Origin of the sequence: Streptomyces sp. NPDC005485 (genome assembly GCF_040606085.1) — a bacterium.
Taxonomy (GTDB): Bacteria; Actinomycetota; Actinomycetes; order Streptomycetales; family Streptomycetaceae; genus Streptomyces.
In genome coordinates this window covers 1-56,191 of record NZ_JBEXDZ010000028.1, presented here as the reverse complement: position 1 = coordinate 56,191, position 56,191 = coordinate 1, and the positions used below count along the sequence as shown (strand labels likewise).

At 70.7% G+C, this 56,191-nt stretch carries 49 protein-coding genes; 30 read left to right on the top strand and 19 right to left on the bottom strand.

Annotated features, from left to right (window positions below; translation table 11 throughout):
* Positions 1–8: 8 nt before the first annotated feature.
* From ABZS97_RS12645 to ABZS97_RS12635, 3 genes are all read left to right on the top strand, one after another.
* Positions 9–386 carry a helix-turn-helix transcriptional regulator gene (locus ABZS97_RS12645; RefSeq protein WP_356136705.1) on the top strand — a complete coding sequence of 126 codons (378 nt, stop codon included), beginning with the start codon at positions 9–11 and terminating at the stop codon, positions 384–386.
* Between the two features lie 166 nt (positions 387–552).
* Complete coding sequence (locus ABZS97_RS12640; RefSeq protein WP_356136703.1) at positions 553–1,023, top strand: DNA starvation/stationary phase protection protein; 471 nt, start codon at positions 553–555, stop codon at positions 1,021–1,023.
* Between the two features lie 101 nt (positions 1,024–1,124).
* On the top strand, positions 1,125–1,367 hold the full coding sequence (locus ABZS97_RS12635) for a hypothetical protein (RefSeq protein ID WP_356136701.1): 243 nt from the start codon (positions 1,125–1,127) through the stop codon (positions 1,365–1,367).
* Positions 1,368–1,436: 69 nt separating this feature from the next.
* On the opposite strand, the gene ABZS97_RS12630 is transcribed toward ABZS97_RS12635, so the two are convergent.
* From ABZS97_RS12630 to ABZS97_RS12620, 3 genes are all read right to left on the bottom strand, one after another.
* On the bottom strand, positions 1,437–2,198 hold the full coding sequence (locus ABZS97_RS12630; protein WP_356136699.1) for an SDR family NAD(P)-dependent oxidoreductase: 762 nt from the start codon (positions 2,196–2,198) through the stop codon (positions 1,437–1,439).
* Between the two features lie 32 nt (positions 2,199–2,230).
* Complete coding sequence (locus ABZS97_RS12625; protein ID WP_356136697.1) at positions 2,231–3,073, bottom strand: DNA-formamidopyrimidine glycosylase family protein; 843 nt, start codon at positions 3,071–3,073, stop codon at positions 2,231–2,233.
* A 115-nt stretch (positions 3,074–3,188) separates the two neighbouring features.
* Positions 3,189–8,189 (bottom strand): ATP-dependent helicase, encoded by a 5,001-nt coding sequence (locus ABZS97_RS12620; protein WP_356136695.1) that lies wholly within the window; start codon positions 8,187–8,189, stop codon positions 3,189–3,191.
* A gap of 418 nt (positions 8,190–8,607) precedes the next feature.
* On the opposite strand from ABZS97_RS12620, the gene ABZS97_RS12615 reads away from it, so the two are divergent.
* From ABZS97_RS12615 to ABZS97_RS12605, 3 genes are read left to right on the top strand one after another with little or no spacing between them, the layout of a single operon-like run.
* On the top strand, positions 8,608–9,609 hold the full coding sequence (locus ABZS97_RS12615) for an AraC family transcriptional regulator (RefSeq protein WP_356136693.1): 1,002 nt from the start codon (positions 8,608–8,610) through the stop codon (positions 9,607–9,609).
* A complete protein-coding gene (locus ABZS97_RS12610; RefSeq protein ID WP_356136730.1) occupies positions 9,510–10,229 on the top strand; it encodes an AzlC family ABC transporter permease in 720 nt (239 codons plus the stop codon). The genes ABZS97_RS12615 and ABZS97_RS12610 overlap by 100 nt, the downstream gene beginning before the upstream one ends.
* The gene (locus ABZS97_RS12605; protein ID WP_356136691.1) at positions 10,226–10,534 is read left to right on the top strand and encodes an AzlD domain-containing protein; all 309 of its coding nucleotides are present in this window, start codon (positions 10,226–10,228) and stop codon (positions 10,532–10,534) included. Before ABZS97_RS12610 ends, ABZS97_RS12605 begins: the two co-directional genes overlap by 4 nt.
* A 112-nt stretch (positions 10,535–10,646) precedes the next feature.
* Here ABZS97_RS12605 and ABZS97_RS12600 read toward each other — a convergent pair whose 3' ends face one another.
* Positions 10,647–11,591 (bottom strand): hypothetical protein, encoded by a 945-nt coding sequence (locus ABZS97_RS12600; RefSeq protein ID WP_356136688.1) that lies wholly within the window; start codon positions 11,589–11,591, stop codon positions 10,647–10,649.
* Between the two features lie 80 nt (positions 11,592–11,671).
* Here ABZS97_RS12600 and ABZS97_RS12595 point away from each other — a divergent pair, with 80 nt between their 5' ends.
* Together ABZS97_RS12595 and ABZS97_RS12590 are read left to right on the top strand one after the other, a co-directional pair.
* The gene (locus ABZS97_RS12595) at positions 11,672–11,866 is read left to right on the top strand and encodes a DUF3046 domain-containing protein (protein WP_356136686.1); all 195 of its coding nucleotides are present in this window, start codon (positions 11,672–11,674) and stop codon (positions 11,864–11,866) included.
* Positions 11,867–11,926: 60 nt separating this feature from the next.
* Positions 11,927–13,222, top strand: a complete 1,296-nt coding sequence (locus tag ABZS97_RS12590) for an AI-2E family transporter (RefSeq protein WP_356136684.1) — start codon at positions 11,927–11,929, stop codon at positions 13,220–13,222.
* Here the strand turns inward: ABZS97_RS12590 and ABZS97_RS12585 are convergent.
* Positions 13,216–14,064, bottom strand: coding sequence for a hypothetical protein (locus ABZS97_RS12585; protein ID WP_356136682.1), 849 nt, complete (start codon positions 14,062–14,064; stop codon positions 13,216–13,218). The genes ABZS97_RS12590 and ABZS97_RS12585 overlap by 7 nt on opposite strands.
* A 367-nt stretch (positions 14,065–14,431) precedes the next feature.
* Here ABZS97_RS12585 and recA point away from each other — a divergent pair, with 367 nt between their 5' ends.
* From recA to ABZS97_RS12565, 4 genes are all read left to right on the top strand, one after another.
* Positions 14,432–15,556 carry a recombinase RecA gene (gene recA / locus ABZS97_RS12580; RefSeq protein WP_356136680.1) on the top strand — a complete coding sequence of 375 codons (1,125 nt, stop codon included), beginning with the start codon at positions 14,432–14,434 and terminating at the stop codon, positions 15,554–15,556.
* A 15-nt stretch (positions 15,557–15,571) separates the two neighbouring features.
* Entirely contained in the window at positions 15,572–16,483 is a 912-nt protein-coding gene (gene recX / locus ABZS97_RS12575; RefSeq protein WP_356136679.1) for a recombination regulator RecX, read from the top strand.
* Between the two features lie 441 nt (positions 16,484–16,924).
* Positions 16,925–17,554 (top strand): helix-turn-helix domain-containing protein, encoded by a 630-nt coding sequence (locus tag ABZS97_RS12570; RefSeq protein ID WP_356136677.1) that lies wholly within the window; start codon positions 16,925–16,927, stop codon positions 17,552–17,554.
* Entirely contained in the window at positions 17,551–20,085 is a 2,535-nt protein-coding gene (locus ABZS97_RS12565; protein ID WP_356136675.1) for an ABC transporter permease, read from the top strand. Before ABZS97_RS12570 ends, ABZS97_RS12565 begins: the two co-directional genes overlap by 4 nt.
* Positions 20,086–20,187: 102 nt before the next feature.
* Here ABZS97_RS12565 and ABZS97_RS12560 read toward each other — a convergent pair whose 3' ends face one another.
* From ABZS97_RS12560 to ABZS97_RS12545, 4 genes are all read right to left on the bottom strand, one after another.
* A complete protein-coding gene (locus tag ABZS97_RS12560; RefSeq protein ID WP_356136673.1) occupies positions 20,188–20,589 on the bottom strand; it encodes a rhodanese-like domain-containing protein in 402 nt (133 codons plus the stop codon).
* Positions 20,586–21,125, bottom strand: coding sequence for a cysteine dioxygenase (locus ABZS97_RS12555; RefSeq protein WP_356136671.1), 540 nt, complete (start codon positions 21,123–21,125; stop codon positions 20,586–20,588). The genes ABZS97_RS12560 and ABZS97_RS12555 overlap by 4 nt, the downstream gene beginning before the upstream one ends.
* Positions 21,126–21,198: 73 nt before the next feature.
* Positions 21,199–21,270, bottom strand: a complete 72-nt coding sequence (locus tag ABZS97_RS12550) for a putative leader peptide (RefSeq protein WP_309544753.1) — start codon at positions 21,268–21,270, stop codon at positions 21,199–21,201.
* 160 nt (positions 21,271–21,430) lie between these two features.
* Positions 21,431–23,038 carry an FAD-dependent monooxygenase gene (locus tag ABZS97_RS12545; RefSeq protein ID WP_356136669.1) on the bottom strand — a complete coding sequence of 536 codons (1,608 nt, stop codon included), beginning with the start codon at positions 23,036–23,038 and terminating at the stop codon, positions 21,431–21,433.
* 589 nt (positions 23,039–23,627) lie between these two features.
* Here ABZS97_RS12545 and ABZS97_RS12540 point away from each other — a divergent pair.
* The gene (locus tag ABZS97_RS12540; RefSeq protein ID WP_356136667.1) at positions 23,628–24,119 is read left to right on the top strand and encodes a transposase domain-containing protein; all 492 of its coding nucleotides are present in this window, start codon (positions 23,628–23,630) and stop codon (positions 24,117–24,119) included.
* On the opposite strand, the gene ABZS97_RS12535 is transcribed toward ABZS97_RS12540, so the two are convergent.
* The 5 genes from ABZS97_RS12535 to ABZS97_RS12515 form a co-directional block, all read right to left on the bottom strand.
* Entirely contained in the window at positions 24,116–24,250 is a 135-nt protein-coding gene (locus tag ABZS97_RS12535; RefSeq protein WP_356136665.1) for a hypothetical protein, read from the bottom strand. The two genes, ABZS97_RS12540 and ABZS97_RS12535, sit on opposite strands and share 4 nt — an antisense overlap.
* Positions 24,251–24,998: 748 nt before the next feature.
* Positions 24,999–25,907 (bottom strand): amino acid ABC transporter permease, encoded by a 909-nt coding sequence (locus ABZS97_RS12530; protein WP_356136663.1) that lies wholly within the window; start codon positions 25,905–25,907, stop codon positions 24,999–25,001.
* A complete protein-coding gene (locus ABZS97_RS12525) occupies positions 25,904–26,569 on the bottom strand; it encodes an amino acid ABC transporter permease (protein WP_356136661.1) in 666 nt (221 codons plus the stop codon). The genes ABZS97_RS12530 and ABZS97_RS12525 overlap by 4 nt, the downstream gene beginning before the upstream one ends.
* 128 nt (positions 26,570–26,697) lie before the next feature.
* Complete coding sequence (locus ABZS97_RS12520) at positions 26,698–27,537, bottom strand: glutamate ABC transporter substrate-binding protein (protein ID WP_356136659.1); 840 nt, start codon at positions 27,535–27,537, stop codon at positions 26,698–26,700.
* A gap of 79 nt (positions 27,538–27,616) precedes the next feature.
* Positions 27,617–28,393 (bottom strand): amino acid ABC transporter ATP-binding protein, encoded by a 777-nt coding sequence (locus tag ABZS97_RS12515; protein WP_356136657.1) that lies wholly within the window; start codon positions 28,391–28,393, stop codon positions 27,617–27,619.
* Positions 28,394–28,727: 334 nt separating this feature from the next.
* On the opposite strand from ABZS97_RS12515, the gene ABZS97_RS12510 reads away from it, so the two are divergent.
* On the top strand, positions 28,728–29,414 hold the full coding sequence (locus ABZS97_RS12510) for a response regulator transcription factor (protein WP_356136655.1): 687 nt from the start codon (positions 28,728–28,730) through the stop codon (positions 29,412–29,414).
* Positions 29,415–29,423: 9 nt separating this feature from the next.
* On the top strand, positions 29,424–30,827 hold the full coding sequence (locus tag ABZS97_RS12505) for a HAMP domain-containing sensor histidine kinase (RefSeq protein WP_356136653.1): 1,404 nt from the start codon (positions 29,424–29,426) through the stop codon (positions 30,825–30,827).
* Positions 30,828–30,866: 39 nt separating this feature from the next.
* Here ABZS97_RS12505 and ABZS97_RS12500 read toward each other — a convergent pair whose 3' ends face one another.
* Positions 30,867–31,865 (bottom strand): TAXI family TRAP transporter solute-binding subunit, encoded by a 999-nt coding sequence (locus ABZS97_RS12500; RefSeq protein WP_356136651.1) that lies wholly within the window; start codon positions 31,863–31,865, stop codon positions 30,867–30,869.
* Between the two features lie 83 nt (positions 31,866–31,948).
* Here ABZS97_RS12500 and ABZS97_RS12495 point away from each other — a divergent pair, with 83 nt between their 5' ends.
* The 4 genes from ABZS97_RS12495 to ABZS97_RS12480 are packed head-to-tail and all read left to right on the top strand — an operon-like array spanning position 31,949 to position 35,039.
* A complete protein-coding gene (locus ABZS97_RS12495) occupies positions 31,949–32,353 on the top strand; it encodes a MazG nucleotide pyrophosphohydrolase domain-containing protein (RefSeq protein WP_356136649.1) in 405 nt (134 codons plus the stop codon).
* 40 nt (positions 32,354–32,393) lie between these two features.
* Positions 32,394–33,920 carry a tRNA (N6-isopentenyl adenosine(37)-C2)-methylthiotransferase MiaB gene (gene miaB, locus ABZS97_RS12490; RefSeq protein WP_356136647.1) on the top strand — a complete coding sequence of 509 codons (1,527 nt, stop codon included), beginning with the start codon at positions 32,394–32,396 and terminating at the stop codon, positions 33,918–33,920.
* Between the two features lie 12 nt (positions 33,921–33,932).
* Complete coding sequence (locus ABZS97_RS12485) at positions 33,933–34,238, top strand: hypothetical protein (RefSeq protein WP_356136645.1); 306 nt, start codon at positions 33,933–33,935, stop codon at positions 34,236–34,238.
* Between the two features lie 45 nt (positions 34,239–34,283).
* On the top strand, positions 34,284–35,039 hold the full coding sequence (locus ABZS97_RS12480; RefSeq protein WP_356136643.1) for a class III extradiol dioxygenase subunit B-like domain-containing protein: 756 nt from the start codon (positions 34,284–34,286) through the stop codon (positions 35,037–35,039).
* A 102-nt stretch (positions 35,040–35,141) separates the two neighbouring features.
* Here ABZS97_RS12480 and ABZS97_RS12475 read toward each other — a convergent pair whose 3' ends face one another.
* Positions 35,142–35,405, bottom strand: coding sequence for an antitoxin (locus tag ABZS97_RS12475; RefSeq protein ID WP_356136641.1), 264 nt, complete (start codon positions 35,403–35,405; stop codon positions 35,142–35,144).
* 24 nt (positions 35,406–35,429) lie between these two features.
* Positions 35,430–35,717 (bottom strand): hypothetical protein, encoded by a 288-nt coding sequence (locus tag ABZS97_RS12470; RefSeq protein ID WP_356136639.1) that lies wholly within the window; start codon positions 35,715–35,717, stop codon positions 35,430–35,432.
* A 183-nt stretch (positions 35,718–35,900) separates the two neighbouring features.
* Here ABZS97_RS12470 and miaA point away from each other — a divergent pair, with 183 nt between their 5' ends.
* The 6 genes from miaA (at position 35,901) to hflX (ending at position 44,151) form a co-directional block, all read left to right on the top strand.
* Positions 35,901–36,839, top strand: coding sequence for a tRNA (adenosine(37)-N6)-dimethylallyltransferase MiaA (gene miaA, locus ABZS97_RS12465; protein WP_356136637.1), 939 nt, complete (start codon positions 35,901–35,903; stop codon positions 36,837–36,839).
* A 107-nt stretch (positions 36,840–36,946) separates the two neighbouring features.
* A complete protein-coding gene (locus ABZS97_RS12460) occupies positions 36,947–37,453 on the top strand; it encodes a hypothetical protein (protein WP_356136728.1) in 507 nt (168 codons plus the stop codon).
* 90 nt (positions 37,454–37,543) lie between these two features.
* Positions 37,544–38,413, top strand: a complete 870-nt coding sequence (dapF, locus tag ABZS97_RS12455; protein ID WP_356136635.1) for a diaminopimelate epimerase — start codon at positions 37,544–37,546, stop codon at positions 38,411–38,413.
* 323 nt (positions 38,414–38,736) lie between these two features.
* Positions 38,737–40,866 (top strand): HD domain-containing protein, encoded by a 2,130-nt coding sequence (locus ABZS97_RS12450; protein WP_356136633.1) that lies wholly within the window; start codon positions 38,737–38,739, stop codon positions 40,864–40,866.
* A gap of 90 nt (positions 40,867–40,956) precedes the next feature.
* A complete protein-coding gene (locus tag ABZS97_RS12445; protein WP_356136631.1) occupies positions 40,957–42,486 on the top strand; it encodes a M1 family metallopeptidase in 1,530 nt (509 codons plus the stop codon).
* Positions 42,487–42,654: 168 nt separating this feature from the next.
* Positions 42,655–44,151: a GTPase HflX gene (hflX, locus tag ABZS97_RS12440; protein WP_356136629.1), complete on the top strand. Its 1,497-nt coding sequence runs from the start codon at positions 42,655–42,657 to the stop codon at positions 44,149–44,151.
* A 124-nt stretch (positions 44,152–44,275) separates the two neighbouring features.
* On the opposite strand, the gene ABZS97_RS12435 is transcribed toward hflX, so the two are convergent.
* Together ABZS97_RS12435 and ABZS97_RS12430 are read right to left on the bottom strand one after the other, a co-directional pair.
* Positions 44,276–45,478, bottom strand: a complete 1,203-nt coding sequence (locus ABZS97_RS12435) for a hypothetical protein (protein WP_356136627.1) — start codon at positions 45,476–45,478, stop codon at positions 44,276–44,278.
* Between the two features lie 199 nt (positions 45,479–45,677).
* Positions 45,678–46,910 carry a hypothetical protein gene (locus ABZS97_RS12430; protein WP_356136625.1) on the bottom strand — a complete coding sequence of 411 codons (1,233 nt, stop codon included), beginning with the start codon at positions 46,908–46,910 and terminating at the stop codon, positions 45,678–45,680.
* A 318-nt stretch (positions 46,911–47,228) separates the two neighbouring features.
* Here ABZS97_RS12430 and ABZS97_RS12425 point away from each other — a divergent pair, with 318 nt between their 5' ends.
* The 5 genes from ABZS97_RS12425 to ABZS97_RS12405 all read left to right on the top strand — a co-directional run bounded on the left by ABZS97_RS12425 (position 47,229) and on the right by ABZS97_RS12405 (position 56,073).
* Positions 47,229–48,698, top strand: coding sequence for a diaminobutyrate--2-oxoglutarate transaminase family protein (locus ABZS97_RS12425; protein ID WP_356136623.1), 1,470 nt, complete (start codon positions 47,229–47,231; stop codon positions 48,696–48,698).
* Between the two features lie 441 nt (positions 48,699–49,139).
* Positions 49,140–51,002 carry an IucA/IucC family protein gene (locus tag ABZS97_RS12420; protein WP_356136726.1) on the top strand — a complete coding sequence of 621 codons (1,863 nt, stop codon included), beginning with the start codon at positions 49,140–49,142 and terminating at the stop codon, positions 51,000–51,002.
* 39 nt (positions 51,003–51,041) lie between these two features.
* Complete coding sequence (locus ABZS97_RS12415) at positions 51,042–51,968, top strand: GNAT family N-acetyltransferase (protein WP_356136621.1); 927 nt, start codon at positions 51,042–51,044, stop codon at positions 51,966–51,968.
* 60 nt (positions 51,969–52,028) lie between these two features.
* The gene (locus tag ABZS97_RS12410) at positions 52,029–53,969 is read left to right on the top strand and encodes an IucA/IucC family siderophore biosynthesis protein (RefSeq protein ID WP_356136619.1); all 1,941 of its coding nucleotides are present in this window, start codon (positions 52,029–52,031) and stop codon (positions 53,967–53,969) included.
* Between the two features lie 88 nt (positions 53,970–54,057).
* Entirely contained in the window at positions 54,058–56,073 is a 2,016-nt protein-coding gene (locus ABZS97_RS12405; protein ID WP_356136617.1) for an ATP-dependent DNA helicase, read from the top strand.
* Positions 56,074–56,191 lie beyond the last annotated feature (118 nt).

The following is a 56,191-nucleotide window of genomic DNA, read 5'->3' as shown; positions in this document are numbered from 1 at the left end:
AGCCACCGATGATTCTGCTCCGTCGCCTGCTGGGTGACGTGCTGCGTCGGCAGCGCCAACGCCAGGGCCGTACTCTGCGCGAAGTCTCCTCCTCCGCCCGAGTCTCACTCGGCTATCTCTCCGAGGTGGAGCGGGGGCAGAAGGAGGCTTCCTCCGAACTGCTCTCCGCGATCTGCGACGCGCTGGACGTACGGATGTCCGAGCTCATGCGGGAAGTGAGCGACGAGCTCGCCCTCGCCGAGCTGGCACAGTCGGCAGCGGCCACAGCGCCGGTGCCCGCAGCGGTGCGCCGTCCGATGCTCAATTCCGTATCCGTGACCGGTGTGCCACCGGAACGGGTCACCATCAAGGCGCCCGCCGAGGCAGTGGACGTGGTCGCCGCCTGACCCTCGCGAGCATGCGCTCATGAGGTGAGGAATCGTGTACGAGGCCCCGGCCGGGGCTCCTCCGGGGAAACCCGGAGGCCGGCCGGGGCTTTCGTATGCCTCCACGTGTCCGGAATGTGCCGGTGTGTCATGGTGGGTGGGGGTCGAGCGATCCGGAGGCTTGCGGATGTACGTCGTGAAGAGCCCGTTGTCCGACACTGACCTGAAGACCGTGTCCGAGGCGCTGCAGGGTGCGCTCGTCGACCTGGTCGATCTCTCCCTCGTGGCCAAACAGATCCACTGGAACGTGGTCGGCCCACGCTTCCGCTCCGTCCACCTTCAGCTCGACGAGGTCGTGGACACCGCGCGGCTGCACTCCGACACCGTGGCGGAGCGCGCCTCCACGCTGGGCGTTCCGCCCGACGGGCGCGCGGGGACCGTGGCGAGCGCCAGCGGCATCGGCTCGACGCCCGCGGGCTGGGTCAAGGACACCGATGCCGTACGGACGCTCGTGGAGGCGCTGGGCGCGGTCATCACGCGGATGCGGGAGCGAGTGGCGACGACCGGGGACGCTGACCCGGTGAGTCAGGACATCTTCATCGGAATCACCGCCGATCTGGAGAAGCACCACTGGATGTTCCAGGCGGAGAACGGGTGACGCCAGGGGATACGGCGGGCTGAGCGTGCGCCCCTGTGCCGTCGATGCGCCCTGCCGGCGGGCGAGGGCGGCGGTCTAGCGTCGGGCTGGAGGTGGCGGCCATGGCAGGACGGGCGGTGCGCTGGGCCGTGGCTCTGGGGTTCGGCGCGCTGTGGTGGTGGGGGGTGCTCCGGCTGCTGCTGGCCTCCGACGCCGGGGTGCTGGAGGGGGCGGTCGCGACCGGGGGGTGGGGGCTGAGTCTGCTGCCCGTGCACTGCGTGCCGAAGGGGCGCTCCGGGGTGGGGCGGCGGGGCGCAGGGGCACGGGCAGCGGCGCGGCGGGGCGGTCACGCGGGCACGGGCTGAGGGGGCCGGGGCCGGCGTGTCGTGGGGGCGCGGTCGGGGGCTCGGGGGCGGGGCGTGCGACGGGGGGTGCTACCAGGGCATTGCCACGCCGCCGTTCGGGCGGAGGATCTGGCCCGTGGTGAAGGATGAGGCGTCGGAGGCCAGGTGCAGTACGGCGTGGGCGATGTCGTTCGGTTCGCCGACCCGGCCCAGGGGGGAGAGGCGGGCCATGAATGCCTCGGTGCGGTCCTGTGCCTCGCCGTGCCGGTCGGTCATCGGCGTACGGATCCAGCCCGGAGCGACCGCGTTGACGCGGATGCCGTGCGAGCCGACCTCGGTCGCCAGGGTCTTGGTCAGCTGGACGACGGCCGCTTTCGCCGCGCTGTAGCAGAGGAGCCCCGGGCCGCCGGTGTCGATGGCGCTCGACGCCATGGTGATGATGCTGCCGCGTGTGTGCGTCCCGATCATGAGGCGGGCGGCTTCCTGGCAGGCGTGGAGCACGCCCTTGAAGTTGACGCCCAGCACCCGGTCGAGGTCCTCGTCCCGGGTCTCCAGAACCGGGCTGCTGTGCATGATCCCGGCGATCGCCGCCATGACGTCGAGGCGTTCGCAGGATGCGACCGCCTGCGCGAGCCGGGCGCGGTCGGTGACATCGAGGAGGTGGGTGTGCGCGATGCCGCCCTGGTCCTTGATGAGGGTCGCCGTCTCGTGCAGGCCCTGTGCGTCGCGGTCCGCGCAGTGGACGGTGGCGCCCGCTTCGGCGAGCAGGGCGGCGGATGCGCGGCCGATGCCGCTTGCCGCGCCGGTGACGAACGCGGTGCGCCCGGTGAGGTCGTATGCCTTGACGGCCATGAGGGGACGGTACGAGGGTTTCTGACGGGTCGTCAATTAGTTGTACGTCGCTGAGTTCCGCGAAGTCGGGCGGCGGGCGGCGGTGGGGTGGGGCCCGACTGGCAGGTCGGGCACCAGTAGGTGGCGCGCTCGCGCGAGCCGTCGCCCTGGTCGGCCAGCAGGATCGAGGTGCGGCAGCGCAGACAGGGGCGTGGTGCGCGGCCGTAGACGAAGAGGTTCTGGTCGCGGCGGCCGGTGGTGCTGCGGGCCGGGCGGTCGCGGTTGGCTTCCAGGAGCTTCTTGGCGAGGGGCGGCAGTTGGGCCGCGAGGTCGGCGGGGAGCTCGCCGACGGGGAGCCATGGGGTGACCCGGAGAAGGAAGCACAGCTCGCTCTTGTAGACGTTGCCGATACCCGCGAGGTTGCGCTGGTCGAGCAGGGCCTCGCCGAGGGCGCGGGACGGGTCGCTCAGGAGGTTCTGCAGGGCCTTGTCTGGGTTCCAGTCCGGGCCGAGGAGATCGGGGCCGAGGTAGCCGACGGCGTGGGGTTCGTCGGCGGTGCGCAGCAGTTCGAGCACGGGCAGCCGGTAGCCGACGGCCGTGCGGTCCGTGTTGCCGAGGATTGCCCGGATCTGGTGTGTGGGGCCGCCGCTCCAGCGCTGGCCGCTTCCGTACACCTTCCACGTCCCGTCCATGCGCAGATGCGAGTGCAGTGTCAGACCGCCCTCGATGCGGGTGAGGAGGTGCTTGCCGCGGGGGGTGACGTCCAGCACCGTGCGACCGGTCAGGTCGGCGGTGGCGTACTTGGGCACCCTGAGGTCGGAGCGGATCAGCACCTTGCCCGCGAGCGCGATGTGCAGTCGCCTCGCGGCCTGCCAGACGGTGTCTCCTTCGGGCATGGGGTCCAGGGTGGCACGGGTTGGGGGTTTTGGCGGGGTGTGGTGGTGAGGTGATTGTCGTGGGCTGCTGGGGGGTGTTGTGCCGATGAGGTGGAAGGGGGTGCTGTTGCGGGGGTTACGCGCGCAGGCGCAGTCCGCGCGGGGTCGCGATGAATCCGGCTCCTTCCAGGAGGGTGCCGAAGGGGGAGGTCAGCGCGGAGGCGCCGTTGACGCGCTCGACTGTGACCGTGCCGAGCGAGCCCGCGCGGGCGGCCGCGGAGAGGGCCTCGGCGGCGGAGTGCAGGCGAACGTCGTCCGTGACCGCGCCGTCCGGGTCGGCGGGCCAGGCCAGCAGGGTCTTGCCTCCGCGCTCCATGTACAACGTCAGCTCGCCGTCGACGAGCACGACCAGGGAGCCCGCCTTGCGTCCCGGCTTGTGCCCGGCGCCGGTCGGGGGCTCGGGCCAGGGGAGCGCGGCACCGTAGGCGTTGGCAGGGTCGGCGGCGGCCAGGACCACGGCCTGGGGGCCGCTGCCGAGGCGGGCGCGGCCCGCGGGGGAGAAGCCCGGGCGGCCGGAGCGGGCCGAGAATGCGGAGTCGGCGGAGTCGGCGGAGAAGCCGTGGTCGTCGGCGAAGGTGTAGGAGCCGGGGGCCGCGGGCGATCCGGTGGGACCGCCGGGGCGCGTACGGCCGGAGGTGTCGCGGAAGTCGGGGAACGCTGTCCGGTCGAGGTCGCCGAAAGGGTCGGGGGCGTTCGCGGTGTCATGGCCGTGCAGGGGGTCCGAGTAGGTCTGGGCGTCGGTGAAGCCCAGGTTGGGCGTGGCGTTGTCAGGCCCGGGGGAGCCGTTCGGAGTGGGGAAGGCGTTGGTGAAGTCCGGTTCGGGCAGGGTCTCGCCGCGATCCCGCGCGTTCGCCGTCGCGCGCAGGCGGTCCACCGCGCCGTCCATCGCGAACTGTGCGGCGCCGAGTCCCTCCACCACATAGCCGCGGCGCGCCTGACCGCTGTCCTCGAAGGCGGACAGGATGCGGTACGTCGCCGAGAAGCCGCCCTCGACGCCTTCCGCGGCGACGGCCCCGCGGGTCACCACACCGTGCCGGTCCAGCAGGGTGCGGGCCAGGGCGTGGGCGCGCACCGTGCGGTCGGGCTCGCGGGCGGGGAGCAGCGACCAGCGGCCGGCGACCGTCGGGGGGCCGGTGCGCGAGGCGGGACGAGCGGCGGCCGTCAAGGAGCCGTAGCGGCCGCGCGGCACTGTGCGCTTGGCACGATGGGCGGTGGATCCTGCGGTACGGCCGGAGCCCAGGAGAGAGCGCATCGGGGTGAGCGTGTCGTTCGTGAGCCGCCCCGACCAGGCCAGGTCCCAGATGGCGTCGGCCAGTTGGGGATCGGTGACGTCCGGGTGCGTGGTGGCGCGGACCTGGTCGGCGATCTGGCGGAAGAAGAGGCCGTAGCCCCCGGAGAGGATGTCCAGGACGGACTGGTGGAGCGCCGTCGGTTCCAAGGGGTGCGGGTCGGGGAGGAGCAGGGGGGCCGCGTCCGCCAGGTAGAGAGACACCCAGCCGTCCTTGCCCGGCAGCGCCCCGGCTCCGGCCCAGAGCACCTCTCCCGCCGCGGTGAGTTCGTCGAGCAGCGCCGGGGCGTACCCGGCGACCCGGGAGGGCAGGACGAGCTTCTCCAGCGCCGACGCGGGGACGGACGCGCCCTGCAACTGCTCGATCGCCCGCACCAGTCCGTCGACACCCCGCAGTCCGTGCCCGCTGCCGACGTGCTGCCACTGCGGCAGGAACTGCGCGAGCGCGGCGGGTGGCACCGGTTCCAGCTCGTGGCGCAGGGCCGCGAGTGAACGGCGCCGCAGCCGGCGCAGAACCGTCGCGTCGCACCACTCCTGGCCGATGCCCGCCGGATGGAACTCCCCTTGCACGACACGCCCGTTGGCCGCGAGCCGTTGCAGTGCCCCGTCCGTGACGGCCGTGCCGAGACCGAAGCGGGCGGCGGCCGTGGTCGAAGTGAACGGCCCGTGCGTGCGGGCGTAGCGTGCGAGGAGGTCACCGAGGGGGTCCTTGACCGGCTCGGTGAAGGCCTCCGGGACACCCACGGGCAGCGCCGTGCCGAGCGCGTCGCGCAGGCGTCCGGCGTCCTCGATCGCCGCCCAGTGGTCGGCGCCCCCGATGCGGACCCGGATGGCGCGGCGGGCCCCCGCCAGCTCGTGCGCCCACTGCGGATCGGCGCCGCGCTCGGTCAGCTCGGCGTCCGTGAGCGGGCCCAGCATCCGCAGCAGGTCGGCGACGCCTTCGGCGTCCTTGACGCGCCGGTCCTCGGTCAGCCACTGGATCTCCCGCTCCAGCTCGGTCAGCACGTCGGCGTCGAGCAGCTCGCGCAGCTCGGCCTGTCCGAGCAACTCGGCCAGCAACCGTGAGTCCAGTGACAGGGCGGCTGCGCGCCGCTCGGCGAGGGGCGAGTCCCCCTCGTACAGGAACTGGGCCACGTAGCCGAAGAGGAGGGAGCGCGCGAAGGGGGACGGCTCGGGCGTGGTGACCTCGACCAGGCGCACCTTGCGGGACTCGATGTCGCCCATCAGTTCCGTGAGGCCCGGGACGTCGAAGACGTCCTGGAGACACTCGCGGACCGCCTCCAGGACGATGGGGAACGATCCGAACTCGCTTGCCACCTGGAGGAGTTGGGCGGCGCGCTGGCGCTGCTGCCAGAGCGGGGTGCGCTTGCCCGGGTTGCGGCGCGGCAGCAGCAGCGCCCGGGCGGCGCACTCGCGGAAGCGGGCCGCGAACAGCGCCGAGCCGCCCACCTGGTCGGTGACGATCTGATCGACCTCGCCCTTGTCGAAGGCGACGTCCGCCGCGCCGACGGGCGCCTGCTCGGCGTCGTACTCCGTGCCCGCCTTCACGGGCTCCTGGTCGAGGAGGTCCAGGCCCATCAGGTCGGCGTCGGGCAGGCGGAGCACGATGCCGTCGTCGGCGTGCATGACCTGCGCGTCCATGCCGTACCGCTCGGAGAGCCGGGCACCCAGCGCGAGCGCCCAGGGGGCGTGGACCTGGGCGCCGAAGGGGGAGTGCACGACGACCCGCCAGTCGCCGAGCTCGTCGCGGAAGCGCTCGACCACGATCGTGCGGTCGTCCGGGATGTGCCCGCACGCCTCGCGCTGCTCGGCGAGGTACGCGAGCACGTTGTCCGCGGCCCAGGCGTCCAGGCCCGCGGCGAGGAGACGCAGGCGGGCGTCCTCCTTCGGCAGTGAGCCGACCTCGCGCAGGAACGCGCCGACCGCGCGGCCCAGTTCGAGCGGCCGGCCCAGCTGGTCGCCCTTCCAGAAGGGAAGCCGGCCGGGGACCCCGGGAGCGGGCGAGACCAGGACGCGGTCGCGGGTGATGTCCTCGATACGCCAGGAACTCGTGCCCAGCGTGAAGACATCGCCGACCCGGGACTCGTAGACCATCTCCTCGTCGAGCTCGCCGACCCGGCCGCCGCCCTTCTTGGGGTCGGCGCCCGCCAGGAAGACCCCGAAGAGCCCGCGGTCGGGGATCGTGCCGCCGGACGTGACGGCGAGACGCTGCGCGCCGGGGCGCCCGGTGACCGTACCGCCGACGCGGTCCCACACCACACGGGGGCGCAACTCCGCGAAAGCGTCGGACGGATAGCGGCCCGCGAGCATGTCCAGCACCGCGGTGAACGCCGACTCCGGGAGTGAGGCGAAGGGAGCGGCGCGGCGGACCGTGGCGAGCAGGTCGTCCACCTGCCAGGTGTCCAGCGCGGTCATCGCGACGAGCTGCTGGGCCAGCACGTCCAGGGGGTTCGCCGGGACGCGGAGCGACTCGATGGAGCCGGTGCGCATCCGTTCGGTGACCACCGCCGCCTGGACCAGGTCGCCTCGGTACTTGGGGAAGACGACTCCCGTGGAGACCGCGCCCACTTGGTGCCCGGCGCGGCCCACGCGCTGCAGGCCGGAGGCCACCGAGGGGGGCGACTCGACCTGGACGACCAGGTCCACCGCGCCCATGTCGATGCCCAGTTCGAGGCTGGAGGTGGCGACCACCGCGGGGAGGCGGCCCGCCTTCAGGTCCTCCTCGACCAGCGCCCGCTGCTCCTTGGAGACCGAGCCGTGGTGGGCGCGGGCGATGACGGGAGGAGCCCCCTGGGCCGCGCCCGAGCCGCCCATCAGCTCGGCCGGGGCGTGCGCCTCTTCCAAGGGTTCGCCGGTCGCCCTCTCGTACGCGATCTCGTTCAGCCTGTTGCAGAGCCGCTCCGCAAGCCGACGGGAGTTGGCGAACACGATCGTCGAGCGGTGGGACTGGACGAGGTCGGCGATCCGCTCCTCGACATGCGGCCAGATGGAGGGCTTCTCCGCCCCGTCGTTCCCGTCGGCCGCCGGGGAGCCGCCCAACTCGCCCAGATCCTCGACCGGGACGACCACGGAGAGGTCGAACTCCTTGCCCGACGGCGGCTGGACGATCTCCACCTTGCGGCGCGGCGAAAGATAGCGCGCGACCTCGTCCACCGGGCGGACCGTCGCGGAGAGGCCGATGCGGCGGGCGGGCTTGGGCAGCAGCTCGTCCAGGCGCTCCAGGGTGAGCGCGAGGTGCGCGCCGCGCTTGGTGCCCGCCACCGCGTGCACCTCGTCCAGGATCACCGTCTCGATGCCGGTCAGCGCGTCGCGCGTGGCCGACGTCAGCATCAGGAACAGCGACTCCGGAGTCGTGATCAGGATGTCCGGCGGGCGGGTGGCCAGGGCGCGGCGCTCCGCGGCCGGGGTGTCTCCGGAGCGGATGCCCACCTTCACCTCGGGCTCGGGCAGGCCCAGGCGCACGGACTCGTGGCGGATGCCGGTCAGGGGGCTGCGGAGGTTGCGCTCGACGTCCACGGCCAGCGCCTTGAGCGGGGACACGTACAGGACTCGGCAGCGCTTCCTGGGGTCGGCCGGTGGTGGGGCCGACGCCAGCTGGTCCAGCGCGGCGAGGAAGGCGGCCAGGGTCTTGCCGGAGCCGGTGGGGGCTACGACCAGCACGTCCGAGCCTGCGGCGATCGCTCTCCACGCGCCCGCCTGGGCCGCGGTGGGCGCGGAGAAGGCCCCCGTGAACCAGCCGCGGGTCGCGGGGGAGAAGCCGTCGAGGGCTCGAAGCGGTGAGCTGACCATGCGTCCATCCTGCACCCGGGGACTGACAATGGCGCTGAGCTGGGGGAATGCCCTTGGGGGTGGGGCGGTGGGGCGTGGGTTGCGGGGGGTTCCTTCGCCTGCCGGTCCCTCGTCTGCCGTCTGCCGTCTGCCGTCTGCCGTCTGCCGTCTGCCGTCTGCCGTCTGCCGCCCGGCGCCCGGCGCCTGCCGCCCGGCGCCTGCCGGTCGGTGTGGGTCGGGGCCGGGCCGGAGCATCCGTCCTCGGTCTGGCGCGGAATCGGTTCCTTCACAAGCGGAGGGCGGTGACGCGCCATCCGCTGCGGGCGGACGTTCCGGCCCGTCCCCTGCCGTGCGTACGCGGCTGCGGGTGCGTGGGGGCGGCTGAGGGGCGGAGCGCTGCGAGGGCTGATGGGGGTGTGGAGCGGCGCAGAATGGGGGCATGGGTGGTTCCGGGGAGCGGGCGCGGCACTGGCGGTATGCCGAGTTGCCGGGAGTCGATCTGCTGCGGGCGCGGTATGTCGACAAGATCTTCGTGCGGCATACGCATGAGAACTTCGTCATCGCCGCGATCGCTGATGGTGTGGAGGTCTTCCACCACGGTGGTGCCGATCAGTACGTGGGGCCGGGCGCCCTGGCACTGGTCAATCCCGATACGCCGCACACGGGCCGCGCCGGGGTTCCCGAGGGTTGGCGGTACGGGGCGGTCTATCCGTCGCCCGAGTTGGTGGCCGGGATCGCGGCGGAGACCACCACTGTGCGCGGCACCCCGGGGTTCACCAGTCCCGTGCTCGATGATCCGTATGCCGCAGGCCTCGTTCATCAGGTGCTGCGGGCCGCGGATGACGGCAACGCGCTGGCCGCGGACACCCTGCTACGGGTCGCGGTGACCCGGCTGCTGCGGCTGAACGGCGGTTCGCTGCCGCAGCGTGCCGTGCGGAGCGCCGGCGCTCGGGTCGCGGCACGCGCGCGTGCCGTGCTGGAGGAGAACATGGCCGCGCCTCCGGCCCTGGAGCGGCTGGCGGCCGACCTGGGCACCAGCCCGTTCGCGCTGCTGCGCGCCTTCCGGAACGCCTACGGGATGCCGCCGCACACCTGGCTGACCGATGCCCGGGTGCGCCGGGCGCGGCATCTGCTGGACGCCGGAACCGCACCGGCCGAGGTCGCCGCCGCTGTCGGGTTCACCGACCAACCTCATCTGAACCGTCACTTCACCCGCATCGTCGGGGTCCCTCCGGGCGCCTACCAGCGGGAACGGCGGGGCTTGCGCAAGAACGTACAAGACCCACACGGGAACCTTCTCCTACCATCCGATGCGTGGCAGAACAGCAAGCTCTCGCAGACATACGCAGTGACGACGGCGGAAAACCCGACGCAGCCGTCGTCCGGGACGCCCTGGGGGTCGGGGTCGCCGTCGGACTGTCCGGTTTCGCCTTCGGGGTGACCTCGGCCGGCAGCGGGCTCACGCTGCTGCAGACCTGTGCGCTCAGTCTTCTGGTGTTCACCGGCGCCTCGCAGTTCGCTCTCGTGGGCGCGCTCGCCGCCGGGGGCAACCCGCTCACGGCCGCGGCGGGCGCCTTCTTCCTAGGTGTGCGCAACGCCTTCTACGGGCTGCGCCTTTCGCAGCTGTTGGCCCTCCCGCGCGCGGTGCGCCCGTTCGCCGCCCAATGGGTCATCGACGAGACGACGGCCGTCGCGCTCGCGCAGCCGACGCGCCGTAGCGTCCGCATCGGCTTCACCGTCACCGGCCTCACCCTCTACGTGTTGTGGAACCTCACCACACTGCTCGGCGCCGTCGGCGCCGAGGCCATCGGCGACACCGACGCGTGGGGGCTGGACGCCGCAGGGCCCGCCGTCTTCCTGGCGCTGCTCGCGCCGATGCTGAAGAGCACCACGGAACGCGCGGTCGCGGGTCTCGCGATTGTGCTGGGGCTCGGTCTGCTGCCCGTCCTGCCGGCGGGAGTTCCCGTGCTGGTGGCCGCGCTGGCCGCCCCCGCCGCCCTCTACGTAGAGGGGCGTCGCCGTATGAAGACCACCGACAACGGGGCGAGGGAGGAGCGGTGAACGTCTGGATCGCCATCGGCGCGACCGCTGTCGGCTGCTACGTCGTCAAGCTCATCGGGCTCCTGGTTCCGGCCGGCGTGCTGGAGCGGCCGCTCGTCAAGCGCCTCGCCGCGCTGCTGCCCGTCGCCCTCCTCGCCGCCCTCACGGCCCAGCAGACCTTCGCCGACGGCCACACGCTGGTCGTGGACGCGAAGGCCGCCGGGCTCGCGGCAGCCGCCGTCGCGCTCGTTCTGCGTGCGCCCTTCCTGCTGGTGGTCGCCGCCGCCGTGGTGGTGACCGCGGGCGTGCGGGCGATGACGGGCTGAGGCATCGGGGCGGGGGGCAACGACGGGGCACGGACCGATTGCGAGACCAGGGGATACAGGGGGCCTGTGATGCGCACAGGCCCCCTGTGCCCCCGCGGGAGCCCCGGGCGGTTCAGCCGATGGGGCGCCCATACGCCCGTAGCGTGCGCAGTGCCTCGATGGTCACGCGCGGGCGGGACTCCAGCGCGATGCCCGGTGCCCATTGACGCCAGCGGACCGGCCAGCCGCCGTCCGTCCGCTGGTCGCCCGCCAGGAAGTCGAGCGAGCGCGTCATCTCCTCGTCGGTGAACCACGCGCGCGCGAGCGAGCCCGGCGTCTTCGCGTAGTCGTGCGCGAAGTGATGCTCTCCCGGCGCATAGCCGGGGGCCACCGGATACGACTCAAGGTGCTCGGGGTCCAGGGCCGCGAGCCGGTGTTCGCGCACCAGGCGGCCCAGGCGGTCGGCGGCCGCCTCGGCGCGCGGGCGGTCGGGCGCGGAGTCGAGGAAGGTCACGGCGGCCTCGACCTCGTACGGATGGGACTTCTCCAGGGAATCGACCGCCTGCCAGCAGAAGTCGGCGGCCCTGAACAACCACGCGTGCCACACCTCGTTGCGGTGCAGCAGGCCCACCACGGGCCCGGTGGCGAGGAGTTCGCTCGGCGGGTCGTCGACGACCGGGATGAAGGGCGCCGCGGGATAGCCGCGCTGGCTGGGATGGATCGCCGGCAGCGCGCCGTCCGCGGTGGAGACGGAGGTCAGATAGCGGCACACGCGCTCCACGCGCTGCCCGCCGCAGCGCCCGATCGCGTCCAGGACGCGCAGCGCGTGCGCCGTGTGCAGTGGCTGGCTGACCGGACCGCGCAGATCGGGTTCGAGTGCGTGACCGTACCCGTCGTCCTCGTTGAGGTACGCGGTCAGCGCGGTCTCCACCGCGTCGGCGCTCCCGTTCAGGAAGTGGTACGCGAAGCGGCGCTGCTCCAGCACGCGCGCGGTGAGCCAGACGAAGTGCTCGGCGCGCGAGAGCGGGGTCTGCGCCGGGGGCGTCGGGGGGAGTGGGGATGCTCCTGTTTCGGCCATGCGTCAGACCGTAGGACGGAAAGCGTTCTCGACAAGTGGTCCCGGCGAGGGCCCACCCTCAGGGGCGGGATACTGGAGTCATGCGGTTGACGGTCTTCTGGCAGCGAATGGCGGATCACTTCGGAGCGGGGTACGCCGACACCTTCGCGCGCGATCATGTGATGACGGAGCTCGGCGGACGCACCGTGCACGAGGCTCTGAACGCCGGCTGGGAGGCCAAGGAGGTGTGGCGCGCAGTGTGCACTTCCATGAACGTTCCCCACGAAAACCGCTGAAGGGCCCCGAGGATCGAGGGGTGGTCACCGATTGTCGGTGGCGTGGGCGAGACTTGCACCGTGGCCCCGACAGACGAGACCGCGCAGGTCGCCCAGCACGCATCCCCCTTCGGCACGACACCGCCCTCCGGTCCCCCGGACCAGGACGCCGTCGCGCGAGGCGGGCGTATGCCGCGCTGGCTGCCGCGCGCGATGGTGCTCGCCCTCGCGCTCATCGCCGCCTTCCAGCTGGGCAGTTGGGCGTTCCACCAGCTCACCGGCCTGCTGATCAACATTCTCATCGCGTTCTTCCTGGCGCTCGCGATCGAGCCGGCGGTCAGCTGGATGGCCTCGCGCGGTATGCGCCGTGGGCTGGCCACCTTCGTCGTCTTCCTCGCGGTGATGATCGTGGTGGCGGGCTTCATCACGCTGCTCGGGTCCATGCTCGCGGGCCAGATCATCAAGATGGTCGAGGGCTTCCCGGCCTATCTGGACTCGGTCATCAACTGGATCAACACCACCTTCCACACCGAGTTGAGACGGGTGGACATCCAGCAGAGCCTGGTCCGTTCCGACTGGCTGCGGAAGTACGTGCAGAACAGCGCCACCGGCGTCCTCGACGTGTCCGCGCAGGTGCTGGGCGGCCTCTTCCAGTTGCTGACGATCGCGTTGTTCTCGTTCTACTTCGCCGCCGACGGGCCGCGGCTGCGGCGGGCGCTGTGCTCCGTGCTGCCGCCCGCCCGGCAGGCCGAGGTGCTGCGCGCCTGGGAGATCGCCGTCGACAAGACCGGCGGCTATCTGTACTCACGTGGCCTGATGGCACTGATCTCGGGCATCGCGCACTACATCCTGTTGCAGTCCCTGGGCGTGCCCTACGCGCCCGTGCTCGCTGTCTGGGTCGGCCTGGTCTCGCAGTTCATTCCGACCATCGGCACGTATCTCGCCGGCGCCCTGCCGATGCTGATCGCCTTCACGATCGACCCCTGGTACGCGCTGTGGGTGCTGATCTTCGTCGTGGTCTACCAGCAGTTCGAGAACTATGTGCTGCAGCCCAAGCTGACCGCCAAGACCGTGGACATCCATCCCGCGGTCGCCTTCGGGTCGGTCATCGCGGGCACCGCCCTCCTCGGCGCCGTCGGCGCCCTGGTCGCCATTCCCGCGGTCGCCACCCTGCAGGCATTCCTGGGGGCGTACGTGAAGCGCTACGACGTCACCGACGACCCCCGGGTGCAGGGGCACCGCCGCCGGGCCTCGGGCAGCGTCCTCGCGCGCGTGCGGCGACTGTGGAGGCAGCCGCGGGCAGAGGAGCACGGGGAGCACGGGGAGCACGGGGAGCACGGGGAGCACGGGGAAGGCTCCCCGCAGAACCCTCAGTAGGTGAAGGCTGCCCACGCTCCCGTGGCGAGAACGGCCGCCCCGTAGCAGCCGACCGCCGCGTACAGGACGCGTTGTCCGGTCCTCTCGCTCCAGGACGTGCGGGACAGCAGCCAGGCCAGCGCGGGCAGCACCAGGACGGCGTGCAGGCTCACCCCGTGCAGGGGCTTGAGCGGGGCCGTCGAGTGGTAGGCGGCCTCCTGGTGGCCGGTCCGGGTGAGGACGACTCCGCGCGCGATCATCGCCGCACCCGACACGAGGGCGACCAGCAGGAGCGCGAATCCGGAACGCAGCGCGAGCGGCATCCCCGAGGGACCCGCGGGGCGATGCCGGAACGAGGCGACGGCGAACACGGTGAGCAGGACCACGAGCACTCCGCCGCCCACGGCGAGCGTCATCGAGACCGCGGTGTCGAAGGTGGTCTCCATGTTGAGATGCGAGGGGACCCGACGCCACGCCTGGAGGGTGATCCCGCCGACCTCCACGACACAGTCCGCGGCGAACACGACCAGCAGCATCGTGCGCAGCCGCGTTCCGATGCGCAGATACGAAGTTACCCAGGTGATCGCGATCAGCGTCAGCCCGAAGGAGAGCCCGAACGTGACGGGCTTGCGCCACGAGACAGGCCCCTCCCAGGGGCCGCCGTCGACGGCGAGGACCATCAGGTGCGCCAGACCGGACAGCGTCAGTACGGCACCGGTTCCGTAGCAGAGGCGTTCGGCTCTCGTCGTCTTCCGGGTGCCCGGGCCCGGCACCGCGAGCGCCGGTGTGGTGCCGGGGGAAGAGAGTGGGGCGGTGAAGGGGGCGGGGATGGCTGGGGTGCGTGGTCCGCTGCGGCTCTCCATGGGCTCAGCTTGCGCGGGCCGGGCCGTGCGGTCGTCGTACGGCCGAAGACTCCTGCCGTACGCCCGGGAGAGTAGGGCCGCGCGGTCGTCGTACGGTGCCGGCTCGGCGGGTGCGGAGGTTCGGTGACGGGTGATGTCGGACCGTGAACGTAGTCTCGGAGGTGCCGCGTGGTGCGCTTGACACCAAAATCGAACATCCATTCTCATGGAGTCTCCGGCGAGCCTCTCGATGGGGATTTCGAGAGGGTTTTCGTGGAGATGTGCCCGAGTTATCCACAGGCCGGACGGGCGTCGGGGCGCATTGTCAGTGGCAGGCGTTAGCGTCTTTGACGTGAAGCGATCGACTCAAGCAAACCGGGTGGAACCCATGGCAGGAACCGACCGCGAGAAGGCGCTCGACGCCGCACTCGCACAGATTGAACGGCAATTCGGCAAGGGCGCGGTGATGCGCCTCGGCGAGCGGCCGAACGAGCCCATCGAGGTCATCCACACAGGGTCGACCGCGCTCGACGTCGCCCTCGGTGTCGGCGGCCTGCCGCGCGGCCGAGTGGTGGAGGTATACGGCCCGGAGTCCTCCGGGAAGACGACGCTGACGCTGCACGCGGTGGCGAACGCGCAGAGGGCCGGCGGCCAGGTGGCCTTCATCGACGCCGAGCACGCCCTCGACCCCGAGTACGCGAAGAAGCTCGGCGTCGACATCGACAACCTGATCCTGTCCCAGCCGGACAACGGCGAGCAGGCCCTGGAAATCGTCGACATGCTCGTCCGCTCCGGCGCGCTCGACCTCATCGTCATCGACTCCGTCGCCGCGCTCGTCCCGCGTGCGGAGATCGAGGGAGAGATGGGCGACTCGCACGTGGGTCTGCAGGCCCGTCTGATGAGCCAGGCCCTGCGGAAGATCACCAGCGCGCTCAACCAGTCGAAGACCACCGCCATCTTCATCAACCAGCTACGCGAGAAGATCGGCGTGATGTTCGGCTCCCCGGAGACGACGACGGGTGGCCGCGCCCTGAAGTTCTACGCCTCGGTGCGACTCGACATCCGCCGTATCGAGACGCTGAAGGACGGCACCGACGCGGTCGGCAACCGCACCCGCGTCAAGGTCGTCAAGAACAAGGTCGCGCCCCCCTTCAAGCAGGCCGAGTTCGACATCCTCTACGGGCAGGGCATCAGCCGCGAGGGCGGTCTGATCGACATGGGCGTGGAGAACGGCTTCGTCCGCAAGGCCGGCGCCTGGTACACGTACGAGGGCGACCAGCTCGGCCAGGGCAAGGAGAACGCCCGTAACTTCCTGAAGGACAACCCCGACCTCGCCAACGAGATCGAGAAGAAGATCCTGGAGAAGCTGGGCGTCGGTGTGAAGCCGCAGGAGCCCGCCGCCGAACCGGGTGTGGACGCGGCGGTCTCGGCCGCTCCGGACGACGCAGCCAAGACGGTGCCCGCCCCGGCGGCCAAGGCGGCCAAGTCCAAGGCCGCGGTGGCCAAGAGCTAGTCCGCGAGTCAGTCAATGACACGACGAACGGACTGGGCCGAGTACGCCTACCCCGTGACCCCGGAGGGGCAGGGGCACGGGGCCGACGACGGCTCGGCCGGAGACGGTGGCGGGGCGTACGGCAGCGACGGGTGGCGTGACGGCGACCCGGGTGGCGATGGGCCGTACGCGTACGGAGCCGATCCGGACGGCGAAGTTCCGGACGGCGAGGGGTCGTACGGCGGCTCCCGCCGCGGCGACAGCCCGTCGGGCGGCCACCGCTCGTCGAGCGAAGGCTCGCGCCGCGGCGGTGGTCGGCGCGGTGACGGAGGACCGCACGGCGGGCGGGGGCGTCGGCGGCGTGGCGGTGGCTTCGGCGAGCCGTCCGGCGACCCACAGGACGGAGGCCTCCCTTCCTCGTCGAGGGCCGAGAAGGGGGAGCCCCCAGGGGACCCGGCTGAGCGGGCACGGGCGATCTGCCTGCGCCTGCTCACCGGGACCCCGCGCACGCGGAAGCAACTCGCGGACGCGTTGCGCAAGCGCGAGATCCCTGACGACGTCGCGGACGAGGTGCTGTCCCGCTTCGAAGAGGTCGGCCTGATCAACGACAGTGCCTTCGCGGAAGCCTGGGTGGAGTCGCGGCACCATGGCCGCGGTCTGGCCCGGCGGGCGCTCGCGCGGGAGCTGCGGACCAAAGGCGTGGACTCGACGCTGATCGATGAGGCCGTCGGACAGCTCGACTCGGACCAGGAGGAGGCGACCGCCCGCGAGCTGGTCGCCCGAAAGCTGCGCTCCACGCGCGGCCTCGACCGTGACAAGCGCCTGCGCCGCCTTGCGGGCATGCTGGCCCGCAAGGGCTACGGCGAGGGCATGGCCCTACGAGTGGTCCGGCAGGCGCTGGAAGAAGAGGGCGAGGACACGGACGGGCTCGCGGACGAGGCGTTCTGACCTCGGCGGTGGTCCCACGGATACGGAGGTCCCGGGACCGCCCCCCACGGAACCCGCGGGGCCGAACCGGGGCGGCGCGAACCATGACGCTCCGAATCCTGAGTCCCACGAGATCAGCGGCCAACAGCCGATAGTCAGCCGACAGCCGACAGCCGACAGCCGACAGCCGACAGCCGACAGCCGAGATATGACAGCCGAGATATGACGGTCACCGGTCGGCAGCCCGATCGCGGGCCCTGAACACGGTAGACGCGCGGGGGCGCCGATCGCGTTCAGGGCCCGGACGTGTTTCCCAACGGGTGCATTTCCCGCTCCGGCCGGTGTCTTTCCCGCCCGGGCGATGATGCCCAACTCCGCCTCGCCGGGGTGGGGTTAACCCCCGGCTCAAGATGCCAGGTCACCGCAGTGCACAGGTATCTGTGCACAGGCGACTGTGTACGCATGGCACAGCAACCCGGCGCGACCGAACCCCCGGAGACACCGAGCACCCCCATCGAGCTCTCCGACCTCGCCACGCTCAAAGCCCTCGCGCAGCCCCGCAGGCAGCGGATGCTCCAGCACCTCACCCTGCACGGCCCCGCCACCTCCGCGACGCTCGCCCGGGCCCTGGGGCTCAACACCGGAGCCACCAGCTATCATCTGCGCGAACTCGCCCGGCACGGCTTCGTGGAGGAAACGGCGGAACCGGAGGGGGCGTCCGGCCACGGCCGGGAGCGCTGGTGGCGTGCCGTACCCGGTGACCGGCGCTTCCCGCCGCGCAGCCGCCAGAGCCCCGAGATGCGGCTGGTGATGGACGAGCTGAACCATCACGCGTACGCCGCCGACCTCGAACTCTTCGAGCAGGCACAACTGCGACGGGACGCGGACGACGACCCCTGGGCCGACGCCTTCCCGTACTCGCGCGGCACCGTGCGCCTCACGCTCCCCGAACTCCGCGAGTTCTTCGAGGAGTACATCGCGCTCCACAACCGCTACAAGCGCCCCGAATCCGACACTCCGCCCGGCGCCCGCACGGTGCTCACCCGCTTCCTCGCCTTCCCGGCTCCCGAGAAAGAGAGCGACCAGTCATGATGCTGCGCTACGCACTGAAGACCGTCCGAGCCCGCAAGGGCGGCTTCCTCGGTGCCTTCCTCGCCCTGATGTGCGCGGCCGCCCTCATCACCGCCTGCGGCACCCTCCTCGAAACCGGACTGCGCGGCACGATCAGCACCGAGCGCTATGCCGCGACCCCCGTCGTGGTCTCCGCCGACCAGAACGTCCACCAAACGACGGTCAAGCACAAGAAGGGCAAGACCAAGGTCAAGCACAAGGCCAAGCCGATCGCCGAACGTGCCTGGCTTCCCGACGACCTCGCCGCACGCATTCGCCAGGCACCGGGCGTGGGCGGTGTCCTCCCCGAACTGACCTTCCTCGCCCAGCCGTTGATGCCGAAAGTCGCGGCAGAGAAGAACAGAGCCGCCTACGGCCATGCCTGGGACTCCGCCGCGCTGACCCCGTACACGCTCACCACCGGCACCGCGCCCAAGGCCGACGATGACGTCGTCATCGACCGCCACCTCGCCCTGCGCGCGCACCTCCGGCCGGGCGACCGTCTCACCGTCCAGTCGACACAGGCGCCGCGCACCTACCGTGTCAGCGGAATCGCGGCGCCCGCCCGGTCCGTGAACCATCAGACCTCCCTGTTCTTCTCGGCGCGGGAGGCCCGGCGTCTCGCCGCGCACCCCGGACAGGTCACCGCCTTCGGCGTGATCCCCACCAAGGGCACGGATGCCGTGGAGCTGAAGCAGTCCGTCGCGAAGGCCCTGCACGGCACCACCGCTCAGGTCGGCGCGGGCGACGGCCGTGGCCCGGTCGAGTTCCTGGACGCGGCCAACGCCCGGACGAAGCTGGTCAGTATGGGCGGTGCGATGGGCGGCACCTCGCTGCTCGTGGCCGTCCTCGTGGTCGTCGGAACCTTCGCGCTCTCCGTTCAGCAGCGCCACCGTGAACTCGCCCTGCTGCGCGCCATCGCCGCCACACCAGGCCAGATCCGCCGACTCCTCGGCCGCGAAGCACTGCTGGTCGGCGCGGCGGCCGGTGTCCTCGGAGCCCTCGCGGGGCTGCCACTGGGCAGCTGGCTGCACAGCCGGTTCGTCGCCATGGGTGCCGTCCCGGCCACGCTGCAGCACACCGTCAGCGTCTTCCCGCTGTTCGCGGCGGTCGCCGCGACCCTCCTCGGAGCCTGGGCCGCCGCCCGTGTCTCCTCCCGGCGCGTCACCCGGATCCGCCCGGCCGAGGCACTCGCCGAAGCGAAGGCCGAGCCCACCCGCCCCGCATGGGGACGCATCCTCGCCGGACTCGCGCTGCTCGCCGGTGGCTCCGTCCTTGTCGCCGTGCTCAGCATCCTTCGCACCGAACCCGCCTCGACTCCCGTGACCTTCCTCGCCGTCGTGGTCCTCTCCTCCGCCGTCGCCCTGCTGGGCCCGCTCCTGGTCAGGGCAGCCGCCGCACTGCTCTCCCGTCCGCTGCGACTGACCGGTCCCGGTGGCCGCCTGGCACGCGCCAACCTGCGCGGCAACGCCGCCCGTATGGCCTCCGTCGTCACCCCTCTCACCCTGCTCATCGGCATGACCTGCACGGTTCTCTTCGTTCAGCCGACCCTCGGCGACGCGGCCCGCGCCCAGGCCCGCGAAGGCATCCGCGCCGACTGGGTGCTGGCCGCCCAGGGCCCCGGTGTCCCCGCCGAGGTCGCCCGACTGCTGCGCACACAGCACGACACCGCCACCGAAGTGGTCCGTACGACGGTCCGCGTGGGACTCGACAAGTACGCGGCCCAGGGCGTCACCACCGCAGGCCTCACCCGCACCTGGGACCCGGACGTCACCGCCGGATCACTGAGCGCCCTGAAGGCCACCACGGTCGCCGTCAGTGAACTCGCTGCCGATCAGCACCACTTGAAGCCCGGCAGCACCCTGAAGCTCACCCTCGGCGACGGCACGCCCGTCACCCTCACCGTCGCCGCCGTCTATGCCAGGGGACTCGGCTTCGGCGACCTCACGTTCGCCCATGACCTGGTCGCTCGCCATGTCGACAACCCTCTCGCCGCCTCCGTCCTGGTCAGCACCAGCCGTACACAGACACAACTCGCGACTACGCTCCGTGAGTTCCCGGCCGTCCATGTCATCGCGCCGACCGCCGCCGACTCGATCCAGGCGGACCGTCAGCAGGCGAACGCCGAGGTCAACTACCTGGCCATGGGGCTGGTCCTGGCCTTCACCGCCATCGCCGTCGTCAACACCCTGGCGATGTCGGTCTCCGAACGCGTCCGGGAGTTCGCGATGCTCCGCCTCGCCGGGGCGACCCGCCGCCAGGTGCTGCGGATGCTGCGCACCGAGGCTTTGTCGGTCCTGCTCCTTGCGACGGTCCTGGGCAGCGGTATCGCCCTCGCTGTCCTCACCGCCTTCAGCGTCGGGATGACGGGCAGCGCGGCTCCGGCAGTCACCCCTCTGCTGTACGTCGCCGTCGTTGCGACCGCCGGCCTCCTCGCCCTCGTAGCCACCACGCTGCCGGGCCGTGTGGCGCTGAAGGTCCGCGCCGTCACGGTGGCCACGGCCAAGGAGTAACCGGTAAGGGGCAGTACGCAAGGGTGGGCGCCCCTTACAACAGGGGCGCCCACCCTTGCGTACTGCCGGTAAAAGCCGCTGTTACCTCGTCAAAGGCATCTGCTACCTCGTCACCGGAAACCCGGCCGCCTTCCACGCCTGGAAACCGCCCACCAGATCCGTCGCCCGGTGCAGGCCCAACTGCTGCAGGGACACTGCGGCCAGGCTTGACGCGTAGCCCTCGTTGCAGACGACCACGATGCGCAGATCGTGGCTCGTGGCCTCAGGGGCCCGGTGGCTGCCCTGGGGGTCGAGGCGCCACTCCAGTTCGTTGCGCTCGACGACGAGGGCGCCGGGGATCAGACCGTCGCGGTCGCGCAGGGCGGCGTACCGGATGTCGACCAGGAGTGCGTCGCCCGCCTGCGCGGCGTCGTGCGCCTCCTTGGCCTCCACGCGGTCGAGGCCCTCGCGGACCCGCTCCAGCAACTCGTCTATGCCCACGGGGTGTTCGGCCTCTGTGCTCACTGCCAGTCCTCCGGACGCTCGACGTGCTCCAGACGCAGTACCTGCCCGGTGCGGCTGTAACGGCGGATCCGCGGCAGGGGTGGATAGTAGGCGTGGACGGAGATCGCGTGCTCGTCGGTGGACTCGTTGAGCACCTCGTGGACGTGGTGACGGCCGAAGGCGCGCCCCTCGCCGGCGGTCAGCCTGCGCTCCCGGTCCACTCCTTCGGTGAGTTCCAGGGTTTTCCAGCCGTCCGCGGGGAGGCGGGCGGCGAGCGAGTTCTCCTTGAGTTCGCCGGATGCGGCGAGGAAGGCGCCGACGGACTCGGCGTGGTCGTGCCAGCCGGTCCCGGTGCCCGGTGGCCAGCCGATGAGCCAGGCCTCGCTGCCGCCGGGGCCTTCGAGGCGCACCCAGGTACGGCCTTCGGGGTCGAGCGGGAGCGAGGAGATCAGCTCGGCGTCGGCCGCCGCGTGGCGCACGAAGTCGAGCAGTTCGGCCTGGGTGGGGGGCCGGACGGGCGCGGAAGCAGGGAGGGAGACAGAGGGTGACGCAGACAAGGGGGCCGTCCTGAGCGTTCGCGGGAGGGCGCGCGGCAGTCACGGGCCGGGCGCGCGAGGGAAGGGATGCGAATCAGCAGGACGGGCGACACACGCAGCCCGCATAGCGGACGAGGTCCATATGGACCCTCCGCCACAGGCGCACACAGGTGTCGGTCACGATCCGGAGTACACCATGCCGGTGCAGACCGGTCAACTCACCGTCACTATGTGGACCACAGCGTGACTACAGGATCGGAAGAACTCCAGCTCAGGTCGGCATCGCAGGCGCCGGGCCAGCGCAGAAGCGGCTGGGCACCGGCCCCTCAGCTCTTGCCGGCCGTCGCCCCCGTCGCCGCCTCCGTGCGGGCAGGACCGCCCACAGTGGCCTCCGCCGCCGCGTACAGATCGGCCGGGCGCACCCCGCTCAGCGCGGTGACCAGGTGCCCGTCGGGGCGGAGGAGAAGCACAGTGTGCGCGGGCGCACCCGGGTAGCTCTCCGTGACCAGCAGTTCAGCGGGGTGCGGCAGCGCGGTGACGGCGGCCGCGAGCCGCGGCATGATCCCCGCCGTGACCCAGTGCTTGCGCTCCCACACGCCCGTACCGGGGGCGATCAGCACCACCAGCAGCGCGCCGCGTCCGAGCCGGTCCCGCAGCCGTACAAAGGAGCCGTCCTCGGCTGTCACCCGCACATCGGCGGCCGGCGCCCCGGGCTCCGTGTCCACGGCGACCGCCGACTCGGCGTACGGAGGCGCGAGCGGCGAATCGGCGTACGCCCCCGGCGCACCGAGCGGGCCCTGCCCCAGGTGGCCGTCCGTGAGCAGCGCGTCGTGACCGCGGGCCGAGCCGGGCACGTAGGCGCGCAGGCCCGCGCCACCGCGTACGAGGGGCAGTGCCTGGTCGGCGGCGCGCAGCCGGGCCGCGACGACCGCGCGTCGCTCGTCCTGATAGCTGTCCAGCAGCTTGTCGTGCGGTCCGTGGTGCCACGCCAGCGCCAGCTTCCAGGCGAGGTTGTCGGCGTCCCGCAAGCCCTCGTCCAGGCCCTGCGTACCGAGCGCGCCGAGCAGGTGGGCGGCGTCCCCGGCGAGGAAGACGCGGCCTGCGCGCCACCGGCGGGCGAGGCGGTGGTGGATCGTGTGGACGCCGGTGTCGAGCAGTTCGTACGGCGGTGTGGAGCCCCCGCTCCAGCCCGCGAGGGTCTCCCGGATGCGTGCCAACAGCAGGTCCGGGGTGACCAGGTCCTTGCCCGGCGGCAGCAGCCAGTCCAGGCGCCACACGCCGTCGGGCAGCGGGCGGCCGGTCACCTCCCCGGCCGAGGGGCCCGCCGTCCGCCAGGGCGGCATCCGATGGAGCAACGCCTCGCCGGGCCAGGGAAGTTCCGTCCGCAGGGCAGCCACGGCGTGTCGTTCGACGGCCGTGCGGCCGGGGAAGCGGATGTCCTGGAGCTTGCGCACGGTCGAACGCGGTCCGTCGCAGCCCACCAGGTAACTGCCACGCCACCACGTGCCCTTGGGGCCGCGGGTGTGCGCGGTGACACCCGACGGGTCCTGCTCGACGGAGTCGAGGCGGCTGTCAGTGGTGAGCCTGACCAGCCGCTCGTCGGCGACGGCCTCGCGCAGGGCGGTGGTCAGGACGTGCTGGGCGATGTGGACGGGCGCCGGATCGGTGTCGTCGAACGTGATCTCGCGGATCACCTGCTTGCGCCGCACCGACCGCCATCCGGCCCAACGGAATCCGGCCTCCGCGAGCGGCAAGCCGGTCAGCCGTTCCACGAGCGCGGCGGTGTCCTCACGCAGTACGACGCTGCGCGCGAGCCGCTGCTCGTCCTTGCCCGGACCTTCGTCGAGAACCACGGAAGGAACGTCCTGGCGTGCCAGCGCAAGGGCGAGCGTCAGCCCGACAGGCCCCGCTCCGACGATGATCACCGGGTCCACGGCGCGGTGCCCCCTGCCCGGAGCGGTGTCCTGGGGGACGTACGGGAACAGGCAGTTGGAGCGGGGTGCGCGATCACAGAACGTATGCAACCCATTGCCAGTGCTTGCGTCAAGTGACGAAGGTAGTGGCGATCACGCCACTACCTCCGTCACTTGACTGTGCATCAGGTGTACGTGATCCAGTGGTGCAGCGGGCCTCCCGTCGCCGCGGCGGCGCGAGCTGCCCTCGAAGGGGCCTGCGCTCGAAGGGGCGAGCATCGCAGCCGAGGCTGAGGATCGGGCGGTGCCCGGACACTGCGAAGGCGACCTCATTGTCGGCCTGGACAGTTCGTGATCGGCACCGTGGTCGAGCGAGCTACCCGGTTCGCGGCGCTGCCGCGATATTCGCCCATGTCCGAAAACGGTGGCCCGCATCAAAAACGGCCCGGCACTGGCCGGGCACAGAGTCGAAGCCGTGTGCGACGCCGTGGGTGGGACGATCTACCTTGCTCGAACAGCTCTGCAAGTCGCTGACTCGGAACCAGGGTGCGGAGACGGCCCAGCACGCTCAACTCCGCGTTGATACCAGCCTGGAGATCTACTTTCGCCGATGCCCACAGCACGTGGCAGCGTGGCCCCAACAAAACACCAAAGGCCTGCGCCGCTGCACTTTCTCAAAGGCACCACCTTGACCTCGCACAAACGCGGCGGTCTGGACGCAATGCCGTTGCGTTGGCTTGCGGGCGTAGGCTGCTGTGTAGTGGTCCCGGGGGTGGTTCGGGTGGCTGCAAGCGTCTCTGAGTTATCGGGTTTAGGCCTGTTGACCTGGGTCTATCCGCCAGGTCTGGTGGATCGGGTGGTGGCCGCCTGCGGTCGTGTGGGGCAACGCAAGCGCCTGCTCCTGGCCCGGCTGGTGGTGTATTTCGTGCTAGCGCTGGCTCTGTTCTCTCCTGCCCCGTATCTGGACGTGATGCGGCAACTACCTGACTTTTCTCGGCCTCGCCGCAGCAATTTGCTGCTACAAGCCATTCGTCCGCCTCAGTACGTAGGCCACCGTTTAACTGACGTTTGGTCCGGGGATTTGTGTTTGGTCCCGGGTTAGGTTCCGCGCCACTTGAAGGTGGCTTCGCCTATGAGTCTGCGGGCCATGAGGTCGATCATCGCGAGGTGGATCATGGCGTCGGTGCGGTGTGGGCGGGTCCCGTAGTCACGGGCGAGGTGGCGGTGGTGCATGAGCCTGCCGATGCTGCGCTCGATCGTCCATCGTCTCGGAATGATCGTGAATCCGCGTGCTCCCGGGGGGCGTTGCACGGGCTGGACGTCGATGCCGGCGCCGTGGTCGATGGCGGTGGTGCGGTAGCCGGCGTCGGCCCAGCCCCTTGGTCACGTGGGGGTAGGCGGCGGCGATGCGGGACAGCAGGGTCACGCCGGCCGGGGTGTCGGACACGCTGGCGGTGGTGACCAGCACGGGTCAGCAGCAGGCCGAGGGTGTCGCAGTCGAGGCGGCGCTTGCGGCCGATGATCCGATTCCCGGCGTCGGTGCCCTGGTCGGCCACGTGCACCTTGGCGGAGGTCTGGATTCCTCTGCTGCCGCATCACCAGCAGCCGACTCACGAATGTCTCCCGTCCCATGATGCCGGAGCCGAGAAGCCCTGACACATCGAGCGCAAACAGAACCAAACGCTCAGTAAGCCAGCCCGGCATCTCCAGATGTCGGTCGTCGCCGGCGGTGTGGGCCAGTCGGCCGTCACCATCCGGCGATGGGGGACCAACAAGGGTTCCTGTGGGGTGAGTTCTGGTGAGATACCCGATTCAACGAGCCAGGAGCCTCGCCCGCGTACGCGGGCGTCCCGGCTGAGGCTTCCGGATCACCCGACCAGCCAGCGAGCTGAAACGGTTCACAGATGGCCTGCCAGGCTTGGCCCTGCGTATGACTGGGTCCGCCGATATCCCGGCGGACCACAGCTCTATCGGATGCATGTCAGATCGTGCCGCCGGAACCGGTTCCGTAAGTGCCCCCGACCTCGGCGGCGTTGAGCTCTTCCACATCCGCGGCCCCGAGGACCGCGCCGGTGCTCCGCTTGCTGCGGCGCAGCCTGCGCTCCAGCCAGCTTGCGAAGCTCGTGAGGAGGAAGTTGACGACGATGTAGATGAGCGCCACCCCGACGAAGCTCTGGATGACATTGGCGTAGTTGGCCGCGAAGGTGCTGCGCGTGTTGAGCAGCTCGGTGTAGCCGATCATCACGCCACCCAGCGCGGTGTCCTTCACGATGACGACGAGCTGGCTGACGATGGCCGGCAGCATGGCCGTGACCGCTTGCGGGAGCAGGATGCTGGTCATCGTCTGGCCCTTGCGCAGGCCGACTGCGTAGGCGGCCTCCGTCTGCCCCTTGGGGAGCGCGAGGATGCCGGCCCGTACGATCTCGGCGAGGACCGAGGCGTTGTAGAGCACCAGGCCGGTGACGACTCCGTACAGGGGCCGGTTGTCGCTGCTCACGTTCGCATAGCGGGAGTAGAACTCGTTGGCGAACAGCATCAGCAGCAGCACGGGGATCGAACGGAAGAACTCGACCACGACGCCGGCCGGCACGCGGACCCACCGGTGGTCGGACAGGCGGCTGATACCGAAGAACGCACCCAGCGGAAGGGCGATGATCATGGACAGCGCGGCGGCCTTCAGCGTCTTCCCGAGGCCAGGCAGCAGATACGTGGTCCAGGCGTCGGACGTCGTGTAAGGCTCCCACAGGGACCACTTCAGCTGGCCCTTGTCGTCCAGTGTCCGCCAGATCCACCACATCAGAAGGGCGAGCAGGATGACGAAGATCGCTGAGAAGAAGACGTTGCGTCGCTTGGCCCGCGGGCCGGGAGCATCGTAGAGAACGGAGGTCATCGCTTCACCGCCAGTCGCTTGCCCAGCCAGCCGAGGATGAGGCCGGTGGGAAGGGTCAGAACCACGAACCCGAAGGCGAAGACCGCGCCGATGAGCAGTGTCTGAGCCTCGTTCTCGATCATCGTCTTCATCAGATAGGCGGCCTCCGCGACGCCGATCGCGGCCGCCACGGTGGTGTTCTTGGTCAGCGCGATCAGTACGTTGGCCAGCGGACCGATGACTGAACGGAACGCCTGCGGCAGCACGACGAGCCGCAGCGTCTGGCTGAAGCTCAGCCCGATCGCGCGGGCTGCCTCGGCCTGTCCGACGGGCACGGTGTTGATGCCGGAACGCAGCGCCTCGCACACGAAGGCCGCGTGGTAGGCAACCAGTCCGAGCACCGCAAGACGGAAGCCCTGGATCTTGAAGTCGGACGCGCCCATCGTCACGCCGAAGATGTCAGCGAGGCCGGCGGAGTTGAACAGGATGATGACCGTCAGGGGGATGTTCCGGACGATGTTGACATAGGCGGTGCCGAACCCGCGCATCAACGGGACCGGGCTGACCCGCATCGCGGCCAGCAGGGTGCCCCAGACCAGGGAGCCGACGGCGGAGAGGACGGTGAGTTTCACCGTCATCCAGAACGCCCCTAGGACGTCATAACCTTGAAGAAAATCGAACACGATCTCCCGCGCTTCCGGGTATGTGGCGTACGAGGACGGCGTGGCGCGCCGCCGCCGTGATCGCGGCGGGCGGCGGCGCGCCAGAGGCACCCTGCAGGGCCGAGGGCTTGCTTAGCCGAGGGCTTGTCCTACTTGACGAGCTGGCCGATCTTCGGCGCCTTCTCGTTCTTGTACCTGGCCGGGCCGAAGTTCTTGTCGACCGCCTTCTGCCACGAGCCGTCGCTGACCATCTTCTCCAGAGCGGAGTTGACCTTGTTCACGGTGGCGGTGTCGCCCTTCTTCACACCGATGCCGTAGTTCTCGTTGCTGAGCTTGAGCCCGGCGAGCTTGAACTGGTCCTTGTACTTGTCCTGCGCGGCGAAGCCCGCGAGGATCGAGTCGTCGGTGGTGACCGCGTCCACGGCACCGCTCTGGAGTGCGGCGATGCACTCCGAGTAGCCGCTGTACTCCTTGAGGTTGGCCTTCGGGGCGATCGTGTCGTGGATGTTCTGCGCCGAGGTGGAGCCGGTCACGGAGCACAGCTTCTTGCCGTTGAGGTCCGTGGCCTTGGAGATGTCCGAGTCCTTCTTGAGCAGCAGGTCCTGGTGGGCCAGCAGGTACGGACCCGCGAAGTCGACCTTCTGCTTGCGCTCGTCGGTGATCGAGTACGTCGCCGCGATGAGCTTCACGTCGCCGCGGGCGAGCGCGTTCTCGCGGTCGGCGCTCTTGGTCTCCACCCACTGGATCTGGTCCGGCTTGTAACCGAGCTGCTTGGCCACATACGTCGCCACGTCCACGTCGAAGCCCGAGAAAGAACCGCTGGGCTCCTTCAGCCCGAGGCCCGGCTGGTCGTACTTGATGCCGATCTTGATCGTCTTGCCGCCCGAGGAGCCGCTGTCGTCCTTCTTGTCGTCCGAACCGCACGCCGTGGCGGTGACCGCGAGCGCGAGCACGACGGCCGAGGCGGCGGTGACCTTGCGGAGCTTCATGGTGAACATCCTTTGAGTGGTGAAGAGATGCAGGCCTTCGGTGGTGGGAACGCAGGCCTTCAGTGGTGGAACGCGGGACCTAGTGGTGCAGGATCTTCGACAGGAAATCCTTGGCCCGGTCGCTGCGCGGATTGCTGAAGAACTGGTCCGGCACAGCCTCTTCGACGATGCGGCCGTCGGCCATGAACACCACACGGTTCGCAGCCGAACGAGCGAACCCCATTTCGTGGGTGACGACGATCATGGTCATGCCGTCACGCGCGAGCTGCTGCATGACCTCCAGGACCTCGTTGATCATCTCGGGGTCGAGTGCCGAGGTCGGCTCGTCGAAGAGCATGACCTTGGGGTCCATCGCCAGCGCCCGCGCGATGGCGACGCGCTGCTGCTGGCCGCCCGACAGCTGGGCGGGGTACTTGTCGGCCTGGGTGCCCACACCGACGCGGTCGAGCAGCGCCCGGGCCTTCTCCTCCGCGGCCTTCTTCTCGGCCTTGCGGACCTTGATCTGGCCCAGCATCACGTTCTCGAGCACCGTCTTGTGCGCGAAGAGGTTGAAGGACTGGAAGACCATGCCCACGTCGGCCCGCAGCCGGGCGAGTGCCTTGCCCTCGTCGGGCAGTGCCTTGCCGTCGATCGAGATGGCGCCCGAGTCGATCGTCTCCAGGCGGTTGATGGTGCGGCACAGGGTGGACTTCCCGGACCCGGAGGGCCCGATGACCACGACGACCTCGCCACGGGCGATCGTCAGGTCGATGTCCTGGAGCACGTGCAACGCGCCGAAGTGCTTGTTGACGCTCTTCAGGACGACCAGTTCCTCGGTCGCGGCCACGGCGTCCTTGGCCACCGATACTTCGGTCATCGCTTTTTGGCTCCGTCCTCCTCGGTTGCGGAGGACAGTAGTGACCCCGTGCGACCAGCGTCATTACATCTGAGGGGAAATTGAGCATAACGATCCGATAGCGTGCGGATACTCCACGTAATGGCTGCTGCGGGTCGCGTACCCGTTGGGTAACGGAAGCCGCCCGCAACCGGAACCCTCTTGACGTCGTCCTCGTCCATCGGAATGACTGCCATGGTGCACGCGCGCGTGCAGCCGTTCAGCACAGGGAAGCGCACGACTGTTGAGCAGACCGAGACCGTACGACCGTTCTACAAGCCGAGACCGTACGACCGATGAACCGGAGGGGGCCGGGATGAGACTGCTGCTCGTCGAGGACGACAACCATGTCGCCGCCGCCCTGTCCGCGGTGCTGGCGCGGCACGGGTTCGACGTCACGCATGCCCGCAGCGGCGAGGAGGCGCTCCAGGCGCTGGTGCCGGAAGGCGCCGGCTTCGGAGTGGTCCTGCTCGACCTCGGCCTGCCCGACCAGGACGGCTACGAGGTCTGCGGCAAGATCCGCAAGCGCACCAGCACCCCGGTGATCATGGTCACCGCACGCTCGGACGTACGTTCCCGGATCCACGGCCTCAACCTCGGCGCCGACGACTACGTAGTGAAGCCCTACGACACGGGCGAGCTCCTCGCCCGCATCCACGCCGTCAGCCGCCGCAATGCGCACGACGACGGCGCGTCGCCCGCGGAGACCGCCCTGCGGCTCGGGCCCGTGCACATCGAACTCCCCACCCGCCAGGTCAGCGTGGACGGTTCGGTTGTCCAACTGACCCGCAAGGAGTTCGACCTTCTCGCGCTGCTGGCCCAGCGCCCCGGCGTGGTCTTCCGCCGGGAGCAGATCATCAGCGAGGTGTGGCGCACCAGCTGGGAGGGGACCGGGCGCACCCTGGAGGTGCATGTCGCGTCCCTGCGCTCCAAGCTGCACATGCCGGCGCTGATCGAGACCGTGCGCGGCGTCGGGTACCGGCTCGTCGCCCCGGTGTCGTAGCGGGTACGGGTGCGCACACGCCTTCTTCCGCTGCTCATCGTCCTGATGGCGGCCGTGCTGCTCGCGCTCGGCATCCCGCTCGCGGTGAGCCTCGCGGCGGCACAGCAGCAGAAGGTGGTCGTCGACCGCATCGACGACACGGCGCGTTTCGCGGCCCTCGCCCAGTTCGTCACCGACCGGCCCTCCGGCGCTCCGGCGGGATCCACGAACGAACGCCGCGAGACCCTGAGGAAGGAACTTGCCGCCTACTACGACGTGTACGGCATCCGAGCGGGCGTCTTCTACCGCAATCACGACCCCATGGCGAACGCGCCCGACGACTGGTTCCTCCCGGACGAGGGCGAGGGCCGGGACGCCTTCGACGAGGCGCTCCTCGGGCGCCGCAGCCACGATCCGAAGCAGGTCTGGCCCTGGCAGCGCAGCCGGCTGGTCGTCGCGTCCCCGGTGATCAGGGACGGTGACGTCATCGGCGTCGTCGTCACCGACTCGCCCACCGGACAGATGCGTTCGAAGACGCTGCACGGCTGGCTGCTCATCGGGGCGGGCGAGATTGCCGCGATGCTGCTCGCCGTCGGCGCCGCACTGCGGCTGACCGGCTGGGTGCTGCGGCCCGTCCGCGTCCTCGACGCCACCACGCACGACATCGCCACCGGACGTCTGAAGTCCCGGGTCGCCGCCGCCGGCGGGCCGCCGGAACTCCGGCGCCTGGCCCGGTCGTTCAACGAGATGGCGGACAACGTCGAAGACGTTCTGGAGCAGCAGCGCGCCTTCGTCGCCGACGCCTCGCACCAACTGCGCAACCCGCTCTCGGCGCTGCTGCTGCGCATCGAGCTGCTCGCCCTCGAACTGCCCGAGGGGAACGAGGAGATCGCCTCGGTCCGCACCGAGGGCAAGCGTCTCGCCGAGGTGCTCGACGACCTCCTCGACCTGGCCCTCGCCGAGCACGCCGAGGCGGACCTCCGGCTCACCGACATCGGCGAGCTGACGGCCGAACGTGTCGCGTCCTGGGCGGCGCTCGCGGCGAGCAAGGGCGTACACCTGGCGGGGAAGTGCCCGGCCACCACCGCCTGGGCCGATCCGGTCACCCTGTCCAGCGCACTGGACGCGGTGATCGACAACGCGCTGAAGTTCACGCCGCGAGGGGAGAGCGTCGAGGTGGCGGTCTCCTCGAACGGCGAGGTGTCGACCGTCGTCGTCACCGACGGCGGCCCCGGTCTCACCGACGAGGAGCTGGCCCGCATCGGCGACCGCTTCTGGCGCAGCGCCGGCCACCAGAACATCAAGGGCTCGGGACTCGGCCTGTCCATCTCCCGGGTGCTCCTCGCGGCCGGCGGCGGGTCCATCGCGTACGCCCATCACGCGCCGCACGGCCTGAAGGTGACGGTGACGGTGCCGAGGTCGCCGGGCGCCTGACAGGGGCCCTGCGGGGTCGAGGAGCAGGCCGGGAGAGGGCTACGGCTTGACCGAGCGGTAGTAGCGCCGTGCCCCTTCGTGCAGCTGCAAGGGGTCGGTGTAGACGGCCGTCCGCAGGTCCACCAGCTGGGCCGCGTGCACCACGGCGCCGATGTGGTCGCGGCTGTTGATCACTGTGCGGGTGAGCTGTTCGGTGAGCTTGGGGTCCGAGTCCTCGCGCGTGATCAGCAGGTTCGCCACCGCCACCGTCTGCACGGACTCGCCCAGCTGGGCCTTGGGGTAGGCGTCGGCCGGCATCACGGCGGCCCGGTAGTAGCTGGAGGCGCCGCCCTGCTGGTGCAGCTTCTCGACCAGGTCGCTGCCGATCGGCACCAGCTTGATTTTGAAGCTCTGCGACAGCTTCTGCACGGCACTCGTCGGCAGACCGCCCGACCAGAAGAACGCGTCGATCTTGTGCTGCTTGAGCAGCGAGGGCATGGTCCCGATCCCGTCGGGGAGCGGCACGATGTCCTCCTTGGGATCGAGCCCCGCGGCCTGCAGGACATGGTCCGCTATCAGCCGCACCCCCGAGCCGCTCGGCCCGACGGCGACCTTCTTGCCGCGCAGGTCCGCCACGGACTTCACGGACGAGGAGCGCGGGACCACCACGTGCACGTAGTCGTCGTAGAGACGGGCGCAGCCGCGCAGCATGTCCGAACCGGGCGTGCCCTGGAGCATGTACGTCTCCACGGCGTCGGCCGCCGCGATGGTGAAGTCGGCCTGCCCGGTGGCCACCCGCCGGACGTTCTCCTGGGACCCGTCGCTGTTCTGCAGCCGTACGTCCAGGTTCGGCATGTCCTTGGCGAACTCGTCCTGCAGCATCGTGCCGTACTTCTGGTAGACCCCCGTCGGTGTGCCGGTGCTGAATGTGATCGACCCGCTCGGCGACTCCTCGCCCAGCGGCAGCAGCCACCACAGCAGCAGCCCTAGGACCACGGCGGCGGCCGCCGAGCCGAGCAGTGCGCCGCGTCGGCCGATACGGGGGAGTGCCTGGAACATGCGCGCGATCCTGCCAGCCCGGGAGCCGTCCTGACCAGGCCCGGCCCCGCAGGGGGTCTCCCACCGCTCGGTAGGCTCGGCGGATGCAGCCCTCTCCAGCCTCCCTGGTCCGTGAATTCCACGTCGCCTTCGGGCTCGACGCCCGCAACGTGCCGACGGAGGTCTCCCCGGAGCTCGCCGCCCACCGCGGTGAGCTGCTCGCCGAGGAGGCCGCCGAAGTCGCCGAGGTGGCGGTGAGCGGCCCGCTGGACCGGCTCGCGCACGAGCTGGCCGACGTGGTCTACGTGGCGTACGGCACCGCGCTCGTCCACGGCATCGACCTGGACGCGGTGATCGCCGAGATCCACCGCGCGAACATGACCAAGCTGGGCCCCGACGGCCATGTCGCCCGCCGGGCGGACGGCAAGGTCCTGAAGGGGGAGCACTACCGTGCGCCGGACGTCTCGGAGATCCTGAGCCGCCAGGGCTGGACGGCCCCCGGAGCCTAGGGGGACGGGAGGCACTCCGGGCACCGCCTACCCTTGTCACATGAGCAGCAGCGACCGGAGCCAGGCAGTGGACGTTCAGGAACCCAAGACCTACGAAGTGCGCACTTACGGGTGCCAGATGAACGTCCACGACTCCGAACGGCTCTCCGGCCTCCTTGAGGGCGCCGGTTATGTGCGCGCGCCCGAGGGTGCGGACGGCGACGCCGATGTCGTCGTCTTCAACACCTGCGCCGTACGCGAGAACGCCGACAACCGGCTGTACGGCAACCTGGGCCGCCTCGCCCCGATGAAGACGAAGCGCCCCGGCATGCAGATCGCCGTCGGCGGCTGCCTCGCCCAGAAGGACCGCGACACCATCGTGCAGCGGGCCCCCTGGGTGGACGTCGTCTTCGGCACGCACAACATCGGCAAGCTGCCGGTCCTTCTGGAGCGCGCCCGCGTGCAGGAAGAGGCGCAGGTCGAGATCGCGGAGTCCCTCGAGGCGTTCCCCTCGACGCTGCCCACACGCCGCGAGAGCGCGTATGCGGCCTGGGTGTCGATCTCCGTCGGCTGCAACAACACCTGCACCTTCTGCATCGTCCCGGCGCTGCGCGGCAAGGAGAAGGACCGCAGGACCGGCGACATCCTCGCCGAGATCGAGGCGCTGGTCGGCGAGGGAGTCTCCGAGATCACGCTGCTCGGGCAGAACGTCAACGCCTACGGGAGCGACATCGGCGACCGCGAGGCGTTCAGCAAGCTGCTGCGGGCCTGCGGCAGGATCGAGGGGCTGGAGCGCGTGCGCTTCACGTCACCGCACCCGCGTGACTTCACGGACGACGTCATCGCGGCCATGGCCGAGACGCCGAACGTGATGCCCCAGCTGCACATGCCGATGCAGTCCGGCTCGGACACCGTCCTGAAGGCGATGCGCCGCTCGTACCGGCAGGAACGGTACCTCGGGATCATCGAGAAGGTCCGCGCGGCGATCCCGCACGCGGCGATCACCACGGACATCATCGTGGGCTTCCCCGGCGAGACCGAGGAGGACTTCGAGCAGACCCTCCACGCGGTCCGCGAGGCCCGTTTCGCGCAGGCGTTCACGTTCCAGTACTCCAAGCGGCCCGGCACCCCCGCGGCCACCATGGAAGGCCAGATCCCCAAGGAGGTCGTCCAGGCGCGCTACGAGCGTCTCGTCGCCCTCCAGGAGGAGATCTCCTGGGACGAGAACAAGAAGCAGGTCGGCCGCACCCTTGAGCTGATGGTCGCCGAGGGCGAGGGCCGCAAGGACGGCGCCACCCACCGCCTCTCCGGCCGCGCCGCCGACAACCGCCTGGTGCACTTCACCAAGCCGGACCAGGAGGTCCGCCCCGGCGACGTGGTCACCGTCGAGATCACCTACGCCGCTCCGCACCACCTGCTCGCCGAGGGCGCCACCCTGAACGTGCGTCGCACGCGCGCGGGGGACGCCTGGGAGAAGCGCAACGCCGCCGAGGCGGCGAAGCCGGCGGGTGTGATGCTGGGCCTGCCGAAGATCGGCGTTCCGCAGGCGCTGCCGGTCGCGACGGGCAGCGGCTGCGGCTGCGACTGACGAGGGAGAGTCATGACGACGGGGGACGGGCGTACGGCCCGCTGGGTGCTGCTCCTGATGAAGCCGGCCGGGGTCTACGCGCGCGAGCCGTACCCGACGATGGCCACGGTGGACGGCACCCGCGAGGAGGCCGTGCAGCGGTTCGGGGAGTTCGTACGGCTCTATCAGCCGACACATCCGAGCCATCCGGTGCGGCTGCGCCGCTTCCGCACCGATGACGGCTGGATGGTGATCGGTGACGGACTGTCCGGCAGCATCTTTGCGTACCACTTCCTGATCACCGAGTTGGAGTGGGACTCGGGAACCATCAGCTACTGAAGCGACCGAAGCGACCGAAGCCACGGAGCGCGTACGCTGCCGATCATGCTTGTCGCCGCCGCTGTGTGCCCCTGTCCGCCCCTGCTGGTGCCCGAGGTCGCCGCGGGCGCGGCGCCCGAGCTCGACGCCGCGCGCGCCGCCTGCGCGGACGCCCTGGGCGTGCTGGCCGCCTCGCGCCCGGACTGCCTCATCGTCGTGGGGCCCGCCGAGCAGAGCGGGCGCGGACCGTTTCCGCAGGGCGCGCCGGGCTTCTTCCGCGGCTTCGGCGTGGACCTCGGCGTACGTCTGGGAGGCGGGAAGCCGGCACCGGCGGAGTCGGCGGAGCCGGAGCGTGAGCTTCCGCCCTCGCTCGCCGTCGCCGCCTGGCTGCTGGAACGTACCGACTGGTCCTGCGCGTCCGTCGAAGGCCTCGGTGTGGGGGAGCCGCTCGCGGCCGACCGGTGCCTCCAGGCCGGTGCGGGGCTCGCCGCGCGGGCCGGGCGGGTCGCCCTGCTGGTGATGGGCGACGGCAGCGCCTGCCGGACGCTCAAGGCACCGGGGTATCTCGACGAGCGCGCGGCGCCCTTCGACGCGGCGCTCGCACGGGCGCTGGGCACGGCGGACGTGGGGGCCCTGAAGACGCTGGACGCCGAGTTGGCGTACGAGCTGAAGGTGTCCGGGCGAGCCCCCTGGCAGGTGCTGGCCGGTGCGGCGGAGGGCGCGGGACTCGCCGGTGCGGCGGAGGGCGCGGGACTCGCCGGTGCGCTGCTCTACGAGGACGCGCCCTACGGGGTGGGGTACATGGTGGCGACCTGGTCCTGACGGCCTGCCGGCGTCAGCCCCGACCGCCGCCGTACGGCCCGGTGCGGACACGGCGGACGGCCGGGAGCCCGTGCTCCACGGCCGTCCGGCGATGCGTGCCGTTCAGGAAGCCGGAGGCGACGAGGGCCCGTCCGTCGGAGGCGTGGTGCCGCCGCCCTCCTTGTGCGCAAGGCGGTCCATGGCGCCCTTGGCCTTGCCCGTGCCCGTCTGGATCTTTTCGCTGTACTTGCCCTTGGTCTTCTCGTCGACCACCTTGGCGGCCTTGTCGAGACCGTGCCCGATCTTGTCCCCGTGCTGCTGCGCGAGGTCGGAGACCTTGTCCTTGGCCGGGGCCAGCTTGGCCTTGAGATTGTCCAGGAGACCCATGCTCCACCTTCCCTCGCGGGGCAGTTACTTGCGGGCGCTCTCGCCCGCCTCGTTGTCGGCGGCCTTCTCGGCGGTCTGCTGCTGCGGGATCTCGACGTCCTCCGTGGTGGCGGCCTCGACGGTCTCCTCCGCCGTGGCCTCGACCTCGGCCTCGACCTCTGCTTCAGTCTCGGTCTCGGTCCGGGACGACTCCTTCACCTCTTCCGCCGCGTCCGCCGCGGGTTCGGGCGTCAGAGTGTCGGCCTGCACCTCGGCGGTTGACGCCTCCTCCGTGGCCTTCGACCTCCGGAGAAGTCGTGCAAAAACGCTCATATCCACTCCATACGTTACTCGTGAGGGCGAAATCCCGCGTCACCCGGTGCGTCCCATTGCGTCGCCCGGGTCACCGGTACTCGAAAACCGGCGGCTGGAACCTCGCAACTGGGAACGACCCCGGACCCGTGCCGTCACGTCGCTCGTTCGAGGAGAGGCCCCGAGGTTTGCGAGACTGGGTCGGTGAGTAGTGCAGCCCCCGCACCGCGGGTCATCGCCGTCGTCGGACCGACCGCGGCAGGAAAGTCCGATCTGGGCGTTTTCCTCGCCCAGCGCCTCGGCGGCGAGGTCGTCAACGCAGATTCCATGCAGCTCTACCGAGGGATGGACATCGGCACCGCCAAGCTGACGCCCGAGGAACGCGGCGGAGTCCCGCACCACCTCCTGGACATCTGGGACGTGACGGTCACGGCGAGCGTCGCCGAGTACCAGAGACTCGCGCGGGCCCGGATCGACGCCCTGCTCGCCGAGGGGCGCTGGCCCGTCCTGGTCGGCGGTTCCGGGCTCTACGTCCGAGGAGCCGTCGACAACCTGGAGTTCCCCGGCACGGATCCCGAGGTGCGGGCACGTCTGGAGGAGGAGCTCACCCTGCGCGGTTCCGGCGCGCTGCACGCACGGCTGGCCGCGGCGGACCCCGGCGCCGGTCACGCGATCCTGCCCAGCAACGGCCGCCGCATCGTCCGGGCCCTCGAAGTCATCGAGATCACCGGCAAGCCCTTCACCGCCAACCTCCCGGGGCACGACTCCGTCTACGACACCGTGCAGATCGGTGTCGACGTGGCGCGCCCCGAACTCGACGAGCGCATCGCGCGCAGGGTCGACCGGATGTGGGAGGCGGGGCTCGTGGACGAGGTGCGCGCGCTGGCGGAGCAGGGCCTGCGCGAGGGGCGCACGGCATCGCGCGCGCTCGGGTATCAGCAGGTGCTCGCGGCGCTCCTGGGGGAGTGCACCGAGGAAGAGGCGCGCACCGAGACCGTACGCGCCACCAAACGCTTCGCGCGCCGCCAGGATTCATGGTTCCGGCGGGATCCGCGGGTGCACTGGCTGAGCGGCGCTGCGGCGGATCTCACAGAACTCCCTGAGCTCGCACTGGCGTTGGTCGAACGACCGGTTACAGCCTGATCACGTCATGGCATCGGGACGCTCCGGCCGCCGTCCGGGCCTCTGGCGCCGTGCCATCATCGAGCTTCGATCGACCAGTGGAGTCCTAGTTGGGAGGGCGCGTGGCGATGGAGGCCGGCCCTCGCGACACCGCACAGGACGCGGAGCACGACACCGCGCAAGAGCAGCAGGAACCGCAGGATCTGATCGGGGACCGACTGAGTCCGGACGGGCCCGACGAGACCTCCGGCGGCGTGACCGCCGACGGTCCGGGCCCGGGTGAGATGTCCCCGGAGCCCGAGGTCGAGGTCGAGCTGCGCCCGCAGCGCCGGATGCGCATCTGGCAGCTCGCGCCCATCGTGACGCTGGCCGCGGTCGGCTCGCTGATGTTCGCCTTCCCGCTGGCCTTCGAGTTCGGCGACGGCGGTGCCGTGGTCGCCATGCTCGGCCTGCTGATCTGCTCCTGCGCGGCCGGCTGGGGCATGATGGCGGCCCGCCGGGTCGGCTCCACCTGGCCGGGGTTCCCGCAGCGCGGCTCCGGCCGCCGACCGGACTGGCGGATCGTGATCGCTTACGCCGTGGTCGTGGGCGCGGTGGCAGTGCTCGCCGTGTGGCGGGTCGCCCGCCTGCGCTGAGTCCGGGCACCGCACGGGCCGCCGACCGGGGCCGGTCCGCCTCCTGGACGGGAGCGGTCCGCTGTCGTACCGAACCCGTACGATCGAGGAATGAGCACGCGGATCGCCTTCCTCAAGGGCCACGGGACCGAGAACGACTTCGTGATCGTCCCGGACCCGGAGAACGCCATCGACCTGTCCCCGTCCGCCGTGGCCGCCCTGTGCGACCGCCGCGCGGGCATCGGCGGCGACGGTCTGCTGCATGTCGTACGGTCCGCCGCGCACCCCGAGGCCGAGAAGATGGCCGCCGAGGCGGAGTGGTTCATGGACTACCGCAACGGCGACGGCTCGGTCGTGGAGATGTGCGGCAACGGAGTGCGTGTGTTCGCCCGCTACCTCCAGCGTGCCGGATATGTGGCCGAAGGGGACTTCACGGTCGCCACGCGCGGGGGCGTGAAGAGTGTGCACCTCTCCAAGGACGGTGACGTCACCGTCGGCATGGGCAGCGCACTCCTCCCCGAAGGGGAGGTCACGGTGAGCGTCGGCGAGCGCAGCTGGCCCGCGTTGAACGTGAACATGGGCAATCCGCATGCAGTCGCCTTCGTGGACGACCTCGCACACGCCGGCAGCCTGTACGACGCGGCGCCCTTCAGCCCGGCGTCGGCGTACCCGGCCGGGGTCAACGTCGAGTTCGTGGTCGACCGCGGCCCCCGCCATGTCGCGATGCGCGTTCACGAGCGCGGCGCGGGCGAGACCCGCTCGTGCGGCACGGGCGCGTGCGCGGTGGCCGTCGCCACCGCCCGGCGCGACGGCACCGACCCGGCCGTGACCGGGACCCCGGTGACGTACACCGTCGACGTGCTCGGCGGACGCCTCGTGATCACCGAACACCCCGACGGCGCGATCGAGATGACGGGCCCCGCGGTGATCGTCGCCGAGGGCGAGATCGACGCGGAGTGGCTGGCCACGCTGCACGGCTGAGCTGCGGACGGCCGGCCCCGGCGCCCCCGGACGGGACGAGCGTCGGCCTTCCCGGCGGTGAACGGCCCTGGTGTCGTCCGCCCTCCGAAGGCGTACGACACCCGCATCCGCCTCGACCCGCGCTTTCGAATCACTCGAAACCGTAAACCCCTGAACCTTCGCTCGAATGGGTGATCCGTTTCACGCTCGGCGAGAGGCGGTCAGCCGGGCGTGGTGGGCTCGGTAGCATCAAGCACCGGCCCGGACGGGGGATCGACGCCATCCCCTGAGCCGTGTTCGCCATGGGGCACCCCGTCCGCCGGTCTACGCAGCCGGAGGTGCCCATGAGTGCGGAGGCCACGAACCCCGCGACGCCAGGCCCTGCAACGCCCGGATCGCTCCGCAGGAAGAGCCGCCCCCGGATCGATCTGCGGCGCCTGGGCCGGGCCGCGCTGCTCGGCCCCACGGCCCGCGACCGGCTGCCCGACGCGATCGGCCATGTGGCCGAGGCGCACCGCGCCCACCACCCCGACGCCGACCTCGAACCGCTGCGCAGGGCGTGGGTCCTCGCGGAGTCCTCGCACCGCGGCCAGATGCGCAAGAGCGGCGAGCCGTACATCACCCACCCGCTCGCCGTGACCCTGATCCTCGCCGAACTCGGCGCGGAGACCACGACGTTGACCGCCTCGCTGCTCCACGACACCGTCGAGGACACGGAGGTGACGCTCGATCAGGTGCGGGAGCAGTTCGGCGACGAGGTCTGCTACCTGGTCGACGGCGTCACCAAGCTGGAAAAGGTCGACTACGGAGCGGCGGCCGAGCCGGAGACGTTCCGCAAGATGCTCGTCGCCACCGGCAACGACGTCCGCGTGATGTCGATCAAACTCGCCGACCGGCTGCACAACATGCGCACCCTCGGCGTGATGCGCCCCGAGAAACAGGAGCGCATCGCCAAGATCACCAGGGACTTCCTGATCCCGCTCGCCGAACGGCTCGGCGTCCAGGCGCTCAAGACCGAGCTGGAGGACCTGGTCTTCGCGATTCTGCACCCCGAGGAGTACGAGCACACCCGGGGGCTGATCGTCGACAACGCGGCGCGCGGCACCGACCCGCTTGCGGAGATCGCGGAGGACGTCCGCACGGTGCTGCGGGAGGCAGGGCTGCAGGCCGAAGTCCTCATAAGGCCACGGCACTTCGTCTCCGTGCACCGCGTGTCGCGCAAGCGCGGACAGCTGCGTGGCGCCGACTTCGGACGCCTGTTGGTGCTGGTGAACGAGGACGCCGACTGCTACGGAGTTCTCGGCGAGCTGCACACCTGTCTCACGCCGGTGGTCTCGGAGTTCAAGGACTTCATCGCCGTCCCCAAGTTCAACCTCTACCAGTCGCTGCACACGGCCGTCGCCCACGCGGACGGCGAGATCGCCGAAGTCCTCATCCGTACCCACCAGATGCACAAGGTCGCCGAGGCCGGAGTCATCGCGCTCGGCAATCCCTACACCCCCGGAGCCGACGACCCGGCCGACGGCGAACGCGCCGACCCCACCCGGCCCGGCTGGCTCTCCCGCCTCCTCGACTGGCAGGAGGCGGCCCCCGACACGGACACGTTCTGGTCGACGCTGCGCGAGGACCTCGCCCAGGACCGCGAGATCACCGTGTTCCGCGCCGACGGCGGCTCCCTGGGCCTTCCGGAGGGCGCCAGTTGCGTGGACGCCGCGTACGCGCAGTACGGCGAGGACGCGCACGCCTGCATCGGCGCACGCGTCAACGGCCGCCTGGCGACGCTGAGTACGGTCCTGAGGGACGGTGACACCGTCCAGCTGCTCATGGGCCAGGACCCGGCCTCCGAGCCCTCCAGGGAGTGGCTGGAGCACGCGCAGACGCCCGGGGCCCGGATCGCCATCCAGCGCTGGCTCGCCACGCACCCCTCGGCCGGCGACGAGCGGCACGCCGAGGTCCCCACCGCGGCCCCCCGGCCTTCCGCGTCCGCCGACGCCCCCGGCGCCGCCACCCGCCCCGCCGGGGCGAGCGCCGTCGTCGACCAGCCCGGCGCGTCCGTACGACTCGCGGGCTGCTGTACGCCCGTACCGCCCGACGAGGTCACCGGCTTCGCCGTACGCGGTGGTGTGGTGACCGTCCACCGTGTCGAGTGCGCCGCGGTGGAGCGCATGAAAGGCGTGGGGCGCGCGGAGATCGGCGTGCGCTGGGGAGACACCACCGAGTGCCGGGTCACGCTGGTCGCCGAATCCTTCGGGCGCCCGCATCTGCTCGCCGACCTCACCGAGGCCATCGCCCTGGAGGGCGTCGCGATCGTCTCGGCGACCGTGGAACCCCCCAGCCAGCAGCGCGTACGCCACACGTACACGCTCCAACTCCCGGACGCGGCCCGCCTGCCCACGCTGATGCGGGCGATGCGGAACGTGCCGGGCGTGTACGACGTGGGCCGCGCGCAGCACCACGTGGCGACCGCCCAGTAACGCGCCGCGCACGCCCTCTGCCGACCCCGTTCGGGTGGGCCGGGCGCGCGGCGTCACCGCGTGGCGGGCGCGCGCTGATAGCCGTGGGACATGCTGCTCACCCCCCGCCCCAGGACCGCAGGCTCCAGGGCCCCCGGATCCGGAACCCCCGGCCCCAGGACCCGCCGCTTCAAGGCGGCGCTGCTGGCCTCGGCCGTCTCCGTCTGCCTGATCGCCGCGAGCGCCCCCTCACCGGCCGCGCCCCTCGGTGTCGGCGACCGCCTCTTCCCGCACCTGGGCAATCCCGGGTACGACGTGGCGTCGTACGACCTCGACTTCACCTACTCCGGCACGAACACGAAGCCCCTCGCGGCCGTCACCACCATCGACGCCCGGGCGACGGACTGGCTGGAGCGGATCAACCTCGACTTCGCGCACGGCACCGTGGACTCGGTCGAGGTCAACGGTGCGCCCGCGTCGTTCACCGGCGCGGGTGACGATCTGGTGATCACCCCCGAGAAGCCGCTGCCTCCGGGCAAGGCGATGCGGATCACCGTGCGGCACAGCAGCGACCCGGTGTCCGCGGAGGACCAGGACGGCGGCTGGGTGCGGACCAAGGACGGGCTCGCCATGGCCAACCAGGCCGACGCGGCGCACCTGGTCTTCCCGTGCAACGACCACCCCTCCGACAAGGCGATGTTCACGATCCGGGTCACCGCACCCGACGCGTACACCGCCGTCGCCAACGGACTGCCCGCAGGAGTCGACCGGTCCGGCCGGTCCACCACCTGGACGTACCGCACCGAGCACCCCATGGCCACCGAGCTGGCCCAGGTGTCCATCGGCCGCTCCACCGTGCTGCACCGCAACGGGCCGCACGGCCTGCCCGTACGCGATGTCGTACCCACCAAGGACCGCAAGGTCCTGGAGCCCTGGCTGAAGAAGACGCCCGGCCAGATCGCCTGGCTGGAGGGCAAGATCGGGCCGTACCCCTTCGAGACGTACGGGCTGCTGATGGCCGAGGCGTCGACCGGCTTCGAGCTGGAGACGCAGACCCTCTCTCTCTTCGAGAGAGACCTGTTCACCGAACCCGCGTACCCGAAGTGGTACGTCGAGTCGATCATGGTGCACGAGCTGTCGCACCAGTGGTTCGGCGACAGCGTCAGCCCGCGCACCTGGTCCGACCTGTGGCTCAACGAGGGACACGCCACCTGGTACGAGGAGCTGTACGCCGAGGAGACGGCGCACAAGCCCATGGAGAAGAGGATGAAGGCGGCCTACGGCGCCTCCGACTCCTGGCGGGCCGCCGGAGGGCCGCCCGCGATGCCCAAGGGCCCCGAGCCCGGCCAGAAGATCAGCATCTTCCGCCCGAACGTCTACGACGGCAGCGCGCTCTTCCTCTACGCGCTGCGCCAGGAGATCGGGCGCCCCGCCTTCGAGCGCCTGGAACGCACCTGGGTCGCCCTGCACAGCGACGGGGTCGCGTCGACGGCGGACTTCGAGCACCTGGCCTCGGGCATCGCGGGCCGCGATCTGAGCGGGTTCTTCCAGGCCTGGTTGTACGGCAGGAAGACCCCGCCGATGCCTGGGCACCCGGACTGGAAGAGCGACGCCCCACAGGGGCGAAGGGGCACCCGATAACTCGCATGACGAGACGGGGCGTGCCGTGCGACCATCTTCAGGTCGGCGGCACAGCCCCGCGAGGGTTGGCCCGGCGGAATCCGGGAATCTCCCGGTGGCCTCGGACGTTCTTCTTGATGACGGACGCCTCCGTCGCCGGTTCGGTACCCCCATCGACGTAAGGATCCAATGACCTCCTCTTCTTCCCCTTCCCAGGACGCGCAGAGTTCCTTCGCGCACAGTTACCCCGAAGGTCTTCGGGCCGATGCCCTGATGGAAGAGGACGTCGCCTGGAGCCACGAGATCGACGGAGAGCGGGACGGCGACCAGTTCGACCGCTCCGAGCGCGCGGCCCTGCGCCGTGTGGCGGGCCTCTCCACCGAGCTCGAGGACGTCACCGAGGTCGAGTACCGACAGCTCCGTCTGGAGCGCGTGGTGCTCGTCGGCGTGTGGACCTCGGGGACCATCACGGACGCCGACAACTCGCTCGCCGAGCTGGCAGCCCTCGCGGAGACCGCGGGTGCGCTCGTGCTCGACGGCGTGGTGCAGCGCCGCGACAAGCCCGACGCCGCCACGTACATCGGCTCGGGCAAGGCCATCGAGCTGCGGGACATCGTCCTCGAAACCGGTGCGGACACCGTCATCTGCGACGGAGAGCTCAGCCCCGGCCAGCTCATCCAGCTCGAAGACGTCGTCAAGGTCAAGGTCATCGACCGTACGGCTTTGATCCTCGACATCTTCGCCCAGCACGCCAAGTCCCGAGAGGGCAAGGCACAGGTCGCCCTCGCGCAGATGCAGTACATGCTGCCGAGGCTCCGAGGCTGGGGTCAGTCGCTGTCCCGTCAGATGGGCGGCGGCAAGGGCGGCGGCCTCGCCACCCGTGGTCCCGGTGAGACCAAGATCGAGACCGACCGGCGTCGTATCCGCGAGAAGATGGCGAAGATGCGCCGTGAGATCGCGGACATGAAGACCGGCCGCGAGATCAAGCGCCAGGAGCGCCGCAGGAACAAGGTGCCCTCGGTCGCCATCGCCGGTTACACCAACGCCGGAAAGTCCTCGCTGCTCAACCGCCTCACGGGCGCGGGCGTACTCGTCGAGAACTCCCTGTTCGCGACCCTCGACCCGACCGTCCGCCGGGCCGAGACCCCGAGCGGGCGGCTGTACACGCTGGCCGACACGGTCGGTTTTGTACGGCACCTGCCGCACCACCTGGTCGAGGCGTTCCGCTCCACGATGGAGGAGGTCGGCGACTCCGACCTGATCCTGCACGTGGTGGACGGTTCACACCCGGCTCCGGAGGAGCAGCTGGCCGCCGTGCGCGAGGTGATCAGGGACGTCGGCGCCACCGCCGTTCCCGAGATCGTCGTGATCAACAAGGCGGACGCGGCCGATCCGCTGGTGCTCCAGCGGCTGATGCGGAACGAGAAGCGCTCCATCGCCGTCTCGGCCCGCACCGGTCTGAACATCGACGAGCTGCTCGTGCTCATCGACAAGGAGCTGCCGCGTCCCTCGGTCCAGATCGAGGCACTCGTGCCGTACACGCACGGCAAGCTGGTGGCGCGCGCCCACACCGACGGCGAGGTGATCTCCGAGGAGCACACCCCGGAGGGCACCCTGCTCAAGGCGCGGGTGCACGAGGAACTCGCGGCGGATCTGGCGCCGTACGTCCCGGCGCCGCTCGCCTGAGCGACGGTCCGCCAGGACTCGGCACACGGCATACAGGTGAGGGCCGCCCCCCGGAACGGGGGCGGGCCCTCACCTGCATGTGTACGGAGTCCCGGCCGCGGACACGGCCACCTGTCGGCGACGCCTACTGGCCGCCGTACTGCTCACTCATGTTGTTGTAGAGCGTCTGGGCGCCCTTGCCCAGCTGCGGGCCCGCGAGCCAGGTGTTGTCCGTCGGGCCGATCGACGTGTTCGAGACGAGCTTCGTCTCCCCGTCGACGACGCGGAACCAGCCGCCGCCGGACGAGCCGCCGGTCATGGTGCAGCCGATGCGGTACATCGTCGGCAGGGTCGCGTCCAGCGAGAGCCGGCCGGGCCGGTCGACGCACTTGAACATGCTGAGACCGTTGTACGGCGGCGCGGCCGGGTAGCCCCAGGCACCCATCGTGGCGACGTCCGACGCGGACGGCGCGGAGAAGTCCACGTCCAGCGCGTTGCCGACCGTCTCCTCCAGGGACTTCGTGCCCTGCTCCGGCTTCACGTGCAACACGGCGTAGTCGTACGGCGCGCCCGCACCGCCCGTCTCGTCGCCGCCGGAGATCCACTGGTCGGAGGTGGTGGCCCAGTCCGCCCACCACTGACCGTACGGCGCGACCTCCGCCGCCGTCGCACCGCCGAGCTCCGCCTCGGACTTGCCGAGGTCGTTGTACGACGGGACGAAGGCGAGGTTGCGGTACCAGCCGCCGCTGCCACCCGCGTGCACACAGTGACCCGCGGTCCACACGAGGTTGGACTTGCCCGGGTGGTTGACGTCCTTGACGACCGTGCCGGAGCAGACCATCGAGCCCTCGGGGGAGTCGAAGAAGACCTTCCCGACCGGCGCGGCGTTCTCGTGGTACGGCGTCTTCTCCGCCTCGGCCTCGACCGGCGCGGGATCCGGGTCGCTGATCCCCTGGTCGGCCGAAGCGTCCTTCGCCGTGATCGTCTTGTTCGGGTCCTTGGCGGACTTCATCCGCTCGGGCTTCCAGAGCCCCTCGATCACCGGATTGACGAAGTCCTTGGCCTCACTGAGCCACTTGTCCTTGTCCCAGTTCTTCCAGCCGCCGTCCTCCCACTGGTCGACATCGATGCCGTGCTCCTTGAGCTTGTCGGCGATGTCCCTGGGGATCTTGATCTTGTCCTTGCCGGACGAGGACGAGGACGAGGCGGCGTCTGGCTTGTCACTCGCCTTGTCGTCACCGGAGTTGCAGGCGGTGGCGGTGAGCGCCAGCGCCGCGACGAGACCGGTGGCGGCGAGAACGGAGCGCCTGCGGTGCCTTCGTGTGGCGGACGTACGTAGGGAACGCATGCTGATGTAACCCCCGTTGGAGCGGTGTGTCATGTGCTGCCGGGCGGGGAAGCGGCTCGCGGAGAGCGGAACTCGATGGAACCCGCTCGAACGCGACACTTCCCCGCGCGCGGCAACCGGGGACGAACGGCGGTGGGGTGGTGAGCAAACCAGCGAGCCACCCCGCCACCGCCTGTCCTACCCTGCTACGTCCGCCGCGTCACTGACCGGCGAACTTCTTGCTCACCGAGTCGTAGATCCCCTTGGCCACCGGGCCCAGGTGCGGGCCGGCCAGCCAACCCGAACTGACCGGGCCGATCGACGTGTTGGACACCAGCGCGGGCTTGCCGTCCGACCCGGTCGCCACCCAGCCGCCGCCGGACGAACCGCCGGTCATGGTGCAGCCGATGCGGTACATCGTCGGGTCCGCCTTGGCGAGGGACAACCGCCCCGGCCTGTCTGTGCACTGGTACAGCTTCTGTCCGTCGAAGGGCGCCGCCGCCGGGTAACCGGTCGCCGTGATGCTCGTGACCTTCGGCACGGCCGGAGCGTTGAAGTTCACCGGGAGCGCCGAACCGACGGTCTCCTCCAGGGACTTGCCGCTACCGCCCTTCTCCGGCGTCACATGCAGCACCGAGAAGTCGTACGACGCGCCCTTGCCGCCCGTCGAACCGCCCTGCTCGATCCACTGGTCCGAGGTCTGCGCCCAGTCGCTCCACCAGACACCGTACGGAGCGACCTCCGCCTTGGTGGCCTTCTGCAGATCGGCGGCCGTCCTGCCGTCGTTGTTGTACGAGGGCACGAAGGCGATGTTGCGGTACCAGCCGCCCTTCTTGCCCGCGTGCACGCAGTGGCCCGCCGTCCACACGAGGTTGGACTTGCCCGGGTGGGCGGGGTCCTCGACGACCGTCGCCGAGCAGACCATCGTGCCCTCGGGAGAGTCGAAGAAGACCTTGCCGGACTCGGCCGCGTTGTCGTGGTAAGCGGTCTTCACGGCCTGTGCGGTCACCGACGCCGGGGTCGGGTCGGTGACGCCCTGGTCACCCGAGAGGTCGCTGTCGTCGACGCCCTTGTCCTTGTCGGGGTCGTCGGCGCCGCGCATCCGGTCCGGGTCCCACAGCCCCTTGATGATGGGGTTGATGTAGTCGTCGGCCTCGCGCAGCCAGTCGTCCTTGTCCCAGTTCTTCCAGGCGCCGTGCTTCCACTTGTCGATGTCGATCCCGTGCTCTTTGAGCTTGTTCTTGATGTCGTCCGGGATCTTGAACTTGCCGTTGTCCTGGGACGCGGACGCCGACGAGCCCGGCTCGCCGTCCGCCTTGTCGTCACCGGAGTTGCAGGCGGTGGCGGTCAGTGCGAGCGCCGCGGTCAGGCCGACGGCGGCCAGCACGGGGGAGGTTCTGCGACGCGCGCTCCTCCCTCGGCGAGCGGCGAAGAGCGGGCGTATCGATCGCATGGTGTGACTCCCCCTGGGCGTAAGTGAAATCAGCGCTGCCGCAGCAGCTCGGTGACCGCGGATGCCGGTCGGCCGGTGATCATTCGGTATCGCTGAACGGCACCAAAGACTATGCGGTCGCTGTGGGGGACTTCCGACGGAACGGCAACGGTTCCGTCACGGCAGGGATCTTCGGCCCACCACGGCAAGGATCTTCGGATGACCCGCTTCCCCGCGCGGGTCGCGTCGTTGGTACGTACGGGGGACCAGACGCATGCGTTCAGCGTGCGTCCTGCACCTCTGCCAACTCGCCCGGGGACAGCGGGAGGACCTGTAGTCGTGGCATTGACGGAGTCTGCGGTGGTGCCGGTGGGGCGTGAACCGGAGGAGAACCACGAAGGGGCGCGCGAGGGCGGGTCCGAGCGGGCGCGCGTGGCGCACGAAGGGATCCTGAAGCGCCAGTCGGCGCGCGAATCGGCGGCGCGCACCTATGCGCGCGCCCTGCCCATCGTCCCCGTGCGGGCGCGTGGCCTGACGATCGAGGGCGCCGACGGGCGCCGCTACCTCGACTGCCTCTCCGGCGCAGGGACCCTGGCGCTCGGGCACAACCATCCGGTGGTCCTGGAGGCGATCAGAAACGTCCTCGATTCGGGTGCCCCACTGCACGTCCTCGACCTCGCCACCCCCGTCAAGGACGCCTTCATCACCGAGCTCTTCCACACGCTCCCCCCTCAGTTCGCCGAGCACGCGCGGGTCCAGTTCTGCGGACCGGCCGGGACGGACGCGGTCGAGGCCGCCTTCAAACTGGTGCGCGCGGCGACCGGGCGCAGCGGAATGCTCGCGTTCACCGGCGCGTACCACGGGATGACCGCGGGAGCGCTCGAAGCCTCCGGGGGAGCGCCCGACGTGCGGGTCACGCGGCTGCCGTACCCGCAGGACTACCGCTGCCCGTACGGCATCGGCGGTGCCCGCGGTGCCGAACTCGCCGCACGCTGGACCGAGTCCGTGCTCGACGACACCAAGTCGGGCGTCGCGCGTCCGGCCGGGATGATCCTCGAACCCGTCCAGGGCGAGGGCGGTGTGATTCCCGCCCCCGAGGACTGGATGCGTCGGATGCGCGAGATCACCGAGGCGCGGTCCATCCCGCTGATCGCGGACGAGGTCCAGACCGGGGTCGGCCGGACGGGCACCTTCTGGGCCGTGGAACACAGCGGGATCACACCGGACGTGATGGTCATGTCCAAGGCCATCGGCGGCAGCCTGCCACTGGCCGTCGTCGTCTACCGCGAGGACCTCGACGTCTGGGAACCGGGCGCGCACGCGGGCACGTTCCGGGGCAACCAGCTCGCCATGGCAGCGGGTACGGCGACTCTCGCGTACGTTCGCGAGAACCGTCTTGCCGAGCGTGCCGGAACGTTGGGCGCCCGGATGCTCGCCCAACTGCGGCTACTGGCGCATGAGCTCCCCTGCATCGGTGATGTGCGCGGCCGCGGGCTGATGATCGGCGTCGAGCTCGTCGACCCGGAGGCCGTCGCTGATTCCGTCGGCGGACCCCGACCGGCCGCGCCCGAACTGGCCGCCGCCGTCCAGCGGGAGTGCCTGGACCGCGGGCTGATCGTGGAACTGGGCGGGCGCCACGCGAGCGTGGTGCGCCTGCTCCCGCCGCTGACGATCAGCGACGAGCAGGCGAGCGCGGTGCTCGACCGGCTGTCGGACGCGGTCGCGGCGGCGGCCCGCGAGCCTGCGGGACACCCTGCGCCCCGCTGCCCCGACCGCACCGGACCTGCCGGGCGCGGGCACGGCGGATGAGCGGGTGGCCGGGGCGCTGATGGGGACGGTGACGGGGTGCGTTGTGGCGACGTGCCGAGGAGCCCGACTTCGGTATGTCGGAACGCAGCGAGCGCGCGACGCCGAACCGCCGAACCGCCGATGCGGTAGGCGACGAGAGGGCCCGACCCGGTCCTGGCCCGGCTCCGTTCGTTCACGCCGCGTCGACCCCTTACGCAGAGCAGGCCACGTACGCCGAGCAGACCAGGAACGCCCAATGGCAGCGCGCACGCCGGAACCCCCGCGCTCGTCGCCGCACGAGCCTGAACGACCTTACGAGGAACGCACTTGAACGCCACTCCCGCACCCAACGGCCGACCCCACACCCATGAGCGAGCGGCCGGCGGAGCACAGGCCCCGTTCGCGTCGGCGGCCGAGTCGGTCGTCCCCCGGCAGAAGGGAGGGGCAGGCGAGGCCGAGCGGTTGCGCGGCTGCACCGCCGACCTGCTGGAACATCCCGACGTGCAGACCGCTGCCCAGGCGGCAGCCGTCGAGAACCTGCTGCGCTGCTGGGTCCGGGAGAACGACCTTGCCGCCCCCGACGACGGCACCCTGCGCATCCCCCTGCCCGCCAGCGGCACGGCGCTGCTGGCACCCGTCCACTACTGGTCCCCGACCGGCTGGCACCGCTTCGGCCTCCCGTACCTCGCAGACGCTCCCGACGGGGCGCCGCCCGCCGACGCGGTCACAGTGGCGGCACTGCTCGCCCGGCAGGCAGCCTGGGCCGCGCCGACCACTGGACGGGGAGCTCCGCCCGCCACCGTCCCGGAGAGCACCGCGAGCCACTCGGAGCGCGGGGCGCAGCCCGACCCCGGCGATGACGGCGCCGACGTCGTGGGACGAGTGGCCGACTCCGTCCGCCGCACCGCCCTGTTCATCCGCGACCGGCGAGAACGCCCCGTCGACGGAGCCGACCTCTTTCTCGCCGCCGAGCAGTCACTCGTGCTCGGCCACCCGCAGCACCCCACACCGAAGAGCCGCGAGGGACTCTCGACAGCCGAAGCCCGCCTGTATTCACCGGAGTTGCGAGGCTCCTTCCCGCTGCACTGGATGGCCGTCGCCCCGTCGGCGCTCGCGGCCGACTCGGCGTGGACCGAACGCGGTCGCCCCGTCGCCGCGGAACAACTCACGGCACGGCTGGCCGGCACCGGCCTCCCGCTGCCCGACGGATACGCCGTCCTGCCCCTGCATCCCTGGCAGATGCGTGAAGTCCTGCACCGCCCCGAGGCCGCGGCCCTGCTCGACGCCGGGCTGCTGCGAGACCTCGGCCCGCACGGCGCTTGCTGGCACCCGACCTCCTCCGTCCGCACCGTCTACCGCACCGGCGCCCCCGCGATGCTGAAACTGTCACTGGGCCTGCGCATCACCAACTCCCGCCGTGAGAACCTCCGCAAGGAACTCCACCGGGGCGTGGAGGTCCACCGCCTGCTGCGCAGCGGCCTGTCCAAGCAGTGGCAGGCCGCCCACCCGGGCTTCGACATCGTCCGCGACCCGGCGTGGCTCGCCGTGGACGACCCGGAGGGCCGGCCCCTGCCCGGGCTCGACGTGGTGATCCGCCACAATCCGTTCGGTCCGACGGACGACGCCACATGCGTTGCGGGGCTCGTGTCGCCACGCCCCCACGCCCAGCCGGGCGCACGGGACAGGACCGAGGACAGGCCGGTCATGCGATCCCGGCTCGCCGAGATCGTCACGCGCCTCGCGGGCCGTACCGGCCGCCCCCGCGGCGCTGTCGCGGCCGAGTGGTTCCTGCGCTACCTGGAGCAGGTCGTACGCCCGGTGCTCTGGCTCGACAGCGAGGCCGGGATCGCGCTGGAAGCCCACCAGCAGAACACCCTGCTGCTGCTGGACTCGGAGGGCTGGCCCGCGGGCGGCCGCTACCGCGACAACCAGGGGTACTACTTCCGCGCCTCACGCCGCGCGGAACTCGACTCCCGGCTGCCCGGCATCGGGGACCACAGCGACACCTTCGTCTCCGACGAGGTCACCGACGAACGCTTCGCGTACTACCTCGCCATCAACAACGTGCTCGGTCTCGTCGGCGCGTTCGGCTCCCAACGCCTCGCCGACGAGCGGCTGCTGCTGGCCGCCTTCCGCCGCTTCCTCGCCGATGTCGCCACCGGTCCGGCACGCCTGCGTACATCCCTGCCCGCCCACCTGCTCGATTCGCCCGTCCTGCGCTGCAAGGCCAACCTGCTGACCCGACTGCACGGCCTCGACGAGCTAGTCGGCCCGGTCGACACCCAGTCCGTCTACGTCACCATCGCCAACCCCCTTCATTCCTGAGGAACATGACCCACCCCGTCTCCTGAGAGGAGCGTCGCCGTGCCTCCCACCGATGCGAGCACCGACGCCGGTACCGCCCCCGTTCCCGCACTCGACGCGGGCCCCGGCCCGAGCACGGACTGCGAGGAAACGCTGGACCTGCGTCTGCCCGACGAGCTCGTCGCGCTCTTCGCGGAAGAAGCGGGGGCATACGGCGAGGCCACGGACGGACATCGCGCGGACACGGACAGTGGCACCGGCACCGGCACGGTCACGGAGGCCTCCGCTCCGTCCCCAGCGTTCTCCACTCCGCTCCCACCGGCTTCCACAGCGCCCCCAGCGGACTCCGCCCCTCCCGCAACGGACACCGCTCCGCTCGTGCCGACCGACACTCACCGCACTCCCACTGTCAACGGTGACCTGCTGGACAGCGTCGGTGACTGGGGGCCCACAGCCACCCCGGTGGGTGTCTTCCGCCTCGTCCCCGTACGCGCCGAACGGGACGTCCCGCTCATCGCCCGCTGGATGAACGATCCCGCTGTCGCGGCGTTCTGGGAGCTGGCGGGGTCCGAGTCGGTGTCCGAGGAGCATCTACGGCGGCAGCTCGACGGGGACGGTCGCAGCGTGCCCTGCCTCGGTGTGCTGGACGGCACACCGATGAGCTACTGGGAGATCTACCGCGCGGACCTCGACCTCCTTGCCCGCCACTACCCGGCTCGACCGCACGACACCGGAATCCACCTCCTCATCGGTGGTGTCGCCAACCGCGGGCGCGGACTGGGCTCCGCCCTGCTCCGAGCCGTCTCCGACCTCGTACTCGACAGGCGTCCGACGTGCGCACGCGTCGTCGCGGAACCCGACCTTCGCAACACCCCCTCCATCGCCGCATTTCTGAGTGCCGGCTTCCGGTTCTCCGCCGAGGTCGACCTTCCCGAGAAGAAGGCAGCCCTCATGGTCCGAGACCGGGCCCTGCGCGATCTGTTGTAGCGCCGTCACAATCTGTAACTCCGAACGACCCGATCCGGTTCCCCGTCGAGGAGCGCCTCCGTGCCGAATCCATCCGCCACCCCGGCCTTCGGGGCGTCGCCCGCTCTGTACGACCCGTCTGAGCTGCGCGAAGAGCGATGGGAACAGGCCGGACGCCGACTGCTCGCCAAGATGATCAGCGAGTTCGCATACGAGGAGATCGTCCAGCCGGAGCCGGAGCCGGAGCCGGAGCCGGAGCCGCAGGGGCAGGGGCAGGGGCAGGGGCAAGGGCAAGGGGAGGGGCAGGCGAGGCCGAGGTCGGCGTCCTCATCGGCCGGCGCACAACCGGACAACTCCCCGACCTCTCGCCCGTACACGCTTCGCCTCGACGCCGGAGGCCACCTCGCCTTTCGCGCCCGCCGAACCGCGTACGACAGCTGGCGCGTGGATCCCGCGTCTCTCACCCTTGCCGAGCCCGGTGAAGAGCCGCGCCCCTTCACCGATCCGCTCGGCTTCCTGATCCGGGCCCGCGGCACACTGGGGCTGGACGGAGCGACGCTCGGGCACGTCATCCGGGAGCTGAGCACCACGCTCGCCGCGGACACCCGACTCGATGACACCGCGCTCCCGGCAGCCCGGCTCGCCGAGCTCGGCTACGCGGAACTGGAAGGCCATCAGACCGGCCACCCCTGGATCGTGCTCAACAAGGGCCGCCTCGGCTTCTCGGCGAGGGACATCGCCGACTGGGCGCCGGAGGCGCGAAGGCCGACCGCCCTGCCGTGGATCGCTGTGCACTCCGCGCTCGCCACCTACCGTGGCGTACCGGGCCTCGACACCGCTGACGAGCTCTACGCGCGCGAGCTCGCCCCCGCCACCCGGGAGTCCTTCGACGAGGTGCTCCGCACACGGGGCCTCGCGCCGGAGTCGTATCTCTATCTGCCCGTGCACCCGTGGCAGTGGGACGACGTCGTCCTGCCGCTCTTCGCCCCCTCGGTGGCGGCGGGCGTGATCGTTCCGCTGCACTCGGACGGTGATCTGCGGCTTGCCCAGCAGTCGATCCGCACGTTCCTCAACACCTCCCGCCCCGACCGGCACACGGTGAAGCTGCCGCTGTCCGTCCTGAACACCCTGGTGTGGCGCGGCCTCCCGACGGAGCGGACGCTCGCGGCCCCCGCCGTCACCAGGTGGATGCACGCGGTGCGCGACGCAGACCCCTTCCTGCGCGACGCCTGCGCCGTGATCCTGCTCGGCGAGGTCGCCTCGGTGGCCGTGGGACATCCCGAGTACGACGCACTGCCCGAAGTGCCCTACCAGTACAAGGAACTGCTCGGAGCGATCTGGCGGGAGCCGCTCTCCCGTCATCTCGCGCCCGGCGAACGCGCCCGCACGCTCGCCGCACTCCTGCACACCGACCCCGACGGCCGAGCCTTCACCGCCGAGCTGGTCGCCCGCTCGGGGCTCACGTCCAGAGCATGGCTGCGCCGGCTGTTCGCCGCCCTGCTGCCGCCGCTGCTGCACTTCCTCTATCGCTACGGCACTGTGTTCAGTCCCCATGGAGAGAACGCGATCGTTGTCTTCGACGACCATGACGTGCCGGTGCGGCTGGCGGTCAAGGACTTCGTGGACGACGTCAATGTGAGCGCGGATCCGTTGCCGGAGCACGCGTCCATGCCGGACGACGTACGGAACGTTCTCCTCACCGAGCCGCCCGCGTTCCTGACGCAGTTCATCCATTCCGGGCTCTTCGTAGGAGTGTTCCGCTATCTCGCGCCCCTGTGCGAAGAGCAGCTGGGGGTCCCCGAGGCCGAATTCTGGACGCTCGTCCGCGCGGAGATCGTTCGCCACCAGGCACGCTTCCCCGAGCTCAAGGAGCGCTACGAGACGTTCGACCTGCTCACTCCCCGCATCGAGCGGCTCTGCCTGAACCGCAACCGGCTGCACCTCGACGGCTACCGCGACCGCCCCCAGCGCCCGCACGCCGCCGTCCACGGCACCGTCCCGAACCCCCTCCACCAGCCTTGATCACACCGGACGCGCACGTCTTGATCGCATCCCCCTCCGCCGCCTTGATCGCCCGATTGTCAGTCCTGACCCGTAGGGTGGTCGCGCTATGACGAAGCCCTCACTCCCCGAACTCCTGCATGCTGCCGTCACTGCCGTCGGCGGTACGGAGCGCCCTGGCCAGGTGACCATGGCCGAAGCCGTCGAGGCTGCAATCGACGACAGTTCCCATCTGCTGATCCAGGCGGGCACCGGCACCGGAAAGTCCCTCGGCTACCTGGTGCCCGCGCTCGCGCACGGGGAGCGCGTCGTCGTGGCGACCGCCACCCTCGCGCTGCAGCGGCAGCTCGTCGAGCGGGATCTCCCGCGCACGGTCGACGCGCTGCATCCACTGCTGCGTCGCCGCCCCGAGTTCGCGATGCTCAAGGGCCGGTCGAACTATCTGTGCCTGCACCGGCTGCACGAGGGCATGCCGCAGGACGAGGAGGAGGGCCTCTTCGACCAGTTCGAGGCGGCCGCCCCCACCAGCAAGCTCGGCCAGGACCTGCTGCGGCTGCGGGACTGGTCGGACGAGACGGAGACAGGCGACCGCGACAACCTCACCCCGGGCGTGTCCGACCGCGCCTGGGCCCAGGTGTCGGTGTCGTCCCGGGAGTGCCTGGGCGCCACGAAGTGCGCGTACGGCGCGGAGTGCTTCGCCGAGATGGCCCGCGAACGCGCCAAGCTCGCCGAGGTCGTCGTCACCAACCACGCGCTGCTCGCGATCGACGCCATCGAGGGCGCGCCGGTTCTCCCCCAGCACGAAGTGCTGATCGTCGACGAGGCGCACGAGCTGGTCTCCCGCGTCACCGGCGTCGCGACTGGCGAGCTCACCCCCGGCCAGGTCAACCGAGCCGTGCGCCGAGCCGCGAAGCTCGCCAACGAGAAGGCCGCGGACCAGCTCCAGACCGCTGCCGAGGGCTTTGAGCGGGTCATGGAACTGGCGCTGCCCGGCCGCTTGGAGGAGATCCCGGAGGACCTCGGGTACGCGCTGATGGCGCTGCGCGACGCCGCCCGTACGGTGATCTCCGCCATCGGTGCCACACGTGACAAGTCCGTCCAGGACGAGGACGCGGTCCGCAAGCAGGCGCTCGCCTCGGTGGAGTCGGTGCACGATGTGGCGGAGCGGATCACCAACGGCTCCGAGTGGGACGTCGTCTGGTACGAACGGCACGACCGTTTCGGGGCCTCGCTGCGGGTCGCCCCCATGTCCGTGTCGGGGCTTCTGCGCGAGAAGCTCTTCTCCGACCGCTCCGTCGTCCTGACCTCCGCGACGCTGAAGCTCGGCGGTGACTTCAACGGGGTGGGGGCGTCGCTGGGGCTTGCCCCCGAGGGCACGGAGGGCGACGACCTGCCGCAGTGGAAGGGCCTCGACGTCGGCTCGCCCTTCGACTACCCCAGGCAGGGCATCCTCTACGTGGCCAAGCACCTGTCGCGCCCGGCGCGGGACGGTGACCGCACCGACATGCTGGACGAACTCACCGAGCTGATCCAGGCGGCCGGCGGCCGCACCCTCGGCCTGTTCTCCTCCATGCGTGCGGCTCAGCTCGCCGCCGAGGAACTGCGCACCCGAATTCCCGAGTTCCCGATCCTCCTCCAGGGTGAGGAGACGCTCGGGGAGCTGATCAAGAACTTCGCGGCCGATCCGAAGACGTGTCTATTCGGCACGCTGTCGCTCTGGCAGGGCGTGGACGTCCCGGGCCCCAGCTGCCAGCTGGTCGTCATGGACAAGATCCCCTTTCCGCGCCCCGACGACCCCCTGATGAGCGCCCGCCAGAAAGCCGTCGAGGACGCGGGAGGCAACGGCTTCATGGCCGTCGCCGCCACCCATGCGGCGCTTCTGATGGCCCAGGGCGCCGGCCGCCTCGTACGGGCGACGGGGGACCGAGGCGTCGTAGCGGTGCTGGATCAGCGGCTGGCCACGGCCCGGTACGGCAGCTATCTGAAGGCGTCCCTGCCCGACTTCTGGTTCACGACTGACCGCAACCAGGTACGGAGATCGCTCTCCGCGATCGATGAGATGGCACGGAAAACGGAGGATGCGGGAGGCGCGGCGGAGGCAGAGGCGGAGGCGGAGGAGGCGTAGGCCCCCCGTCAGCAAGCCCCCGGCCTAGTGGTCCGCAGGGCCGCAGTGCCGCGCTCAAAGACCGCCCTCAGGGCCGCGCACAAAGACCGAAGGGGCCTTGGGCAGCGCAACCGCCGCC

What these genes read in the sequence shown, in the direction of transcription:
- ABZS97_RS12640 (WP_356136703.1), top strand. Translation starts at nt 553, where the DNA reads ATGTACGTCGTGAAGAGCCCGTTGTCCGACACTGACCTGAAGACCGTG.
- ABZS97_RS12595 (WP_356136686.1), top strand. Translation starts at nt 11,672, where the DNA reads ATGCGGTTGACGGTCTTCTGGCAGCGAATGGCGGATCACTTCGGAGCG.
- ABZS97_RS12500 (WP_356136651.1), bottom strand. Translation starts at nt 31,865, where the DNA reads ATGTTCCAGGCACTCCCCCGTATCGGCCGACGCGGCGCACTGCTCGGC.
- ABZS97_RS12535 (WP_356136665.1), bottom strand. Translation starts at nt 24,250, where the DNA reads ATGCACCACCGCCACCTCGCCCGTGACTACGGGACCCGCCCACACCGC.
- ABZS97_RS12635 (WP_356136701.1), top strand. Translation starts at nt 1,125, where the DNA reads ATGGCAGGACGGGCGGTGCGCTGGGCCGTGGCTCTGGGGTTCGGCGCG.
- ABZS97_RS12570 (WP_356136677.1), top strand. Translation starts at nt 16,925, where the DNA reads ATGGCACAGCAACCCGGCGCGACCGAACCCCCGGAGACACCGAGCACC.
- ABZS97_RS12470 (WP_356136639.1), bottom strand. Translation starts at nt 35,717, where the DNA reads ATGAGCGTTTTTGCACGACTTCTCCGGAGGTCGAAGGCCACGGAGGAG.
- ABZS97_RS12530 (WP_356136663.1), bottom strand. Translation starts at nt 25,907, where the DNA reads ATGACCTCCGTTCTCTACGATGCTCCCGGCCCGCGGGCCAAGCGACGC.
- ABZS97_RS12620 (WP_356136695.1), bottom strand. Translation starts at nt 8,189, where the DNA reads ATGGTCAGCTCACCGCTTCGAGCCCTCGACGGCTTCTCCCCCGCGACC.
- ABZS97_RS12615 (WP_356136693.1), top strand. Translation starts at nt 8,608, where the DNA reads ATGGGTGGTTCCGGGGAGCGGGCGCGGCACTGGCGGTATGCCGAGTTG.
- ABZS97_RS12405 (WP_356136617.1), top strand. Translation starts at nt 54,058, where the DNA reads ATGACGAAGCCCTCACTCCCCGAACTCCTGCATGCTGCCGTCACTGCC.
- ABZS97_RS12435 (WP_356136627.1), bottom strand. Translation starts at nt 45,478, where the DNA reads ATGCGTTCCCTACGTACGTCCGCCACACGAAGGCACCGCAGGCGCTCC.
- ABZS97_RS12430 (WP_356136625.1), bottom strand. Translation starts at nt 46,910, where the DNA reads ATGCGATCGATACGCCCGCTCTTCGCCGCTCGCCGAGGGAGGAGCGCG.
- ABZS97_RS12485 (WP_356136645.1), top strand. Translation starts at nt 33,933, where the DNA reads ATGACGACGGGGGACGGGCGTACGGCCCGCTGGGTGCTGCTCCTGATG.
- ABZS97_RS12630 (WP_356136699.1), bottom strand. Translation starts at nt 2,198, where the DNA reads ATGGCCGTCAAGGCATACGACCTCACCGGGCGCACCGCGTTCGTCACC.
- ABZS97_RS12600 (WP_356136688.1), bottom strand. Translation starts at nt 11,591, where the DNA reads ATGGCCGAAACAGGAGCATCCCCACTCCCCCCGACGCCCCCGGCGCAG.
- recA (WP_356136680.1), top strand. Translation starts at nt 14,432, where the DNA reads ATGGCAGGAACCGACCGCGAGAAGGCGCTCGACGCCGCACTCGCACAG.
- ABZS97_RS12460 (WP_356136728.1), top strand. Translation starts at nt 36,947, where the DNA reads ATGGAGGCCGGCCCTCGCGACACCGCACAGGACGCGGAGCACGACACC.
- ABZS97_RS12450 (WP_356136633.1), top strand. Translation starts at nt 38,737, where the DNA reads ATGAGTGCGGAGGCCACGAACCCCGCGACGCCAGGCCCTGCAACGCCC.
- ABZS97_RS12585 (WP_356136682.1), bottom strand. Translation starts at nt 14,064, where the DNA reads ATGGAGAGCCGCAGCGGACCACGCACCCCAGCCATCCCCGCCCCCTTC.
- miaB (WP_356136647.1), top strand. Translation starts at nt 32,394, where the DNA reads ATGAGCAGCAGCGACCGGAGCCAGGCAGTGGACGTTCAGGAACCCAAG.
- ABZS97_RS12445 (WP_356136631.1), top strand. Translation starts at nt 40,957, where the DNA reads ATGCTGCTCACCCCCCGCCCCAGGACCGCAGGCTCCAGGGCCCCCGGA.
- ABZS97_RS12495 (WP_356136649.1), top strand. Translation starts at nt 31,949, where the DNA reads ATGCAGCCCTCTCCAGCCTCCCTGGTCCGTGAATTCCACGTCGCCTTC.
- ABZS97_RS12625 (WP_356136697.1), bottom strand. Translation starts at nt 3,073, where the DNA reads ATGCCCGAAGGAGACACCGTCTGGCAGGCCGCGAGGCGACTGCACATC.
- ABZS97_RS12520 (WP_356136659.1), bottom strand. Translation starts at nt 27,537, where the DNA reads ATGAAGCTCCGCAAGGTCACCGCCGCCTCGGCCGTCGTGCTCGCGCTC.
- ABZS97_RS12565 (WP_356136675.1), top strand. Translation starts at nt 17,551, where the DNA reads ATGATGCTGCGCTACGCACTGAAGACCGTCCGAGCCCGCAAGGGCGGC.
- ABZS97_RS12645 (WP_356136705.1), top strand. Translation starts at nt 9, where the DNA reads ATGATTCTGCTCCGTCGCCTGCTGGGTGACGTGCTGCGTCGGCAGCGC.
- ABZS97_RS12540 (WP_356136667.1), top strand. Translation starts at nt 23,628, where the DNA reads ATGCCCACAGCACGTGGCAGCGTGGCCCCAACAAAACACCAAAGGCCT.
- recX (WP_356136679.1), top strand. Translation starts at nt 15,572, where the DNA reads ATGACACGACGAACGGACTGGGCCGAGTACGCCTACCCCGTGACCCCG.
- ABZS97_RS12515 (WP_356136657.1), bottom strand. Translation starts at nt 28,393, where the DNA reads ATGACCGAAGTATCGGTGGCCAAGGACGCCGTGGCCGCGACCGAGGAA.
- hflX (WP_356136629.1), top strand. Translation starts at nt 42,655, where the DNA reads ATGACCTCCTCTTCTTCCCCTTCCCAGGACGCGCAGAGTTCCTTCGCG.
- ABZS97_RS12480 (WP_356136643.1), top strand. Translation starts at nt 34,284, where the DNA reads ATGCTTGTCGCCGCCGCTGTGTGCCCCTGTCCGCCCCTGCTGGTGCCC.
- ABZS97_RS12475 (WP_356136641.1), bottom strand. Translation starts at nt 35,405, where the DNA reads ATGGGTCTCCTGGACAATCTCAAGGCCAAGCTGGCCCCGGCCAAGGAC.
- ABZS97_RS12510 (WP_356136655.1), top strand. Translation starts at nt 28,728, where the DNA reads ATGAGACTGCTGCTCGTCGAGGACGACAACCATGTCGCCGCCGCCCTG.
- dapF (WP_356136635.1), top strand. Translation starts at nt 37,544, where the DNA reads ATGAGCACGCGGATCGCCTTCCTCAAGGGCCACGGGACCGAGAACGAC.